Raw genomic sequence first — 57671 nt, 5'->3', positions numbered from 1 at the left:
CAGCGCCAGCGCCGCCTGCGAGGCGAACTGGGTGGCCAGCGTCCGCTCGGCCTCGGTGAACGGCTTCCCGCCGTGCAGCCGCGGGGTGGCGAGCGCCCCCATCACCCGGCCCCCGCTGCGCAGCGGCAGCAGCATGCTCGGTCCGTACTGGCCGGACATGTTCGTGATCATGCGCGGGTCGGTGGCGGAGTCGTTCACGAACACCGATTCGCCGTCGAGCAGCAGGGCCACGATCGGGCTCTCCGCCGGGACGACCTTGCCCAGCGACTCGGCGGGGTTGTCCGCGGAGACCGCCGCGATCTCCAGGCCGCCCTCCTCCGCGGGCAGCAGCACCATCCCGGCCGCCGAGTCCGCCAGCCGCCGGGCCTGCTCGGCGACCACCGACAGCGCGTCGTCCACGTCGCCGCCGGACAGCAGTGCGGTGGTCACCGCCACCGACCCGTCGATCCACCGCTCGCGCTGCCGCGCCGCCTCGTACAGCCGGGCGTTGCCGATGGCGATACCGGCCTCGGTGGCCAGCACCCGCAGCATGTGCAGGTCGTAGTCGTTGAACTCCTCCCCACCGCGCTTCTCGGTGAGGTAGAGATTGCCGAAGATCTTGCCCTGCACCCGGATCGGAACACCGAGGAAGGTGCGCATCGGCGGGTGGTGCGGCGGGAAGCCCTCGAACCGGGGGTCGGCCGTCACGTCCGCGAGCCGCACCGGCTCCGGGTTGCGGATCAGCGCCCCGAGCAGGCCCTTGCGCCCGCCCGGCAGCTTCCCGATCGCGGCGGCCTGGGCCTCGGTCACGCCGTACGTCACGAAGTCCGAGAGCCCCTCGCCCTCGTCGTCGACGACCCCGATGGCGGCGAACCGGGCACCGGCCAGCTCGGCGGCGGTCTCGCAGATCCGGTCCAGCGTGGAGTGCAGCTCCAGACCGCTGCCCACCGAGCGCATGGCCTCCAGCAGCTGCGGCACGCGTGCGGTGAGCTCGGTCGACAAGCCCTGGAGGCTGCGGGTGGCCTCGGACGTGGCGTCGAGGGAGTCGTGGGGAGCCTGGTCCTGCTGCGCTGACATGCTCTTGAGACTAGTAAGTCCTATTTAAAGGGGAAAGTCGACCAGCGGGCGTTTGCGCCTTTTTACGTCGGCCCTGCCGTCAGCTTCACGTCGGCCCTGCCGTCAGACTTACGTCGGCCCTGCCGTCAGCTTCACATCGGCCCTTCCGCCACCACGGCCCGCCCGCACCGTCGCGCACCCGCCCGGGTCTACGGACCGTCGGCCTAGCCCACCGGCTCCGCCGCCTTCTCCCGCTCCAGCATCCGGCGCAGTTCTCCGTCCGTCCCGGCCAGCGCCGCGAACGTCCCGCGCTGCACGACGCGCCCCTCGTCCAGCACGACGACCTCGTCCACCGCCTCCAGCCCCTGCAGCCGGTGCGTGATCAGCACCGTCGTACGCCCCTCGGTGGCGGCGAGGAGATCGGCCGTCAGCGCGTCCGCCGTCGCCAGGTCCAGGTGCTCGGCCGGCTCGTCCAGGACGAGTACGGGGAAGTCGGCCAGCAGCGCCCTGGCCAGCGCGAGCCGCTGGCGCTGGCCGCCGGACAGCCGCGCCCCGTGCTCACCGACGAGGGTGTCGAGCCCGTCGGGGAGCGCCTCGACCCACTGGCGCAGCCGGGCCCGCCCGAGCACGTCCCAGAGCTGGTCGTCGTCCGCGTCGGTCCTGGCCAGCCGCAGGTTCTCCCGCACCGAGCTGTCGAAGAGGTGCGCGTCCTGCGCGCACAGTCCGACGGCCCGCCGTACGTCGTCCCCGTCCAGCGAGTCGGCGGCCACCCCGCCGAGCGTGTAGGTCCCGGCACCCGCGTCCAGGAACCGCAGCAGCACCTGGGCAAGAGTGGTCTTGCCGGCCCCGCTCGCCCCGACGACGGCGATGCGCCTGCCCGCCTCCAGCGTCAGATCGACCCCGGACAGGGCGTCCCGCTCCTGGCCCGCGTACCGCGCGGACAGTCCCCGCACCTCCACCGGGAAGACCACCTCCGGCAGCGTCCCCGGCACCTGCGGCTCCCGTACGGGTACGGGCGCGTCCAGCACCTCGTACACCCGCTCCGCGCTGCGCCGCACCCGCTGCCGGTACTGCACCGCCAACGGCATCCCGGTCACCGCCTCGAACGCGGCCAGCGGCGTCAGCACCACCACCGCCAACTGCACCCCGGCCAGCCGCCCGTCGGCCACCGCCTGCGCCCCGGCCCACGCGGCCCCGACCACGGTCAGCCCGCACACCAGGGCCGAGAGCCCGCCGCCGAGCGCGGTCGCCGAGGCACCCCGCGCGGCGATCGAGGTGAGCACCGCGTCCGCCTCCCGCACGGCAGCGGTACGACGCCGCAGCGCGCCCGCCACCGTCAGCTCGCCCACACCACCGAGCAGATCCGCCACCCGCACCGCCAGCGCACCGCGTGCCGGAGCGAGCTGCCGCTCGGCCCGCCGCGCGACGGCACCGCTCACCAGCGGCACCGCCACCCCGGCCAGCAGCAGTCCCACGGCCAGCACCGCCCCCGCCTCGGGCAGCATCCAGCCGGTGAACCCGACAGCGGCGACGCTCACCACGACGGCCGCACCCGCGGGAAGCGCCCACCGCAGCCAGTAGTCCTGCAACGCGTCCACATCGGCGACCAGCCGGGACAGCAGGTCCCCGCGCCGGGTCCGGCGCAGTCCGGCGGGCGCGATCCGCTCCAGCCGCCGGTAGACGGCGACCCGCATGTCGGCGAGCATCCGCAGCACCGCGTCGTGCGAGACGATCCGCTCCGCGTACCGGAACACCGCCCGCCCGATACCGAAGGCCCTCGTCGCGGTGACCGCCACCATCAGATAGAGAACCGGCGGCTGTTCGGAGGCACGGGAGATCAGCCAGCCGGACACCGCCATGAGCCCCACGGCCGAGCCGAGCGCCAGACTTCCGAGCAGCAGCGCCAGACCGAGCCGCCCGCGCTGGCTGCCCGCGTCCCGGCGCACCCGCCGCAGCACACCGCCGCCTGTTTCACGTGAAACACCGTCGCCCCGCCCGCCCGCGGCCGACTCCTCGGACTCCCGAGGCCCGGACCCCGGCACCGCTGCGCCCTCCGAGGACGACGGCGCAGCGCCCGGGAGCGAGGGGCCGGAAGCAGCGGTGCCAGGAGCGGTCGCGGCCTCACCGAGGCGCACCACCCGGTCCGCCACCGCCAGCAGCGCCGGCCGGTGCACGACCAGCACCACGGTCCGTCCCACCGCGAGCCGCCGTACCGCCTCGACGATGCCCGCCTCGGTCCCGCCGTCCAGCGAGGCCGTCGGTTCGTCGAGCAGCAGCACCGGCCGGTCGGCGAGAAACGCCCGCGCCAGCGCGAGCCGTTGCCGCTGTCCCGCCGAGATTCCGGCGCCGTCCTCGCCGAGCAGCGTCTCCGTGCCCTGTGGCAGCGCGGCCACGAAGTCGTAGGCCCCGGCGTCCCGCAGCGCCTCCAGCACCGCGGCATCGTCCGCGTCGGGCCGCGCCAGGCGCACGTTCTCGGCGACCGTCCCGGCGAACAGATGCGGTCGCTGCGGCACCCACGCCACGCGCTCCCGCCACTTCTCCAGTGACACCGTCGCCAGGTCGGTGTCCCCGACCAGCACCCGCCCCTCGGCCAGCGGCACGAACCCGAGCAGGGCGTTCAGCAGTGTCGACTTCCCAACCCCGCTGGGCCCGACGACGGCGACCGTCTCGCCCTCCGCGACCTCCAGCGAGGCCGCTGCCAGCGAGGGCTCCGTACGCCCCTCGTGCCGTACGGTCACGCCCTCCACCCGCAGCGCCCCGGAGTCCGGAACGTCGCCCGAACCGCCCTGCGGCAGCTCGGTCTCCAGCACCGTGAAGATCTCCTCGGCGGCGGAGAGCCCCTCGGCCGCCGCGTGGTACTGCGCTCCCACCTGACGCAGCGGCAGGTACGCCTCCGGGGCGAGGATCAGGATGACCAGCCCGGTGTACAGGTCGAGGTCGCCGTGCACGAGCCGCATGCCGATGGTGACCGCGACCAGCGCCACCGACAGCGTCGCCAGGAGTTCCAGTGCGAACGAGGAGAGGAAGGCGATCCGCAGCGTCTTCATGGTGGCCCGCCGGTACTCGGCGGTGATGGCCCGGATCGACTCGGCCTGTGCCTTCGCCCGGCCGAACACCTTGAGCGTCGGGAGCCCGGCGACCACGTCGAGGAAGTGCCCGGACAGCCGCGACAGCAGCTTCCACTGGCGGTCCATCCGGGACTGGGTGGCCCAGCCGATGAGGATCATGAAGACCGGGATCAGCGGCAGGGTCACCACGATGATCGCCGCGGACACCCAGTCCTCGGTCACGATCCGGGCGAGCACCGCCACGGGGACGACGATCGCGAGACCCAGCTGCGGCAGGTAGCGCGAGAAGTAGTCGTCCAGGGCGTCCACGCCCCGGGTGGCCAGCGCGATCAGCGAGCCGACCCGCTGTCCGCCCAGCCAGCCGGGCCCCAGGCCCGCGGCCCGCTCCAGCAGCCGCCCGCGCAGTTCGGACTTGACCGCAGCGCTCGCCCGGTGGGCGGCCAGTTCGGTCAGCCAGGCCACCAGGGCCCGGCCGACCGCGACCGCCACCAGCAGGAGCAGCGGCGTCCGCAGTCCGCCGGAGTCCATTCCCCGCTGGAAGGCCCCGACCACCACCTCGGCGATGAGCATCGCCTGGGCGACGACCAGGCCCGCCCCGGCGAGCCCGAGGACCACCACCGCCGCCAGGAAGAAGCGGGTGGCACGGGCGTACCGGAGCAGACGCGGGTCGATCGGTTTCACGTGAAACATCCCCCACTACAGGACGGGCAGGACCTCAGGGACAGCCGTGACGCCGGATGTCAGTGCGCGTCGGCGATGTGCTGGGTACCGATCCGCTTCCTGAACACCCAGTACGTCCATCCCTGGTAAAGCAGCACCACCGGAGTCGCGATCCCGGCGCACCAGGTCATGATCTTCAGCGTGTACGGGCTGGACGAGGCGTTGGTGACCGTGAGGTTCCAGGCCTCGTTCAGCGAGGACGGCATGACGTTCGGGAAGAGCGTCAGGAAGAGCATGGCAACCGCGGCCGCGATGGTCACGCCCGACAGCGCGAAGGACCAGCCTTCGCGTCCGGCGGCGATCAGTGCGATGGCCGCGACCAGCGCCAGCGCCGCGACGATCAGGGCGACCAGGCTCGTGCCGTCGCCGCTGTCGATCTGGGTCCAGATCAGGAAGACGAGCGCCAGCACGGCGGTCGCACCACCCAGGACCACGGCCAGCTTCCGTGCCCGTACCCGGATGTCACCGACCGTCTTGAGCGCGGTGAAGACCGCACCGTGGAAGGTGAACAGGGTGAGCGTGACCAGACCGCCCAGCAGGGCGTACGGGTTGAGCAGGTCGAAGAAGTTCCCGACGTACTCCATGTCCTGGTCGATCTTCACGCCGCGCACGATGTTGGCGAAGGCCACGCCCCACAGGAAGGCCGGTACCAGGGAGCTCCAGAAGAGCACGTGCTCCCAGTTGGTCTGCCAGCGTTCCCCGGAGCGCTTGTGCCGGTACTCGAAGGCGACGACCCGCACGATCAGGCAGAGCAGGATCAGCAGCAGCGGCAGGTAGAAGCCGCTGAACAGGGTGGCGTACCACTCGGGGAAGGCGGCGAAGGTGGCACCGCCCGCGGTGAGCAGCCAGACCTCGTTGCCGTCCCAGACCGGGCCGATGGTGTTGATGAGGACCCGGCGCTCCTTGCGGTCGCGCGCGAGCAGCTTGGTGAGTACTCCGACCCCGAAGTCGAAGCCTTCGAGGAAGAAGTAGCCGATCCACAGAACGGCGATCAGGATGAACCAGACGTCGTGGAGTTGCATGGTGGTCTCTCCTCCCTCAGTACGAGAAGGCCATCGGGCGGTCGGCGTCCTTGCCGTCCCCGCCGATCCTGGTGGGCGGGTTGAGGTCGTTCTCGTCGAGTTCCGGCGGGCCGGCCTTGACGTACTTCACGAGCAGCTTGACCTCGACGACGGCGAGGATCGCGTACAGCGAGGTGAAGGCGATCATCGAGGTGATGACCTCGCCCTGCGAGACGCCGGGCGAGACGGCGGCGGAGGTCTTCAGGACGCCGTAGACGACCCAGGGCTGACGGCCCATCTCGGTGAAGATCCAGCCCCACGAGTTGGCGATCAGCGGGAAGAGCATGGTCCACAGCGCGACGACCCAGTACGCGGAGGCGAGCCGGGGGCTGAGGGCCTTGTTCCGGAACAGCACCAGATTCGGCACTTCGTCCTCACCGGTCCGCAGGCCCGGTGGCAGCATGAACTTCTTCCGGGTCAGCCACAGGCCGAGGATCCCGAGCGCGAAGGACGCCATGCCGAAGCCGATCATCCACCGGAAGCTCCAGTAGGCGACGGGGATGTTGGGCCGGTAGTCGCCGGGCCCGTACTTCTCCTGCTCGGCCTTGTTGATCTCGTTGATGCCGGGGACGTACTCGCTGAAGTTGTTGTGGGCGAGGAAGGACAGTATTCCGGGGACCTCCACGGCGACCCGGTTGTGGCCCTTGTCGACGTCACCGATGGCGAAGAGCGAGAACGGCGCGGGTGCCTCGCCCTCCCACAGGGCCTCGGCCGCCGACATCTTCATCGGCTGCTGCTTGTACATGACCTTGCCGAGCGTGTCGCCGCTGATCGCGGTCATCAGGCCGGCGATCACGACGGTGACCAGGCCGAGCCGCAGCGAGGTGCGCATCACCGGGATGTGCTTCTTGCGCGCCAGGTGGAAGGCGGCGATGCCGACCAGGAACGCCCCGCCGACCAGGAAGGCGGCGGTGATGGTGTGGAAGAACTGGGTGAGCGCGGTGTCCTGGGTGAGGACCTTCCAGAAGTCGGTGAGCTCGGCCCTGCCCCGCTCCTCGTTCATCCGGTAGCCGGTCGGGTGCTGCATCCAGGAGTTGGCCGCCAGGATGAAGTACGCGGACAGGATCGTGCCGATCGACACCAGCCACATGCAGGCACAGTGGATCTTCTTGGGCAGCTTGTCCCAGCCGAAGATCCACAGTCCGATGAAGGTGGATTCGAAGAAGAACGCGATCAACGCCTCGAAGGCGAGCGGCGCACCGAAGATGTCACCGACGAAGCGCGAGTAGTCGGACCAGTTCATGCCGAACTGGAACTCCTGCACGATGCCGGTCGCGACGCCCATCGCGATATTGATCAAGAAGAGCTTGCCCCAGAACTTGGTCGCCTTGAGGTACTTCTCCTTGCCCGTCCGCACCCACGCCGTCTCCAGTCCGGCCACCAGAGCCGCGAGCGAGATCGTCAGGGGGACGAAAAGGAAGTGATAGACGGTGGTGATACCGAACTGCCATCGCGCCAGGGTCTCTGGCGCCAGAGCAAGCTCCACGTCGTCGTCCTTTCCTTACATCGCCGTTGTCATCGGCAGTTTGCCCCTTTAATCCCACTAATCCCGGGACGAAAGGGGACACGCTTGTGAACGCGTTCACATTCACAAGCATTATGTCGCACGCTCATTCGGAACGTACCGGCGGGGTCCCCCTAAAAAACGACGGTGCCCCCACAAGCCGCTCACGGCTCGCAGGGGCACCGCCCGCACCACGGAAACGGCGGCGTCGCCGCCCGGCCGGGCCCTACAGCTCCTTGCGGAAGGCTTCCGCCGCCTTGAGGAAGAGATCGTTCGCCTCGACCTCGCCGATCGTCACCCGCACGCCCTCGCCGGCGAACGGCCGCACCACCACGCCGGCCCTCTCACAGGCCGCCGCGAAGTCCGTGGTGCGCTCCCCCAGCCGCAGCCACACGAAGTTCGCCTGCGTCTCGGGGACCGTCCAGCCCTGGCCGCGCAGCCCCTCGTACACCCGCGTGCGCTCGCCGATCAGCGCGTCCACCCGCTCCAGCAGCGCGTCCTCGGAACGCAGCGAGGCGACCGCGGCCTCCTGGGCGATCTGGCTCACCCCGAACGGCACCGCCGTCTTGCGCAGCGCCGCCGCCACCGGCTCGTGCGCCACCGCGAAACCGACCCGCAGACCGGCCAGCCCGTACGCCTTGGAGAAGGTCCGCAGCACGGCCACGTTCGGCCGGTCCCGGTACAGCTCGATGCCGTCCGGCACCTCCTCGTCACGGATGAACTCGCGGTACGCCTCGTCCAGAACGACCAGCACGTCGCCCGGCACCCGGTCCAGGAAGCGCTCCAGCTCCGCCTTGCGCACCACGGTGCCGGTGGGGTTGTTGGGGTTGCAGACGAAGATCAGCCGGGTCCGCTCGGTGATGGCGTCCGCCATCGCGTCCAGGTCGTGCACATCGCCGTCGGTCAGCGGCACCGGCACCGCCGTCGCGCCGCTGATCCGCGTGATGATCGGGTACGCCTCGAACGACCGCCAGGCGTAGATGACCTCGTCGCCGGGGCCCGAGGTGGACTGCAGCAGCGACTGCGCGACGCCGACCGAGCCGGTGCCGGTCGCCACGTGCGAGGCGGGCACCCCGAACCGCTCCGAAAGCTCGTTCATCAGCCCCGTGCAGGCCATGTCGGGGTAGCGGTTGAAGGCGCCGGCCGCCTCGATGGCGCGCTCCATGACGCCCGGCAGCGGGGGGTAGGGGTTCTCGTTGGAGGACAGCTTGTACGCCGCCGGGCCTTCGGCGCCCGCGGCCGCGGCCGGCTTCCCGGGCTTGTACGTGGGGATGCCGTCCAGCACCGCGCGCAGCTTGGGGCTCGTCTCGCTCACTTCAGGGTCCTCCTCGACCGTACGTACCACCAATACTGCTCACCTTATGAGGATTGGGCGGCGCTGCGAAGGGGCCGTCGGCGCCTCTCGGCAGAGGGCGTGACGACAAGGGGGCGCGCCCCTTCCACTCGCGCGCGCCGGTGGCTCACGCCGTGGCGCGCGTCCCTCGAAGTGGTGAGTTGAGACCTCTCCGCAACATCGGGCAGATGCCGCACGCACACCGCCAGCGAGGTGCCTCGACAGCGCTACTCCCCCCAACCCCCTTGGCTTCCATGGTCGATGCGCCTGTAGACCCATGCAGAAACGTGCCTGTCAATCGGCGCATATGCGCGGAGGCCAATCAGTCCCCGGCGCCCTACTATCGGCTCGCCATGACAGCAGCAGGGAAGCATCAGGTGAGCCGGACCGAGACACCCCGGCGAGGCAGTCGGCCAGGACGTGCGGGCATCCGGGATGTTGCCGCCGCGGCCGGTGTCTCCATCACGACTGTCTCCGACGCCCTCAACGGCAAGGGCCGGCTCCCGGACGCCACCCGCCGCCACGTCCGCGAGGTCGCCGACCGGCTGGGCTACCGCCCGTCGGCCGCGGCCCGCACGCTCCGTACCGGGAAGTCGGGCCTCATCGGCCTGACCGTCACCACGTACGGGGACGAACCTTTCACCTTCACCGAATTCGCGTACTTCGCGGAGATGGCCAGAGCCGCGACCTCGGCCGCGCTCGCGCGCGGCTACGCGCTGGTCATCCTGCCCGCGTCCTCCCGGCACAGCCCCTTCGACGTGTGGCAGAACGTGGCACTCGACGGGACCGTCGTCATCGACCCCTCCGACGAGGACCAGGTCGTCACCGAGCTGATGCGGCAGGGTCTGCCCGTCGTCTCCGACGGCCGCCCGGCAGGCACGCTCCCGGTCACCGCCTGGGTCGACAACGACCACGAGGCCGCCGTACTCGAACTCCTCGACCACCTCGCCGACGCCGGGGCCCGCCGCATCGGCCTGCTCACCGGCACCACCACCGACACCTACACCCGGCTCTCCACCACCGCGTACCTGCGCTGGTGCGAGCGCGTGGGACAGGACCCGGTGTACGAGTCCTACCCGGCGCACGATCCGTGCGCGGGCGCCGTCGCGGCCGACCGGCTGCTCGCCCGCCCGGACCGCCCGGACGCCGTCTACGGACTCTTCGACCCCAACGGCACCGATCTGCTGGCCGCCGCCCGGCGCTACGGACTGCGGGTCCCCGAGGACCTGCTGCTCGTCTGCTGCTCGGAGTCGACGGTGTACGCGACCACCGAGCCGCCCATCACCACGCTCTCGCTGAAGCCCCGCCGGATCGGCACCGCCGTGGTGCAGCTCCTCATCGACGCCATCGAGGGGCTCGACACCGGCCGCCCCATCGAGCAGGTGATACCGACCGAACTCATCGTCCGTACCTCGTCCCAGCGACGCCCGCCGCGCACCACGGTGAGCGCCCCGCGCTCACCGTCGGGGGACTGAATTCGGGAGACCGCGGGGGGATCCGGGGGCGGCGGCGGGGACCGCCCCCGGATCGGCACCGGTACCGATCTCCGCAATCCGGACGAAACAACCGGTGAACTGCGGGTGTACCCGGATTCACCACCCCTGGTGCCTCACACACTGCGGGCCGCATTCCTATGATGGGCGCACGACACGGCGGACCACCGGGACCAGGTGGGATTCCAAGGTGTACGGCGGCGCGACGGTGGTGGAGGGGTCAATGACTCAGGGGGCCGGTCAGGGACCCGCAGTGCGTACGGCGACGTTGCGGGACTTCCGGGTGCCTCCTTACGCCCAGGCACCCGTCGCGACGTACGACGCGGAGCAGGTGTACGACCAGGAGCAGACGTACGAGCACGAGCGGGCGTACGCCGACGAGCGCGCCCGGCAGCAGGCGCACGGCCCGGCACAGGGGCTCGTGCCCGAGCAGGGGCGGGCGGCCGGGTCCGCGCCCGTACCCACTCCCGTACCCGAGCACGAGCCGGTGCGTGCGCCCGAGCGGGCGTACGGCGCCGAGGACGGGCCGGAGCCGGTGGAGCCGGGCCTCGACGAGGAGCCCGAGGGCTACACGCCCACCCAGCGGGACCTCCCGGTGATCAGCCGCGAGGACCGCGCGGGCCCCGGTGACACCCTGCGCATCCCGCAGCCCGAGTTCCCGCCCGCGCAGGAGGGCGAGGGTCTGGGCCCGCTGTTCGTCGTCGGCGACGTGCACGGCTACCTGGTGGAGCTGCTCGACGCGCTGCACGAGCAGGGCCTCATCGACGACGAGGGCCACTGGGCCGCGGGCAACGCCCGGCTCTGGTTCCTCGGCGACTTCACCGACCGCGGCCCCGACGGCATCGGCGTCATCGACCTCGTGATGCGGCTCTCCGCGGAGGCCGCCGCGGCCGGCGGCTACTGCAAGGCGCTCATGGGCAACCACGAGCTGCTGCTGCTCGGCGCCCGCCGGTTCGGCGACACCCCCGTCAACTCGGGCGCCGGCACCGCCACCTTCCAGGCGGCCTGGCTGCTCAACGGCGGCCAGAAGCACGACATGGAGCGCCTCCAGGACGTGCACCTTCAGTGGATGGCACGGCTGGACGCGGTGGTCCTGGAGGACGGGCACCTCCTGACCCACTCGGACACCACCGCCTACCTCGACTACGGAAGCTCCATCGAGGACGTGAACGACACGGTCCACGCCATCCTCACGCGCAACGACGCCGACGAGTGCTGGGACCTTTTCCGCAAATTCACCAAGCGTTTCGCTTTCCGTGACGAAGGCGGTGCCAATGCCGTCCGGGATCTGCTCGACGCATATGGCGGCGAGCGCATCGTCCACGGTCACAGCCCGATTCCGTACCTCCTCGGCGAGGTCGGCGGCGAGGACGCGGGGGACGGAGAGGGCAGCTCGGGGCCGGTCGTCGAGGGTCCGCACGTCTACGCCGACGGGCTCGCGATCGCGATGGACGGCGGAGTGACCATGGCCGGAAAGCTGCTGGTCGTCCAGCTCCCCCTGAATGACTGAGCGTGACGAGGGAAGACGTACATCCTACGAACAAGCTCCCAGCGCCGGACCAATTTCCGGAAACCCCCTGTCACCCCGTGCCGTAGGCGCTCTACCATCGGGTTATCCGTAGCAGGCTCTCCTCCGTTTCCGCCCAACTGCCCCACCGAAGCGGGCAACCCGGCCCTACGGAGCATCGGGGGATGCACATGAACAGCGCTCCGCACCTGCTGGCCGAGGACCGCCCTGAGTTCGAGCGGACCCTCGACGAGGCACTGCGCACCGCGCACGAACGCCCGGATCTCGCCGCGCTGGAACAACGGCTGAACAGTGAGCAGTTGCGCACCGCGGCGCTCAACGCACGCGAGATAATCGCCGGCCACGCCTCGGCCGAGTACGACCACTACGTCAAGGTGCGCGGCGAACTGCGCGCCCCCACCCTGGCGAGCGCCCTGCTCCCGCCGGGCATGGGGGAGAACGCGGAGGCGACAGGGGCGGGCGCGGTCGCCGTCGTCGCCGTACTGACTCCCGTACTGGCCGGGATAGCCGCGGTGGTCCTGCTGCTCATCGGCTATCTGCTGAGAATGATCAAGCCCGAGCCGGCGGCGGCCGAGGCACTGCTGACCGCCGGCTGGGTGTTCGGCGCGCTGACGGCGGCGGGCCTGCTCGGCGCGGCGATAGGCCTGCTCTTCACCGCCCTGCGCAACGGGTCGAGCGCGGTCCCGGTCGGCAGGCACGACGACGGCACCGAGGAGATCGACCGCGCCAGGGAAGCCTGGAAGCACGCCCTGCTGGAGCGGGGCATCGTCCCCTTCCTGCGCGACGCGCTCACCCGGCCCACCGAGCCGGCCGCGAACCCGCCCCAGCAGACCGGGCGCATCCCCGGCCTCGGCTACTCCCGCCCGGACTTCAGCAGCCCCGGCGAGAACAGCAACCACAACGGCCACAGGACCCGCCCCAGCTTCTCCAGCCCGGACTTCTCCAGCCCCGACTACGGCGGCCCGGACCACAAGCCGGAGTAACCCCCGGCGAATGGTCCGGAACCGCCAAGTCCGCTGGGACCGGACCCGGATCAGGGACGGTCCGGATCAGGGACGGTCCGGGTCAGGGACCGTCCGGGTCAGGGACCGTCCGGATGAGGCCCGAGGACCGAGGCGCGTCCCCGGGTGCCCGGAGTGCTAGTCCGCGATCGGCAGATAGACCCGGTTGCCCGCCGCGGCGAACTCCTTGGACTTCTCCGCCATGCCCGCCTCGATCTCCTCGGGCGTCCCGCCGTGCTCCCGCCGGATGTCCTGCGAGATCTTCATCGAGCAGAACTTCGGACCGCACATCGAGCAGAAGTGCGCGGTCTTCGCCGGCTCGGCGGGCAGCGTCTCGTCGTGGAACTCCCGTGCCGTGTCCGGGTCGAGGGCCAGGTTGAACTGGTCCTCCCACCGGAACTCGAAGCGGGCGTCGCTCAGCGCGTCGTCCCACTCCTGGGCCCCCGGGTGCCCCTTGGCGAGGTCCGCCGCGTGCGCGGCGATCTTGTAGGTGATCACGCCGGTCTTCACGTCGTCCCGGTTGGGCAGCCCCAGGTGCTCCTTGGGCGTCACGTAGCAGAGCATCGCGGTGCCCCACCAGGCGATCATCGCGGCGCCGATGCCGGAGGTGATGTGGTCGTAGGCGGGCGCCACATCGGTCGTCAGCGGGCCGAGCGTGTAGAACGGCGCCTCCTCGCAGATCTCCTGCTGGAGGTCGATGTTCTCCTTGATCTTGTGCATCGGGACGTGTCCCGGGCCCTCGATCATGGTCTGTACGTTCCAACGCTTGGCGATCGTGTTGAGTTCCCCGAGCGTCCTCAACTCCGCGAACTGCGCCTCGTCGTTGGCGTCCGCGATCGACCCGGGCCGCAGACCGTCGCCGAGGGAGTACGTCACGTCGTACGCGGCGAGGATCTCGCAGAGCTCCTCGAAGTTCTCGTACAGGAACGACTCCTTGTGGTGCGCCAGGCACCAGGCCGCCATGATCGACCCGCCGCGCGAGACGATGCCGGTCTTGCGGCGCGCGGTCAGCGGTACGTACGCGAGGCGCACGCCCGCGTGGACGGTCATGTAGTCCACGCCCTGCTCGGCCTGCTCGATGACGGTGTCCTTGTAGATCTCCCAGGTCAGGTCCTCGGCACGGCCGTCGACCTTCTCCAGCGCCTGGTACAGCGGGACGGTGCCGATCGGGACCGGGGCGTTGCGCAGGATCCACTCGCGGGTGGTGTGGATATTGCGGCCGGTGGAGAGGTCCATGACCGTGTCGGCGCCCCACTGGGTGGCCCAGGTCATCTTGTCCACCTCCTCCTCGATGGAGGAAGTGACCGCGGAGTTCCCGATGTTGGCGTTGACCTTCACCAGGAACCGCTTGCCGATGATCATCGGCTCGATCTCCGGGTGGTTCACGTTCGCGGGCAGTACCGCGCGACCCGCCGCGATCTCCTCCCGTACGACCTCGGGGGAAACGTTCTCCCGGATCGCCACGTACTCCATCTCCGGCGTGATCTCCCCGCGCCGTGCGTACGCGAGCTGCGTGACGGCCTGCCCGTCGCGGCCCCGGCGGGGCTGGCGCGGGCGGCCGGGGAAGACCGCGTCCAGGTTCCGCAGGCCCCCGCGCGGGGACGTGTGCTTGATGCCGTCGTCCTCGGGGCGCACCGGACGGCCCGCGTACTCCTCGGTGTCGCCGCGGCCGACGATCCAGTTCTCCCGCAGCGGGGCGAGGCCGCGCCGTACGTCAGTCTCGATCGACGGGTCGGTGTACGGGCCGGACGTGTCGTACAGCGTCACGTCCTTCCCGTTGGTCAGGTGCACCTGACGGACCGGCACCCGGAGGTCGGGGCGCGAGCCCTCGACGTATCCCTTGTGCCAGCCGGGCTTGCGCCCGTCCTGGTCGGAGGCAGGCGTGCGTGCATCCATGGTGGTCATGAGACCTACTCCCTACGCCGGCATTACCCGGTAACAGGTTCGGCGGTCGACGCAGCCGTGTCCGTACGCATGTGTACGGAGGTCAGCGCCCTCTCAGCCCGGTGCTCCGAGCTCCCGCGTGTACAAAGGTTCGCCCTCACGCTAGCGCCACCCCGGCCGCGCTGAACAGAGGGCCCCTGCCGTTCTTGCGATGATCGGGCGGTGACCCCATCACAGCCACCCCCACAGCCGACGCCTCCGCCGACGACGCCGGGCCCGCCGCCCCCGCCTGCTCCTCCGCAGGGCCACGGGCACGGTCACAGCCACGGGCACAGCCATGCCCACGGCCCTGTGGCGCCCGTCTCCAAGCACCTGCGCAAGGTGATCGCCGCGGTGCTGATTCCTTTCGCCACGGCCGTCGTTGTCGGTCTCGCCGTGCTGTGGCCGGGGGGTGCGCCCGCGCACGAACGCACCGGCGTGGGCTTCGACCGGCAGACCGAGCAGGGCCGGGTCGTCCAGGTCGACGAGATCGACTGCAAGGAGGCCAACGTCGCCCAGCAGCCCCCGGCGGCCTCCCGGCCGGACGGCGACCCCGCGGCGAAGGCACCCGGGGGCACCTGCAAGAAGGCGTCCGTCGAGGTCGTCACCGGGGCGAACAAGGGCCGCACCTTCACCGAGATCGTCCAGCCAGGTGCGACACGGCAGTTGAAGGAGGGTCAGGGGGTGGTCGTCGCGTACGCCCCCGACGCGCCCCGCGAGCTCCAGTACTCCGTCACGGACGTGACCCGGAAGCTCCCGCTCGCCCTGCTCGCCGGCATCTTCGCGGTGGCCGTGGTGCTCGTCGGCCGGATGAAGGGGGTGATGGCGCTGATCGCGCTGGTCGCGTCGTTCGCGGTGCTGACCCTGTTCATCCTGCCCGCCATCCTCCAGGGGTCGAATCCGCTGGTCGTGGCCGTAGTCGGGGCCAGCGCCATCATGCTGATCGCGCTCTACGCCTGCCACGGGCTCAACGCGCGCACCTCCGTGGCGGTCGTCGGCACGCTCGTCTCGCTGCTGCTGATCGGACTGCTCGGCTCGCTCTTCATCGGCTGGGCGTTCCTGTCGGGCAACATCGACGACAACACGGGCCTGATCCACAGCCTCTACCCGTCGATCGACATGAGCGGGCTGCTTCTCGCGGGCGTCATCATCGGCTCGCTCGGCGTCCTCGACGACGTGACCGTCACGCAGACCTCGGCGGTATGGGAACTCCACCAGGCCGACCCGAGGATGGGCCCGCGCGCCCTCTACCGGGCCGGCATCCGGATCGGCCGCGACCACATCGCCTCCGTGGTGAACACCCTGGTCCTGGCCTATGCGGGCGCCGCGCTTCCGCTGCTGCTGCTGTTCTCCATCGCCCAGAGCAGCGTGGGTACGGTCGCCAACAGCGAGCTGGTCGCGGAGGAGATCGTCCGTACCCTCGTCGGCTCGATCGGTCTGGTCGCGTCCGTGCCGGTGACGACGGCGCTCGCCGCCCTGGTCGTCTCGGCGGACCGCTCGGGCGGCGGATCCGGCGGTACGGGAGCGGCGGGGGCCAGGGCGGTCGGGGCGGGCGCTTCCGGTTCCGGCTCGTCCGTCGTCGCGCCGCCGGTACGGACCGGGCGGGGGCGCCGCCGAAAGACCTGAGGCGGCGGCCGGATTCTCCCGGCCGCCGCCTCTGTTGCCGTTCCTGTTGCCGTTCCTGTCGTCGTCTCGGTCGGCGTCTCTGTTGTCGTCTCCGTCGGCGTTCCTGTGGGGGTTCCTGCCGTCGGTTCCGTCGTCGGTTCCGCTGGTAAACCTCGCCGAACCGCCCTACTCGGGGCGGTGCTTCAACCCGCGTTCTCCTCGGCGAGAATCCGGCCCAGTTCGTCCTCCAGGCACCCGGCATAGTCACTCTGCGTGTGCTCCTGGCCGAGCGGCACGAGCTTGTCCGTGCGGTCGAGGAAGGCCACCAGCGGCGCCGCGCTCGCCCTGAACAGGGCCCGGTCGCCGCCCACCTGGAGCCGGATGTGGACGTCGGCGAGTTCGTCCGGGTCGGTCGGCGCGATGTGCACATCGCCCTCGCCGCAGGGCTCGTTGATCCCGTCGACCAGCAGCTCGCGACCAAAAGACCAGGTCACAGGGGCATCACCGGGAAGGTGGAAGGTCAGGCGAATCGCGTAGGGATCCTTGGCCTCGTACAGGAGCTCCACCGGAATACGAAAGGAGAGCTCCTCCGAGACGAGGAAGCTCATCATCACCTCTGCCTGAACCGACTCGCGCATCGCCAACCCTGCCCTAGATGAAGTGGCCGGAACGATCGCTTCCGGCCCTCTTGACGCCATCGTGCTTGAACCAGAAACAGATCACAAGGAGTGAGTTTTCAGATACTGATAGAGAACATGAGCGAACGGACCACCTCGCCGATTTCGCCGCGCAGCCGTTCGATTGCGGGCCCGAGCCGGGCCTCGTGGGCGAGGGGTACGGAGATCGCCATCACCGCCGCCGTCTGCCCGATGGTGAGCGGGATTCCCGCGCAGACCGTGCCGAGTGCGTACTCCTCGCTCTCCCACATGGTCTGCATGCGCTCCACTGTCGACAGCCGCTCCAGCAGGGTGGCGTCGTCCGTCACCGTGAACGGGGTGATCGCCTCGACGGGGTGGCGGTCGAGGTGGTCGACCCGGGAGCGGGTGTCCAGCTGGGACAGCAGGCACTGGCCGATCACATGGGCGTGCGCCGTCTCGCGGAAGTCCGCCCACTCCTCGACCGCGGGGTTCTCGGTGCTCTCGGCGAGGGCCGCCAGCTCGATCTCGCCCTCGCGGTAGACCGCGAAGTACACGGCGACGCCGAGCGTGTCGCGCCAGCGCTCCATCGTCTCGACGACCACCTCGCGGCGCAGTTGCCCCGACCCGCCGCGCCCGAGCCGGCTGGCCGCCGCACCCAGCACGAAGACACCCTGCTCACGACGGAGGTATCCCTCGTGGGTCAGGGTGCGCAGGAGGTGGTACGCGGTGGGCAGCTGCAACCCGGCCTCCCGGGCGAGCTGCTTTGCGGGTGCGCCGTCCGGATGGTCGCTGACGGCCTCCAGCAGCCGCAGGGCGCGCTGCACCGACCCGATCAGGGTGGGTGCGGGGGCGTCGGCCGGTGCGGGCGGCTGCGCGGGGGCGGGCACGACGGCGGCGCGCGCCCCGGAGGGGGCGGTGGGGCGTACGGATGGGGTGGCCGGGCGAGCGTTCGCTCGTGCGGTGGGCTGGGCTGTGGCCATGGGTCACTCCCGGGGTCCCGAGGGGGCGGTGCCGTCGCCGGGAAGCGGGAGTCCCTAGTGGCGGCAGCGGTTTTTCACCCTAACTGCCATGCCTGGGGCCTCAGTTGTTTTCACGTGTCATGTTCCCCCCGGCGGGCTAACGCCCGTACGGGCTGCCTGGCCCGCCCCACGAGGGGGGCGGGTCCGCGTCGCCGGGGAGAGGGGGCCGCGTCACCAGTCGCGCGAGGAGGATCCGCCCGACGAACTGGACGAGGACATGAACCGGCGGACGACGTAGATCAGACCGCCCACCAGGGCGACGAGCAGCAGCAGCTTGAACAGCAGACCGATCAGCGTGCCGATCGCGGCCAGGATGGTGCCGCCGAACACCAGCAGGACCAGTGCCGGAATCGCGACCCACTTCACCCAGCCCGGCAGACCCGTGAATATTTCCCGTGCAGCCATTGTCTTGCCTCTCCCTCGTGCCGGGTCCTGCCCGGTGCGGTGTGCCTTGGTTTCCCTGCCTTCGATGCTAGGCGGGGAAACACCCCGGGCAGGGGACCCGCAGCCCTTGAAGACCCCTGACCCGACCCCTAGGGAACCTCGGGGTGTTTCACGTGAAACCGTCGGGGACGCGCCCCGGCCGGACCCGTCGGGACACCCGGCTCCGGCACGCTCCCCCGGCCCTCCGGCGAAAGGAGCGTCACCGCGAGCACGCCCCTCAGCTCTCCGGCGGGGAGAACACCACCAGGACCCGCAGGTCCTCGGAGATGTGGTGGAACTTGTGCGTCACGCCCGCCGGCACGTACACCACGCTGCCCCGCGCGACCTGCGTCGTTTCCATGCCGACGGTGATCGCGGCCCGGCCGCTCACCACGAAGTAGATCTCGTCCTCGTTGTGCGGCTGCTGCGGATCGCTCGCGCCCGCGTCGAGCGCGTACAGGCCCGCCGACATGTTCCGTTCCTTGAGGAACTGCAGATACGCGCCGTCGTTGGCGGCACGCTCCGCCTCCAGCTCGTCCAGTCGGAATGCCTTCATGCCCGTCCGCTCCTCACCGGGTGCCAGTGTCCTGCCTGTCTGACACCGATCATCTCTGCCACGATCAGACACATGATGAATTTTGTAGTCAAGACAATCGCCAACGCGGTGGCGCTCTGGGTGGCCGTGCTACTGATCGACGACATCACGCTCACCGGCACGAGCACCGGCCGCAAGGTGGGCACGCTCCTCGTCGTCGCCCTGCTCTTCGGCCTGGTGAACGTGCTGGTCAAGCCGGTGGTGCGGCTGCTCTCCTTCCCTCTCTTCGTGCTCACGCTCGGCCTGTTCACCCTGGTCGTCAACGCCCTGATGCTGCTGCTGACCTCCTGGCTGGCCGACAAGTTCGACCTTGCCTTCCACGTCGAGGGATTCTGGACGGCCGTCGTGGGCGCACTGATCATCAGCATCGTCTCCTGGGCACTGAACATGGTGCTCCCCGACGGAAGGGACTGACCCGATGCCGATATCCGACGAGGACGGCGACGGCACCCGGTCCGTACGGGCCGGACTGCCCGATGCCGTCGCCTACGAGCCGACCCTCCCGGGACCGGTGTTCGCCGCCCACTTCCACCTGCCCGGCGAGCCCACCGGTCCGTACGCCTACGGCCGCGACGACAACCCGACCTGGACCCATCTGGAGCGGGCCATCGGCGAGCTGGAGGCCCCGGGCGGCACCCCCGACGGGCCACCGCACACCACGGTCTTCGCGTCCGGCATGGCCGCCATCTCCGCGGTGCTGCTCTCCCAGGCGAAGGCCGGCGACACCGTGGTCCTCCCCGACGACGGTTACCAGGCACTGCCCCTGGTGCGCGAACAGCTGGAGGCGTACGGGGTCGCCGTGCGCACCGCCCCCACCGCGGGCGACGCACAGCTCGCCGAACTGGCCGGGGCGAAGCTCCTGTGGATCGAGTCCCCGTCCAACCCGGGACTCGACGTGTGCGACATCCGCCGCCTCGTCGACGCCGCCCACGAGGCGGGAGCGCTGGTCGCGGTCGACAACACCCTGGCCACCCCGCTCGGGCAGCGCCCCCTCGACCTGGGCGCCGACTTCTCGGTGGCCAGTGGCACCAAGGGACTGACCGGGCACGGCGACATCCTCCTCGGGTACGTGACGTCCCGGAACGCCGACCTGGCGGCTTCGGTACGACGCTGGCGCAAGGTGGTCGGCGCGATCCCCGGCCCGATGGAGGCATGGCTCGCGCACCGCTCCCTGGCCACGCTCCAGCTGCGGGCCGACCGGCAGGGCGCGAGCGCTCTGGCGCTCGCCACCGCGATCCGGTCGCACCCCTGCGTGACCGACCTGCGCTACCCGGGACTCCCCGAGGACCCCTCGTACGCCGTCGCCTCGCGGCAGATGCGGCGGTACGGCTGCGTGGTGTCCTTCACCCTTCCCGACAAGGCCTGCGCCGAGCGGTTCCTGGCCGGCCTGCGGCTGGTCGACGACGCCACCAGCTTCGGCGGGGTACGGTCCACCGCCGAACGGCGCGGACGGTGGGGCGGGGACGCGGTGCCGGAGGGATTCATCCGCTTCTCGGTGGGCGCGGAGGACCCGGACGACCTGATCGTCGACGTCCTGCGAGCACTCGATGCAGCATCCAGTTAAGTAGCTGGGAGTAGCTGCGATACGTAGGACGGACGGTCCGAACCTCCCCCCTCGTGGCTCGGACCGTCCCGGTTCTGCGCGCGAAGAACCGCCTGCACAAGGCTAGTTGACTCTGCGTCAGTGTCCAATCACAGTAGCGACAGAGACCTATCGACATATTTATACTGCGTCTTCGGGAACACCGGCGGGGACCGGACCACGGTGCCTGGACGGCGGGACGAGGCGGAGTGCCATCCGTGCTCACCACCCGGCGGCCGAGCACCGCGCAACGCGGAAGGCATGACATGGATCTGGCCCTGCTGCGCACCTTCGTCACGGTCCACCGGGCCGGCTCCTTCACCCGGGCCGCCGCCCTCCTCGGGCTGTCCCAGCCCGCCGTGACCGGTCAGATCCGCACGCTGGAACGCCAGCTGGGCCGCCCGCTGTTCCTGCGCCGGGCCCGCGGCGTCACCCCGACCGCCATCGGCGACGAACTCGCCCACCGGGCCGCACCGCACCTGGACGCACTCGTCGAGATCACCGAGAGCGGCCTCGACGACAACTCCGGCGTACGCACCCTGCACCTGGCCGGCCCGCCGGAGTTCACCTCCCTGCGCGCCCTGCCCGCGCTGTCCCCGCTCACCGCGCAGGGCCTGGCCCTGCGCGTGTCCTTCGGCAGCGCCGAGGAGACCCTGGAAGGGCTCGCTGCGGGCCACCACGACCTCGCCCTCACCACCGACCGCCCGAGAGGCGGGCTGCTGACCGCCACCGCCCTCTGCGACGAGGAGCACGTCCTGGTGGCCGCTCCCCGCTGGGCCAAGCACCTCACCCCGGAACTGCTCGCCGACAAGGGAGCCGTCGTCCTGGAACAGCTCCCCGTGGTCGAGGTGCACGAGAGCCTGCCGCTCGTCGCCCGCTACTGGGCCGCCGTCTTCGACACCCCGCCCGCCGCCGCCGGCACCGTCATCGCACCCGACCTGCGCGCCGTGCTCAAGGCCACCGCCGCGGGCGCGGGACTGGCCGTACTGCCCCGCTACCTCTGCGAGGACGAACTCGCCACCGGCGACGTGGTCGCGTTGTACGACCCGGCGGTACCGCCGCTGCGCACCTACTTCCTGGCAGTACGCGCCGGCACGCTCGCCCATCCGCACATCGCGCGGGCGCACGAATGGCTGCTGCGTGCCGCGGGGGACTGGAGCTGAACATCCACGGGCCGGGGGACAACTGGGACACGGGAGTTTCGGAGGGGCCCCGGCGGGCCACGTTATTGCCATGACCGAACGTCCCGTGGTCAAGCGCACCGCACGTGCCGTCCTCCTCGACGGCGACCACCTCGTCCTCATCAAACGCACCAAGCCCGGCGTCGACCCGTACTGGGTGACACCCGGCGGGGGAGTGGAGCCCGAGGACGCCACCGTCGTCGACGCCCTGCACCGGGAGGTCGACGAGGAGCTCGGAGCGAAGGTCACCGATGTGGTGCCCTGTTTCGTCGACACCGTCGAGCAGATCGCGGGCGACGCGGGCAAGGGCGCCGTCGCCGGAGTGAAGGTGCAGCACTTCTTCGTCTGCCGCCTGGAGTCCATGGACCCGTCCCTGCGGCACGGTCCCGAGGTCGACGATCCCCTCGGCGACTACGAGATCGTCCGGGTGCCCTTCAGCCGCGTCGGCATCGCGGCCGTGCACCTCGTACCGCTGTCGCTGCGCCACTACCTCGACGGCAACATCGAGGGCGTACGGGCGCTCCTGGCACCCGACCTGGGCTAGCGCGTTTCCTCCTCGGACGGAAGGAGGGCGGCCGGGACACCACCGGCCCTGTTCCGCGACCGGACCTGCTCCGAAGGACTCGCTCTAGTCCCCCGCTGCCACGAGTTCCTCGACCGAGTCGTGGCGTATTCGGTCGCCGGGAATGCCGACCGTGCGCAGCGCGTCGAGACCACTGCGGATCATGCCGGGCGGACCCGACAGGTAGGCGTCGTACGCGTTCCAGGGACCGAACTTCCGTACCTCGTCCGGGAACTGCGCCCGGTTGTCGACCACCGGACGTACCGAAAGCCACGCATGCGACCGCTGCAGCCGCAGCATGGTGTCGATGTCGTACAGGTCGAAGTCGGTACGCGCTCCGTAGAACACCTCGACCGGACGCCGCTCACCGTGCTCGGCCACGTCCTCCACCAGCGCCTTGATGGGGGCGATTCCCGTCCCGCCGCCGATGCACAGCAGCCCGCTGTCCGTGGTGTGGTCGACCGTCATCGAACCGGCCGGCGGACCCAGTCTCAGCACGTCCCCGGGCCTGGCCCGGTGCACCAGCGCGTTCGACACCCAGCCCGCCGGAACCGCCTTCACGTGCAGCGTGAGCAGACCGTCCGCGCGGGGCGCCGCGGCGAAGGAGTAGTGCCGCCATATGCGGGGCCACCACGGTGTCTCCAGGCTGGTGTACTGCCCCGCCAGGAAGGGATACGGCTGGTCGGGGCGCAGGGTCACGACCGCTATGTCCGGGGTGCGCAGGTCGTGCGCCACCACCTCCGCGTGCCACCAGGCCGGGGAGCGCAGCTCGCTCTCCGCGGCGGCGTCGATCATGATCTGCGAGACCGCCCGGTACGTACGCACCCACGCGTTCTCCGTCTCCTGGTCCCAGGACACCGGGGCGAACCGGGCGAGCGCGCCGAGCAGGGCCTCGCCGACGGCCGGGTAGTGGGAGGGCTGGGTTCCGTACTTGCGGTGCCCGGAACCGAGGTGCTTCAGGTACTCCGACAGCACCTTCGGGTTGTCCATGTGCTCGGCGGCGGTGAGCAGGGCCTTGAACAGCCGGTCCCGCTGCGTGTCCATCGCCGGCGGGAACAGCTCGCGCAGCGCCGGGTACCGGACGAACAGCAACGCGTAGAAGTACGAGGTCGCCCGGTCCGCGACCGGATCGATCTCTGCCAGCGTGCGGCGCACGCGAAGGGCGTCCGGAGACGGCTCGGCGGTCACCCGGGCCCCGGAAGGGGTGCTGGCCACAGGGGCCGTCCCGGCCTCGGGGGATCCCTTGGCGGGAGAAGCGAACCAGCTCGTCTCCATGGGGGTGCCGCCGGATCCCACGGCCTGGACCGCCGCGCCGTTGCGGACGTCTCCCGCTCCGCCGCCCTCGCCACTGCCGGTCGCCGTGCTGCTGTCGTTGGCCGGTGCGGTGCTGGGCTGCGGAGCATCCATTCTGTGCCTCGCCTCGAACATCATGTGGTCGCGCTTCTCCCTCATTGAGAACAAGGCGGAAAAGGCTGCGCGTCGACCTCGGACTGCATTGTCGGCCGCAGTTCCCGTCGTCGCAGCGTGTCAGTCCGTACCTCGAAATGACCGAAGACCGGGAAGTCCGGGTTTCTGATCTCTCCTTCCCTCTAGGCTGCTTTTCGCCCCATGTCCGGGCCCCGCCTGTGACCCCTCGGCCGGGAAGCGCATTCCCAGGAACCCGGGCACCATTCCCCCGCCCCCGCACACAGGGCGGGCTGTGATGTTTCACGTGAAACACCCCGCATGGGCCGGTTGCGCGGAATTGCTGTAGGCCCGGCCGGGCCGTTTCACCGGCCCGCCGGCCACGTTCACCCGCCGTAGGGGCAGCCTTCAACCACGACGTTTCACGTGAAACGGGATCCGCTAAAGCGGTGGACGAACGATCACTGCTTCAGACAGCCTGGCCATCATGCCGATGCCGCTCGCCGAACTTCCGGTCCGTCGCCTCACTCTGCGGGATCTCGCCGCCTGCGCCGACCTCAGCGAAGAGCGCGGCTGGCCACGCACCGAACGTAAATGGGGGCTGCTGCTCACCGCCGGCACCGGGTACGGCATCGACGACCCGGACGCCCCCGAAGGCAAGCGGCTCATCGCCACCTGCACCCTCACCTCGTACGGAACCGGCGCCCCGCACGACCCCTCGTACGCGGTCCTCGGCATGCTCCTCGTCGCCGCACGCCACGAGCGCCAGGGCCTGGGCCGCCGTATGGCCCAGCACGCCCTGGCCGCAGCAGGGAGCGCCCAGGTCTCCTTGTACGCGACCGCCTCGGGCGAAGGCCTCTACCGCCGGCTCGGCTTCACCGCGGCGGGCCGGGCCGACACCTTCCGCGGCCACTTCCGCCCCTCCGGACCGCCGCCCACGATCGCCACCCGCCCGGTCACCCCCGACGACCTGCCCGCGATCATCCGCCTGGACACCGAGACCTTCGGCCACGACCGCACCGCCGTGATCGCCAGGCTGCCCGCTCTCGCAGACCGGTTCCGCGTGGCCGAGGGCCAGGACGGACTGCTCGGCTACGCAGCCGCGTGGCCCGACCGGGACGCCGACACCGTGGGCCCCCTGGTCGCCCGGGACACCGAGACCGCCAAGGCTCTCCTCGCCTCCCTCGCCACCGGCGCCGGCCACCCTCTGCGTCTGGATGTCGACACCCAGCACACGGAGCTCGGCGACTGGCTGAGCACCCAGGGCCTGACGAGGACCGCCTCCAGTACGACCATGTCGTACGGGGCCCCGGTGCTGCCCGGAGATCCCCACCGTCGCTTCGCCCCACTGGCAACCGCCACGGGCTGAGGCCGCCTGCAGCCGGGGCGGGGATACCTTCGGCCCCCGCGCTAACACCGGCCAGGGACTACAACAGCACCCGGTCAGCGTTAACAACAATTGCAGGCGCTCATTACTTGCAAGGGCGGGCTATTGCGTCTGTCGCCTATCCTGGAGACCGGCACAGGCAGCCTGGCCGCTCCGCAGACCGGAGACTGTCCACTCCGCACACCGGAGAAGGGGACGAGGAGAGACCCGATGACCGCGACCGACCCCGCACTCACCGCCCTCGCCCAGGGCTGGTGCGCGCTGTCCCTCCTGCACAGCCGCATCGAGACCCACATCGAGAAGGCCCTTCAGGCCCGCCACGACCTGAGTGTCCGCGAGTACTCCCTCCTCGACGTCCTCAGCCGCCAGCACAACGGACCCGGCGGCCACCTCCAGATGCGCCAGGTCGCCGAGGCCGTACTCCTCAGCCAGAGCGCCACCACCCGTCTGGTCACCCGCCTGGAAGACCGCGGCCTGCTCACCCGCTACCTCTGCGACACCGACCGCCGCGGCATCTACACCGACGTCACCGACATCGGCCAGGACCTCCTCGCGCAGGCCCGCCCCACCCACGACAAGGCCCTGTACGAAGCCCTCGCCAGCGCCGCCGAGAACCCTGAACTCGCACCCCTGGTACGCACCGTGGAAGAGCTGCGCACTCCTGCCTGACCTGCGTAATCTGCGGGCATGACCACCACGGACGACCCCACGCAGCCCACCGACCGCACCGTCGCCGCGGACGAGCGGGAAAGCACCGCACCCGGCAGTCTCGTCATACGCCGCACGGTCGAGGCGGACCTGCCCTCGATCGTCGCGATGCTCGCCGACGACCCGCTGGGCGCCCAGCGCGAGTCCCCCGACGACCTCACGCCCTACCTGGACGCGCTCAAGCGGCTCGACGCCGACCCCAACCAGCGGCTGGTCGTCGCGGAGCGCGCCGGCCGCGTCGTGGGCACCCTGCAGCTGACGTTCGTCCCGGGCCTGTCCCGCAAGGGCGCCACCCGCTCCATCATCGAGGCGGTGAGGGTCCACGCCGACGAGCGCGGCAGCGGCCTCGGCACCCGGTTCATCGAGTGGGCCATCGAGGAATCCCGTGCGCACGGCTGCCAGTTGGTGCAGCTGACCTCGGACGTCACCCGCAAGGACGCCCACCGCTTCTACGAGCGTCTCGGCTTCACGCCCTCCCACGTGGGCTTCAAGCTCGCGCTCTAGCCCCGACCCCGGTCGCAGGCCCCTCCGGACACCCAGGTCCCTCGACCAGGGCTGTCCCCGGACACGCCCCGGCCCGCACCGCGCCCATCGGGCCCGACGCCGCAGGACGAAGTCACGGCGTCGGGCCCTTCGCGTGGCCTAGCCGATGCCGTGCCAGCCCCGCTCGTCCACACCGCCCGGAACCGGGGCCTGCGCGTCGTACACCGACCTGGTGAAGACGAACGACCCCAGGTCGAGGTGGCTGACCGCCCCGTCCTCGGGCCGGCGCACCACCTTCAGCGTCTCCCCCACGTAGTACCCGTCCAGCCCGATCCACGTGCCGTCCGGCCCCGCCCGGAACCGCGAGGCCCTGCCCGCGCCCCCGTGCAGCGGCTCCAACGAGAACCCGCGCCCCGGCAGCAGCCGCAGACCGAACCCGGCCGTGCCCCAGTACCAGGCCCCGGTCAGCTCCAGCAGCTCCCGGTCCACTTCCGCCTCCGGCAACGGCCGCCACACCTCCGGTACGCGCGGTTCCGCCTCCGCCACCAACGCCACGAGCTCCGCCGTCAGCCGTCCCGCCGCCACCCCGGACGTCGCGTTCGCCAGCGCGGCGGCCACCACACCGTCCGCCACGCTCACCCACAGGCCCGCCACGAACCCGGGCAGCGAGCCGCCGTGTCCCACCAGTTCACGGCCGCCGGCCTGTACCACCTGTACCCCGAGCCCGTAGGTCGCGCCCCAGTCACCGGTCACCAGCGGGGCGGCCGACGCCCTCATCTCCCGTACCGAATCCGCACTCAGCACCCGCTCGTCGCCCTCCGCCAGGAAGGCACCGAAGAGGCACAGGTCACCGGCCGTCGACCACAGCTGTCCCGCGGGAGCCATCAGCCCTAGATCCACCACGGGCTCCTCCAGCAGCACGTCCGCCCACGGATGCACCGCCCAGCCCTCCGCGTACGGCGCCTCGGGCTGGGCGCTCGTCCGCGCCATCCCCAGCGGCTCGGTGATCTCCTGCCGCACCGCCTCCGCCCACGGCATCCCGCGCACCGCCTCCACCAGGGAACCGAGCAGCGTGTAGCCGGGGTTCGAGTAGTGGTGCATCCGTCCGGGCTCATGCGGACGCGACTGATCCGTTCGTACGTCACCCAGTACGTCGGACAGCTCGGGCCGCAGGTCACCGGGGGTGCGCTCCCACCACGGGCCCGGCGTCTCCGCTGCCAGACCACCGGTGTGGCCCAGCAGTTGGAAGATCGAGATGTCACCGACGCCGGTCCCCGGAAGGTGCTTCTCCAACGGGTCCGCGAGATCCAGCAGCCCCTCGTCGCGCATCCGCATCACCAGTACCGCCGTGAACGGCTTGGTGATCGACCCGATCCGGTACTGCGTCTCCGGGTCGGCCCCCTGCCCCTCGGCCGCCGTCCCTCGCGCACCGCTCCACACCAACCGCCCCTCCCGTCGCACCGCCGCGGTCAGCGACGGTGCCCGCCCCTCGGCCTGGGCAGTGGCGATCCGGTGCAGCAGGGCCCGCCGGGTGCCGGGCAGCAGGGCGGGTACGTCGGGGTGCTCGGACAGTTCGGGGTGCGTGGAGGGTCCGGGGGGCGCGGAGGAGGCAGCTGAAGGGTTCTCGGACGCTGCGTTCGCAGAAGTAGCCATATGCCACAACTACCTTTTGCGCTCACGCCCGTCGAGCCGATTCCACAGGTCCTCGCCAAGTCCCCGAGGCGCTACACCGCCTCCACCTCACGATCCGACGAGCCCCGGAAATCGGTCGACAGCCCTGCGAAGCGCTGGGAAAGTGACGCACCATGTCGACATCGGAGCCTGTGACCGCCACGGACCTGCGTCTCATGCAAGGGCTGGCGCAGCGTGTCGCCGCGACTCGCCCGGACCTCCTGAACGCCGACACCACGGTCGGCGAGCTGGCCTGGATCTGGGGCAAGGGCCATATCAGCGGCGCCGGCTAGACGCGTCGGCTGTGGTTCTCCGCCGGTGAGCTGGTCGCCTGGGGCTGGGCGCAGCTCCCGCACCAGGTGAAGCTGAACGACGGCACGGTGCGGGACAGCACCGGCGCCTATCTCTCGTACCAGGTGCACCCCGACCACGCGCACCTGGTCGACGAGGTGATCGACTGGTACGAAGCCACGGCGGCGGGCCTGGAGCGCACGGTGATTCCGAGTGCCGCCGACGAGTTCGCCCTGAAACGCTGGGCGGCACACGGCTACGAGGACGACCGGGAAGCACTCGGCGACACCGGCTCCTGGAACCAGCTCAACGAACGCGACCTCGGCGACCTGGCGGAGCCGGTACTGCCGGACGGATTCCGGTTCCGTACCGCCGACGAGGCCGGACCCCGGGCCGTCGTCCAGGCCCATGTGGACGCCTGGTCCCCGTCGACCTACTCGGCGGAGGGCTACGAAGGCGTGCGCGGGACGCCGCCGTACCGCGGTGACCTGCACGTCCTGGTGGAAGCACCGGACGGGACGATGGCCTCCTCCGCCATCATGTGGCTCGACGAACAGAACAGGACCGCGGAGTTCGAGCCGGTCGGAACCCACCTCGACTACCGGCGCCGAGGACTCGCCACGGCGATGCTCCTGCACGGCATGCACCTGGCGAGGGCCGCCGGAGCCCGGCAGATGACGGTCGTCTGCCTGGGTGCGCCGGGCCACTCCGCGGCACGCGAGCTGTACTACGGCGTGGGGTTCCGGAAGGTCTCGCGGGACGCGCCGCTCATCAAGACCGAGCCGAAGGACTGAGCCGCGAACGGCTGAGGCGCGGACCGCTGAGTTGTGGACCGCTGAGTTGTGGACCGCTGAGTTGTGGACCGCGCGTGCGGCTCGGGCGGTCCGCTTCCGGCCACCCGAGCCCCGCGCGGCACGGCTTCCCCTCCGGGATCAGGTCTGCGCCATGTCCACGAAGCGCGAGTAGTGGCCCTGGAAGGCGACCGTGATCGTCGCCGTCGGACCGTTACGGTGCTTGCCGACGATGATGTCCGCCTCGCCCGCGCGCGGCGACTCCTTCTCGTAGGCGTCCTCGCGGTGCAGCAGGATCACCATGTCCGCGTCCTGCTCGATCGAGCCGGATTCACGCAGGTCGGAGACCATCGGCTTCTTGTCCGTACGCTGCTCGGGACCACGGTTCAGCTGGGACAGCGCGATCACCGGCACCTCCAGCTCCTTGGCCAGCAGCTTCAGGTTTCGCGACATGTCCGAGACTTCCTGCTGGCGGCTCTCGCTGCGCTTGGAGCCACCGGCCTGCATCAGCTGGAGATAGTCGATGATCACCAGTTTGATGTCCTGGCGCTGCTTGAGACGTCGGCACTTGGCGCGGATCTCCATCATCGACAGGTTCGGCGAGTCGTCGATGAACAGGGGCGCCGCGGACACGTCGGGCATCCGGCGGGCCAGCCTCGTCCAGTCGTCGTCCGTCATCGAACCCGAACGCATGTGGTGCAGGGCCACCCGTGCCTCGGCGGACAGCAGACGCATCGCGATCTCGTTGCGGCCCATTTCGAGCGAGAAGATCACGCTGGCCATGTTGTTCTGGATCGAGCACGCCCGCGCGAAGTCCAGGGCGAGCGTCGACTTGCCCATGGCGGGACGGGCCGCGATGACGATCATCTGGCCCGGGTGCAGGCCGTTGGTCAGCGAGTCCAGGTCGGTGAAGCCCGTCGGCACACCGGACATCTGGCCGCTGCGCGAGCCGATCGCCTCGATCTCGTCGAGCGCGCCCTCCATGATGTCGCCGAGCGGCGCGTAGTCCTCCGAGGTGCGCTGCTCGGTGACGGCGTAGATCTCGGCCTGCGCGGAGTTGACGATCTCGTCGACGTCGCCGTCGCCCGCGTATCCCATCTGCGTGATCTTGGTGCCGGCCTCGACGAGCCGCCGCAGCACCGCCCTCTCGTGGACGATCTCCGCGTAGTACTCGGCGTTGGCCGCCGTCGGCACCGACTGCACCAGCGTGTGCAGGTAGGGGGCGCCACCGACCTTGGTGATCTCGCCGCGCTTGGTCAGCTCGGCGCTGACCGTGATCGGGTCGGCGGGCTCGCCCTTCGCGTACAGGTCGAGAATCGCCTGGAAGACGGTCTCGTGCGCGGGCTTGTAGAAGTCGTGGCCCTTGAGCACCTCGACGACGTCCGCGATGGCGTCCTTGGAGAGCAGCATGCCGCCGAGCACGGACTGCTCCGCGTCCAGGTCCTGCGGCGGTACGCGCTCGAAGCCGCTGCCCCCGCCGCCGTCCCAGCCGCCGTCGGAACCGCGGTCGTGCCGGTCGTCACGGCCCCGGCCGTCGCCACCGCGCTTGCGGGCGGGTAGACGGTCACCCGGACCGCTGTCGGCCCAGGGGTCGTCCAAGGGCTCGGAAATAGTCACCGGGCCCACCTCCTCCCGTCCGCTCCGCGGACCTCGCTGTGCCACTCTTTCTTACGGCACGGCTCTGACAAATGAGACGCCCGACTTCCGCTTCCGGCACAACAAGTTGGGCGCGAAATGCGACGGGAAGACAGGGCGGGCGCCGGACCACGGTAGGCCCGTGGGCACCTTCAGCCAATCTGGTTATCCACAGGGCCTGTGAGCAACTCGGCACGAGCTGTGGAGAAGTTGGCGGAACCTGTGCACGGAGCGGGGGACAGCGCTGTGGACAAGTTCACAGCCCACCCCTCACCACCCACCTGACCTGCAAAAACGCCATCCACCGCCTGTGGGGGAGAAAAACTTTTCCCCATACCCCAAGATCACTTCAAACGGCGCACGCGCTGACCTCGGAATCGTCGATCCGTAAGGGTTGCAACACCATTGCATCTCTTACCTGTGGAAGATTAGATTGAGTGCATGACCCAGGCTCCCGCGGCAACAGGTACAGGCCGCCGTCGGCACGACCGCGAGATCGTCGCGCTCGCCCTCCCCGCCTTCGGCGCACTCGTCGCCGAGCCCCTCTTCCTGATGGCCGACAGCGCGATCGTCGGCCACCTCGGCACCCCCCAGCTGGCCGGCCTCGGCATCGCCTCCGCGCTGCTCACCACGGCCGTCAGCATCTTCGTCTTTCTCGCGTACGCCACCACCGCCGCCGTCTCCCGCCGCGTCGGTGCCGGGGACATGGCCGCCGCCATCCGCCAGGGCATGGACGGAATCTGGCTGGCCCTGCTCCTGGGCTCACTGGTGATCGCGGCGGTGCTGCCCACCGCCCCCGGCCTGATCGACCTCTTCGGCGCCTCCGACACGGCCGCCCCCTACGCCATCACCTATCTGCGGATCTCCAGCCTCGGCATCCCGGCCATGCTCGTCGTCCTGGCCGCCACCGGCGTACTGCGCGGCCTCCAGGACACCCGGACCCCGCTGTACGTGGCCATCGGCGGCTTCGTCGCCAACGGCATCCTCAACGTGCTCCTGGTGTACGGGTTCGGCCTGGGCATCGCCGGCTCCGCCTGGGGCACGGTCGCCGCGCAGTGGGCGATGGCCGCCGTCTACCTCGTGGTGGTCGTACGGGGAGCCCGCCGCCACGACGCCTCCCTGCGCCCGGACGCCGCCGGGATACGGGCCTCCGCCCGAGCCGGTGCACCGCTCCTCGTCCGTACGCTGTCGCTGCGCGCGGTACTGATGATCGCCACGGCGGTCGCGGCGCGCCTCGGTGATGCGGACCTCGCCGCCCACCAGATCATCGTGACCCTGTGGAACCTGATGGCGTTCGCCCTCGACGCCATCGCGATCGCCGGACAGTCGATCATCGGCCGCTATCTCGGTGCCGGGGACAAGGAAGGCGCCCGTGCCGTCTGCCGTCGCATGGTCGAGTGGGGCATCGCCGCCGGTGTGGTGCTCGGCATCCTGGTCGCGCTCTCCCGCCCTCTCTTCGTCCCGCTCTTCACCAGTGACCAGGTGGTGCACGACACTCTGCTGCCCGCGCTCGTGGTGGTGGCTCTCAGCCAGCCGATCTCCGGGGTGGTCTTCGTGCTCGACGGTGTCCTGATGGGCGCGGGAGACGGCCCCTACCTGGCCTGGGCCATGCTCGTCACGCTCGCGGTCTTCGCTCCGGTGGCACTGCTCGTACCGTCCCTGGGCGGCGGACTGACCGCGCTGTGGTGTGCGATGACGCTGATGATGGCGGTCCGGATGGCCACCCTGTGGTGGCGGACCCGCTCGGGCCGCTGGCTGGTCACGGGCGCGACGCGCTGACCTCACCGGTGCTGGGCCCCTCATCGGCGCGCTGTGCTGCTGCGCTGCTGCCGTCTCACGGCCGGTGTGCCCCGCTGCGGCGCCGGGCTGTGTCCGGACGCCGTGTTTCACGTGAAACACGGTCGGGGCGACATGCCCGCCCCGACCCCCGACAACGCAGGAAGGGCCGCACCCCGAGGGGTGCGGCCCTTCCTTCTGCTCAGACCTGCTCAAGCAGAGGTGGTGTGCTGCACTCAGGCAGCGACGACCTCGACGCCGAGCTTCGCGGCCACGTCGGCGTGCAGACGCACGGAGACCTGGTGCGAACCGAGGGTCTTGATCGGGGAGCCCAGCTCGACGCTGCGCTTGTCGACCTTCGGACCACCGGCGGAGACGATCGCGGAAGCGACGTCGGCCGGGGTCACGGAGCCGAAGAGACGGCCGGCGTCGCCGGAGCGAACGGCCAGAACGACCTTCGTGCCCTCAAGCTTGGCCTTGACCTCGTTGGCCTGCTCGATGGTCGCGATCTCGTGGATCTTGCGGGCGCGGCGGATCTGCGCCACGTCCTTCTCGCCGCCCTTGGTCCAGCGCAGCGCGAAGCCGCGGGGAACCAGGTAGTTACGGGCGTACCCGTCCTTGACGTCGACGACGTCGCCGGCGGTGCCGAGGCCGGAGACCTCGTGGGTCAGGATGATCTTCATTTTTCGGTCACCCTTTCCTTATCGCGCGGTGGACGTGTAGGGCAGCAGCGCCATCTCACGGCTGTTCTTGACGGCCGTGGCGACGTCACGCTGGTGCTGCGTGCAGTTGCCGGTCACGCGGCGGGCACGGATCTTGCCGCGGTCGGAAATGAACTTCCGCAGCATGTTCGTGTCCTTGTAGTCCACGTACTGGGTCTTGTCCTTGCAGAAAGCGCAGACCTTCTTCTTAGGCTTGCGCACAGGCGGCTTCGCCATGGTGTTTCTCCTGTGTGATCAAGAAGTGGGAGTTCGAGCTGCCCTAGAAGGGCGGCTCGTCCGAGTAGCCACCGCCGCCGCCGGAGTTGCCGGAGTTTCCACCCCAGCCACCTCCGCTCTGCTGCGACTGTCCACCGGCCGGCGCGCTGGAGGCCCAGGGGTCGTCGGAGGGTGCTCCGCCGCCCTGCTGGCCGCCACCGGAGCCGCCGCCCCAGTTGCCGCCGCCACCCTGCTGCTGGCCGCCACCGCCGTACCCGCCCTGACCGCCGCGACCGGTGGTCTTGGTGACCTTGGCCGTGGCGTTCTTGAGGCTGGGGCCGACTTCCTCGACGTCCAGTTCGTAGACCGTGCGCTTGATGCCCTCACGGTCTTCGTAGGACCGCTGCTTCAGCCGGCCCTGCACGACTACGCGCATGCCTCGCTGGAGCGACTCCGCGACGTTCTCCGCCGCCTGACGCCAGACCGAGCAGGTGAGGAACAGGCCTTCGCCGTCCTTCCACTCATTGGTCTGCTTGTCGAAGATGCGGGGAGTGGACGCGACACGGAACTTCGCGACCGCCGCACCGGACGGGGTGAAGCGCAGCTCGGGGTCGTCGACGAGATTGCCGACGACCGTGATGACGGTCTCGCCTGCCATGGGTGAACCTCTCGGCGGGGATTGCTGCTGGCTGCTGTGGTGCTACTCGGACCCGATTACCGCTGAACCGAGGTTCAGTGGGTCTCGGGGCGGAGGACCTTGGTCCGGAGGACCGACTCGTTCAGGTTCATCTGTCGGTCGAGCTCCTTGACGACCGCAGGCTCGGCCTGCAGGTCGATGACCGAGTAGATGCCCTCGGGCTTCTTCTTGATCTCGTAGGACAGACGACGACGGCCCCAGGTGTCGACCTTCTCGACCTTTCCGTTGCCCTCACGGACGACGGAGAGGAAGTTCTCGATCAGGGGGGCGACAGCGCGCTCCTCAAGATCGGGGTCGAGGATGACCATCACTTCGTAGTGACGCATGTGGAACCCACCTCCTTTGGACTCAGCGGCCACGGTCGTTCCGTGGCAGGAGGGTCGTGATGCGTACGCAACGGTATCGACTGCCACTGACAATCCCGTGGGACGAGCCCACGGATTCGTTTTCTGGCAGGGGTGACACCGGTGCAGACCGTTCAGAGTACCCGTAGAGAGGCTTCCGGTTGAAATCGGGCCGGGAGGGGACGCAATCTGTACACATCGGGGTGTGAGCGGCGCTACAGTGCGCCGCCTTCTGCCAGGAGGTGCCTCATGGCACAGGCCATGCGACGTGACTCGTCCTTTTCCCTCTTCGCGACCGACGGAAAGCCTCATCCCCTCCAGGACACACTGATGGCCGTGACACTGGTGCTGGGTGTGCTGGCGCTCGTGACGGCCATGTTCCACAACCTCCACCTGCTGAGTTCCTGGTCGGGGCTGATCGGGATCCTCACCGGCGGTTACGGGATGTTCGTGTCCGCGACCACCCGGGAGAGGTTCGTCATCGTCCTCGGTCTGGGCGCCTCCGCCGTCGGCTTCTTCCTCGGGATGGCACACGGCGGACTCTTCGGCGGCGTCCTGGGCTGAATGCGGCGTTGTCCTGGCCACACACGGCCAGACGGGGCGCTCCTTGGGCGCAGTAGGCTTCGGCGCGAGAGCCGGAGCCCCTGACCCCATGGGGACACAGCTGCCGAGGAGTGCCCCGCATGACGAGCCTGACCCTGAGGACCATCAGCCGAGAGCAGCATCTGGCATACATCCAGAGCCTGCCCGCGGCGAGCCACATGCAGGTCCCGGCGTGGGCCGACGTGAAGGCGGAGTGGCGCTCGGAGAGCCTGGGCTGGTTCGACAAGACCGGCGAACTGGTCGGTGCCGGCCTGGTTCTCTACCGTCAACTCCCGAAGATCAAGCGTTACTTGGCCTACCTTCCCGAAGGCCCGGTCATCAACTGGTACGCCCCCAATCTGGACGACTGGCTGCAGCCGATGCTGGCGCACCTGAAGCAGCAGGGTGCCTTCTCGGTGAAGATGGGCCCGCCGGTGGTCATCCGCCGCTGGAACGCGGCCGCCATCAAGTCCGGTATCCAGGACCCCGATGTGAAGCGCCTGCGCGACGTCGAGGCGTCGCACATCGAGCCGCGCGCCTTCGAAGTGGCGGACCGGCTGCGCAAGATGGGCTGGCAGCAGGGCGAGGACGGCGGCGCCGGCTTCGGTGACGTCCAGCCGCGTTACGTCTTCCAGGTGCCGCTGGCCAACCGGTCGCTGGAGGAGGTCCACAAGGGCTTCAACCAGCTGTGGCGGCGCAACATCAAGAAGGCCGAGAAGGCCGGCGTCGAGGTGGTCCAGGGCGGTTACGGCGACCTGGCCGAGTGGCAGCGGCTCTACGAGATCACCGCGGTGCGCGACCACTTCCGTCCCCGTCCGCTGGAGTACTTCCAGCGCATGTGGTCGGCGCTCAACACCGAGGACCCGAACCGGATGCGGCTGTACTTCGCCCGCCACAACGGGGTGAACCTGTCCGCTGCGACGATGCTCGTGGTCGGCGGTCACGTCTGGTACTCCTACGGCGCCTCCGACAACATCGGCCGCGAGGTGCGTCCGTCGAACGCGATGCAGTGGCGGATGCTCCGCGACTCGTACGCGATGGGCGCCTCGGTCTACGACCTGCGCGGCATCTCCGACTCCCTGGACGAGACGGACCACCTCTTCGGTCTGATCCAGTTCAAGGTGGGCACGGGTGGCGAGGCCGCCGAGTACCTGGGCGAGTGGGACTTCCCGCTCAACAAGCTGCTCCACAAGGCGCTGGACATCTACATGTCCCGCCGCTGACCCTCGGCACGCGTACGCGCGTCTCCCCAGGCGTACGCGTCCGTGCACGCGTACGTCCGCACCATCACTCACGGCAGCAACGGGAAAGGTTCCGGTCCGGCTCATGGCGCTCACTCTCTACGTCGACACCGCGCGCTGGCGGGCGCACCAGAAGTCCGTGATCGAGCAGTTCCCGGGCCTGGTCCCGGTCTGCAAGGGCAATGGCTACGGCTTCGGTCACGAGCGTCTCGCCGAGGAGGTCACCCGCTTCGGGTCGGACATCCTCGCGGTGGGGACGACCTACGAAGCGGCCCGCATCAAGGACTGGTTCAGCGGCGACCTGCTGGTGCTCACTCCGTTCCGACGGGGTGAGGAACCGGTTCCGCTGCCCGACCGGGTGATCCGTTCGGTGTCCTCCGTGGACGGGGTGCACGCCCTGGTGGGCGCCCGCGTCGTCATCGAGTGCATGAGCTCGATGAAGCGGCACGGTGTGAAGGAGTCCGAGCTGGCCCAGCTGCACGCCGCCATCGAGGACGTACGGCTGGAGGGCTTCGCCCTGCACCTGCCGCTGGACCGCACGGACGGGTCCGACGCGGTCGAGGAGGTCATCGCGTGGATGGACCGGCTGCGGTCGGCCCGTCTGCCGCTGCACACCATGTTCGTCAGCCACCTCAAGTCCGAGGAGCTGGCGCGGCTCCAGCAGCAGTTCCCGCAGACCCGGTTCCGGGCGCGGATCGGCACGCGGCTGTGGCTGGGTGACCACGAGGCGACGGAGTACCGCGGCGCGGTCCTCGACGTGACCCCGGTGTCCAAGGGCGACCGGTTCGGCTACCGGCAGCAGAAGGTGGCGTCGGACGGCTGGCTGGTGGTCGTCGCAGGCGGTACGTCGCACGGGGTGGGCCTGGAGGCGCCCAAGGCGCTGCACGGGATGATGCCGCGGGCAAAGGGTGTCGCCCGCGCCGGTCTGGCCACGGTGAACCGCAACCTGGCGCCGTTCGTGTGGTCGGGCAAGCAGCGGTGGTTCGCCGAGCCTCCGCACATGCAGGTGTCGATCCTGTTCGTGCCGTCGGACGCTCCGGAGCCGAAGGTGGGCGAGGAGCTGGTGGCCCATCTGCGGCACACGACGACCCAGTTCGACCGGCTGGTGGATCGCTAGGACGTCCTGTTTCACGTGAAACGGTGTCCTGTTTCACGTGAAACAGCAGGAAAGGGCCGCCCGCACGGAAATGTGCGGGCGGCCCTTTCGTGTGCTCACCGCTGACGGGTCAGTCGGCCACCGCACCGCCGCTCGGTGCGGTGCCCCATTGCACCCGTGGACCCTGGACCTGCTGCGCCTCGTGCACGGGCCCCTTCGCCGCCACGCCGAGCGCGAAGACGTCCGGGGCCCTGTCGAGTACGCCTCCGGAGGGATCGTCGGAGCCGTCGCGCCGTACGACATCCCGTTCCGGCAGCAGGATGTCGCGGACGACCAGGGCACAGACGTACAGGGTTCCCAGCAGGTGCAGCGCGATGGCGAGGTGGTAGCCGTCGTTGGGCAGACCCTGGTGCTTGTCCCCGCTGGTGGTGTAGGCGAGGTACATCCAGATGCCCAGGAAGTACATGACCTCGCAGGCTTGCCAGACGAGGAAGTGCCGCCAGCGGGGCAGTGCGAGGGCGGCGAGCGGGATGAGCCAGAGGACGTACTGCGGTGAGTAGACCTTGTTGGTAAGGATGAACGCGGCGACGACCAGGAAGGCGAGCTGCGCGAAGCGCGGCCTGCGCGGGGCGGCGAGGGTGAGCCATGCGATGCCAGCGCACATCAGGAGCATCAGCAGCGTGGCGTAGGTGTTGACGTCCTCGACCTTGAAGGAGTGGCCGGTGCGCTGGGTGATGATCAGCCAGAAGGACCCGAAGTCGACCTGCCGTTCCTGGCTGAAGGTGTAGAACTTCTTCCACCCCTCGGGGGCCAGCAGCATGACGGGCAGGTTCACCAGCAGCCACGAGCCCGCGGTGCCGAGTGCGGCAGCGCCGAACTCCCGCCACTTCCCGGCTCGCCAGCAGAGCAGGAACAGCGGTCCCAGGAGCAGTACGGGGTAGAGCTTCGCGGCGGTCGCCAGCCCGATGAGGATGCCGAAGGCGAGGCTCCGGCCGCGCGCCCACATCAGCATTCCCGCGGCGGTCAGGGCGATGGCGAGCAGGTCCCAGTTGATGGTGGCGGTGAGGGCGAAGGCCGGCGCGAGTGCGACGAGGAGGCCGTCCCAGGGACGCCTGCGGTGCGTGCGGGCCACGCAGACGGAGATGACGACCGCGCAGACCATCAGCATCCCGCAGTTGATCAGCCAGTACATCTGTTCGCGGAACTGCAGGGAACCGCCGGTCGGCGTCACCCAGGAGGCGACCTCCATGAAGAGCCCGGTGAGCACCGGGTATTCGAGGAAGTTCATGTCGCCCTGGAGCCGGTCGAAGTACGGCAGCAGGTTCTCGGAGAAGCCCCGTCCGACGAAGAGGTGCGGGATGTCGGAGTAGCAGGCGTGGGTGTACTGGGAGCTGGCGCCCTGGAACCAGGCCCAGTTGTAACAGGGCAGTTTCTGCACCATGCCGAGGGCGAACATGCCGATCGTCACGAGTGCCACGACCCGCACGGGGGTCAGCCGGCTGCTGCCGAGCCGGGCCCAGCGTCCGATGGGGCCGCCGATCAGCTCGCTGCCCGCGGCAGCGACCTCGTCCTGCCGCGTGGGTGGTACGGGCCGGTCCTCGTGCACGCTCGTCATGCGGGACATCCTGCCGTACGGGCCCGTGCGCGGCGGGGGCGCCGCCGCCATCGGCCACCGCACGGCCGGATCGGCACAAGGTGCCCACGGATACGCCGAGGGCCGCCGCACCGGTGTCGATACGAAGGCCCTCGGGGTACTGCGGGGTCCTGCTCAGGTGCTACGGGGCGTGGCCGACGCTATTCGTTGCCGCCCAGGAGGCCGCCGTTGTTGCCACCGCCTCCGTTGGGCCCGCCGTTCTGGCCTCCGTTGTGCGCGCCTTCCGTCGGCGGCGGTGGTTGCTGGGTCTCCCCGCCGCCGTTCCCGCCGTTGGCTCCTGCGCCACCGTCGGCCGCACCACCGTTGCCGCTGCCGGGATCCCACTTGCACTCCCAGTCGAACGGGTCGCACTCCTCACCGCCACCACCGGGGGGAGTCGTGCCGGGGCTCGGCGGGGGCGGAGTGGTCGGCGAGGGAGTGTTCTCGGGGGTTTCGGACGGCGTGGGCGAGGGAGTGTTCGTCGGGGTCGGCTCCGGGCTCTTGGCGCCGCCCCCGTAGAGGGTCTCGCCAATGGGCTCGGGCACCGGGAAGGTCGACGGCTTCGTGCCCTTCAGGGCGTCGACCATGTAGTCGTGCCAGATCTGGGAGGGGAAGGAGGCACCGTGGATCTTCTTCTCACCACCGGTACCGAACATCTCCAGGAACGCACGGTTCTTGTTGTCTGCGTTGTCGTCCATCCGGTACATGTCGATGGCGGTGGACAGCTCCGGTGTGTAGCCCACGAACCAGGCCGACTTGTTGCCGTCGGTGGTACCGGTCTTGCCCGCCACTTCCCGGCCCGGGATCTTGGCGTTGGAGCCGGTGCCCTTCTCGACGACGTTCTTCAGGACTTCGGTGACGTTGTTGGCGACGTTCTCATCGATGCCCTCGGTCGTGACCTTGGGCACGTCGTCGTGCGTCCAGATGGTGTTGCCGCCCTTCTTGACCTCCTTCACCGAGTAGGGCTCGTGCTGCTTGCCGCTGGCAGCGAAGGTCGCGTAGGCGCCGGCCATCCGGATGGCGCTCGGGTCGGAGATACCGATGGAGAACGACGGGTTCTCACCCTTGGCGAGGCTGGACTTCAGGAGGCCCGCGTTTATCGCCGTCTCCCGCACCTTGTCGATGCCCACGTCCATGCCGAGTTGCACGTAGGGCGAGTTGGCGGACACCCGCATCGCTTCACGCAGGTCGATGGGGCCGTACGACTCGTGACCGTCGTTGGTCTGGAGCCATTCCAGGCCCTTCTCGTTGCGCCAGACACTTCCGTCGAAGTTCTTGATCTTCAGCTTGTCGTCGCCGTTGTAGATGCTCTTGGGGGAGACGAGGGTGCGCTCGCTGAGGTCCTGGTTCCTGGAACCGCTGGGGTCGCGCTTGCCGTACTGCATCGCCGCGGCCAGTACGAACGGCTTGAAGGTCGAGCCGACCTGGGCACCTGTCTGGTCGGCGTTGTTGGTGAAGTGCTTCGTCGCGTCCGTTCCGCCGTAGACGGCGACGATCTTGCCGTCCCTGGGGTCGACCGAGGCCCCTCCGAACTGGACGTGCGGGTCGGTCTTCGGGCGCTTCTTGGGGTCGATCTTCTTCTCGTAGACGCTCTTCACGGCCTTTTCCAGCCGTGCCACCTTCTCCTTGTTGAAGGTGGTGACGATCTGGTATCCGCCCTCGGAGAGCTTCTTCGCGTCGATGCCCTGGTTGTTCTTGTTGATGAAGTTCGCCTTGGCCAGGTCGACCAGATAACCGATCTGCCCGCTCAGCGCGGCGTTCTTCTTCACTTGAACGACATTCGGGAATGTCTTGTACTCGTTCCGCTTCGCCTGGGAAAGACGGCCGTCCTTGACCATCTCATTGAGGATCCAGGACCACCTCTCCTCGGCCCTCACGCGGTTCTTCGCCGCGGTGGCCTCGGGGTCGATCTCGGGCGCACCGGCCGGGTCGAAGTAGGTCGCACCCTTGAGCACCGCTGCCAGGAAGGCGCAGTCGCTGGGGGTGAGGTCCTTGGCGTCCTTGTTGAAGTACGCACGGGCCGCGGCCTGGAGGCCGTACGCTCCACGCCCGTAGTACGAGACGTTGAGATAGCCCGCCATGATCTCGCTCTTTTTGAGCTTGTCGCCCACCTTGATGGAGATCATGAGTTCGGTGAACTTGCGCGTCAGGGTCTGTTCCTGGCCGAGCATCGAGTTCTTCACATACTGCTGGGTGATCGTGGAACCACCCTGGGTGTTTCCTCCTATGGCCATCTTGGCCAGGGCCCGCAGAATACCGACGGGATCGACACCGGGGTCCTCGTCGAAGGACTTGTTCTCCGCCGACTTCACCGCGTCCTGCATGGCCGGGGGGATTGCCTCGAAGGCCAACTCCTGGCGGTTGAACTCACCGCCGGTCGCCGCCATCGGCGTCTTGCCGTCGTCCCAGTAGTAGACGTTGTTCTGCGCCTTGGCGGCGTCGTGCACCTTGGGGATCTCCACCCACGCGTACGCGATGCTCCCCGCCGCGAGCAGCGCGCCCACGAAGCCGATGCACAGCCCCGTCACCTGCTTCCACGACGGCACGAACCTCTTCCACCCGTACTTCATGGAACGCGGGTAGTCGATGAACCTCTTCTTCTGCGGGCGGCCTCCCCTCCCGCGGCCGCGTCCCGGGCCCTCGTCACCACCCCGGTCGCTGCCGCCGCCACCGCGGCGGCCACCACCTCCGCCACCGCGCTGGGCGGCACGACGGGCTTCGGCCCTTCCTCCGTACGGTCGTTCCTGACCGTACGAACCTGACGGCGACCCGGCGGCACTGCCACGGGACGACGAGGTCCCACGGCGGCCTGAAGGTTGCTGGGCGGCTTTCCTGGCCGCGGCACGTCCGCCGCCTTGCGGCTGCGGAGGCTTGCGACGGTGCTCGCTCATCGAACGATTACTCCTCGGGCAGGCGAGATCGCCTGGAAGCGGCAGCTGAGTTCCGGTCCCCCCGAAATGCGGACACACCCCTCCAGAGGCGTGTCCCTACTGCGTCCGGGAGCACGACGCCCCCTTGCGTCACGCGGCTCCCGGTGTTTTGCATGCCGCACAGACTACGCACGGTCAAAACCCTCCCAGTGCCGATGTTCACCCCAAATCAGGCAAGTTGCTTCCCACGAATTGATGATGTGACGCCGTTCACCATGACCGGCCTTGTCGCCGGCGGACGGCCGTTCTATCGTCTGGATGTATCGAGTCGATACATCAGCTCGGCATAAGTGCCGGACGGTGAACGGGACTCACGGAGAGCGGCGGGAGGCGAAGGATGAGCAGACGCTCCGGCATCCTCGAATTCGCCGTCCTCGGGCTGCTCCGCGAGTCACCGATGCACGGCTACGAGCTGCGCAAGAGGCTCAACACTTCGCTGGGCGTCTTCCGGGCCTTCAGCTACGGCACGCTCTATCCGTGCCTCAAGTCGCTCGTCGCCAGCGGCTGGCTGATCGAGGAACCCGGCAGCGCCCCCGAGGACGCCCTCGCCGCCTCGCTCGCAGGACGTCGCGCCAAGATCGTCTACCGGTTGACGGCGGAAGGTAAGGAGCACTTCGAGGAGTTGCTCTCGCACACCGGCCCCGACACCTGGGAGGACGAGCACTTCGCGGCTCGTTTCGCCTTCTTCGGGCAGACGGAGCGCGAGGTGCGGATGCGCGTCCTCGAAGGACGTCGCAGCCGGCTTGAGGAGCGCCTGGAGAAGATGCGGGCCTCACTGGCCCGTACTCGTGAGCGCCTCGACGACTACACGCTCGAACTCCAGCGGCACGGCATGGAGTCCGTGGAGCGCGAAGTGCGCTGGCTGAACGAGCTCATCGAGAGCGAGCGGGCGGGCCGGGACCAACGCCGGCCCGACGACCGCGCAGCCGGTGGCCAGGCATCGGGTGACCAGACATCAGGTGATCAGGGCGGTCTGCCCCGGCACAGGGGGACCACCCCGCCGGATCCGTCCGACGACACCGCCAACTGAGGACCTGCACCCCGCAGGCCTCGTCGAGAACACACAGGGAGCAACCGTCAATGGGTTCGGTTCGCGTAGCCATCGTCGGCGTGGGCAACTGCTCTGCGTCGCTGGTCCAGGGCGTCGAGTACTACAAGGACGCTGACCCGGACAGTCGCGTGCCCGGTCTGATGCACGTTCAGTTCGGTGATTACCACGTCAAGGACGTGGAGTTCGTTGCCGCGTTCGACGTCGACGCCAAGAAGGTCGGCCTCGACCTCGCGGACGCCATCGGCGCCAGCGAGAACAACACCATCAAGATCTGCGACGTGCCGCAGACCGGCGTGACCGTCCAGCGCGGCCACACCCTGGACGGCCTGGGCAAGTACTACCGCCAGACCATCGAGGAGTCGGAGCAGGCGCCGGTCGACGTCGTCCAGGCCCTCAAGGACGCCCAGGTGGACGTCCTGGTCTGCTACCTGCCGGTCGGCTCCGAGGACGCGGCGAAGTTCTACGCCCAGTGCGCCATCGACGCCAAGGTCGCCTTCGTCAACGCCCTCCCGGTCTTCATCGCCGGCACCAAGGAGTGGGCGGACAAGTTCACCGAGGCGGGCGTCCCGATCGTCGGCGACGACATCAAGTCGCAGGTCGGCGCCACCATCACGCACCGTGTCATGGCGAAGCTGTTCGAGGACCGCGGCGTGCGCCTGGAGCGCACCATGCAGCTGAACGTCGGCGGCAACATGGACTTCAAGAACATGCTGGAGCGCGACCGCCTGGAGTCCAAGAAGGTCTCCAAGACGCAGGCCGTCACCTCGCAGATCCGTGACCGCGAGCTGGGCGACAACAACGTCCACATCGGCCCGTCGGACTACGTGGCCTGGCTGGACGACCGCAAGTGGGCGTACGTCCGTCTTGAGGGCCGCGCGTTCGGCGACGTCCCGCTGAACCTGGAGTACAAGCTGGAGGTCTGGGACTCCCCGAACTCCGCGGGCGTCATCATCGACGCGGTGCGCGCCGCGAAGATCGCCAAGGACCGCGGCATCGGCGGCCCGATCCTCTCCGCCTCCTCGTACTTCATGAAGTCCCCGCCGGTTCAGTACTTCGACGACGAGGCCTACGACAACGTCGAGAAGTTCATCAAGGGCGAGGTCGAGCGCTGAGCTCCACCGCTTTGGTGAGGAGGGGCCCCGGGCAACCGCCCGGGGCCCCTCCTCGTGCGGTGTGTGACCCTTGCTCGCATGTCCGTCGTGCGTGATCTGCGTGTACTGCTGCGCCTGCCCGATTTCCGGCGCCTGCTGACGGTGCGGCTGCTCTCCCAGTCCGCGGACGGCGTCTACCAGGTGGCCCTCGCCGCCTATGTCGTCTTCTCACCGGAGAAACAGACCTCACCTGCCGCGATCGCCTCCGCGATGGCGGTGCTGCTGCTGCCGTACTCCGTCATCGGCCCCTTCGCTGGAGTCCTCCTCGACCGCTGGCGGCGCCGCCAGGTCTTCCTGTACGGGAATCTGCTGCGCGCCGCCCTCGCAGGGGTCACCGCTCTGCTGATCGTCGGTTCGGCTCAGGACTGGATCTTCTACGCGTCCGCGCTCTCGGTCACCGCGGTCAACCGTTTCGTGCTGTCCGGGCTCTCGGCGGCCCTGCCGCGCGTCGTGGACGGGGAACGCCTGGTCATCGCCAATTCCCTCTCCCCGACCGCCGGCACTCTCGCGGCCACCCTGGGCGGCGGTCTGGCCTTCGCCGTGCGCCTGCTGGGCTGGGACTCCGATGCGGCGGTCGTTCTCCTCGGCGCGGCCCTCTATCTCTGCTCCGCCCTGGCGTCCCTGCGCATCGACCGCGAACTGCTGGGCCCGGACCGCGACCAGATCCAGCCCCGGCTGGGTGCGGCCCTCGCCTCCACCGCACGTGGTCTCGCCGAGGGCCTGCGCCATCTGTCCCAGCAGCGCTCCGCCGCACGCTCACTGGCAGCGATGACGGTGCTGCGCTTCTGCTACGGCGCGCTGACCGTGACTCTCCTGATGCTGTGCCGCTATGCCTGGGGCGAGGGCTCGAACGCCTCCGCGGGCACCGATGGGCTGGCCCTGCTGGGTCTCGCGCTCGGAATTTCGGGAGCCGGATTCTTCGTCGCCGCCCTGATCACCCCCTGGGCGGTGGGCAGGCTGGGGGCGTACGGCTGGATGATCGTGTGCGCGGCCTCGGCGGCTGTGCTCGTACCGGCGCTGTGGCTTTCCTTCGCTCCCGCACCGGTCCTGATCGCCGCCTTCGCCCTCGGCCTCGTCAGCCAGGGCACGAAGATCGCGACGGACACCGTGGTGCAGTCCTCGGTGGACGACGCATTCCGCGGCCGGGTCTTCTCGCTCTACGACGTGCTGTTCAACGTCGCGTTCGTGAGTGCTGCGGCAGTCGCCGCCCTGGTGCTGCCGCCCGACGGTCGTTCGGTCACGCTGGTCGTCGGCGTCGCGGTGCTCTACGCCGTGGTGGCGCTGGCGCTTTCCCGTTGGCGACGGAACACACGGGACGGGCGTTGTTTCACGTGAAACAACGCCCGTCCCGAACCCACCCGCTACGACGGAGCTGTACGCCTGGGGCTGTTTCACGTGAAACATGGCCTCAGTTCTGTGCGGCCCACCACTCCTTGAGCGCCGCGACGGCCTCGTCGTGCTCCATCGGGCCGTTCTCCAGGCGCAGTTCGAGCAGGAACTTGTACGCCTTGCCGATCACAGGTCCCGGGCCGACCCCCAGGATCTCCTGAATCTGGTTGCCGTCCAGGTCGGGCCGGATCGAGTCCAGCTCCTCCTGCTCCTGGAGCTGCGCGATGCGCTCCTCCAGACCGTCGTACGCCCGCGACAGGGCGGCGGCCTTTCGCTTGTTGCGGGTGGTGCAGTCCGAGCGGGTCAGCTTGTGCAGCCGCTCGACCAGCGGGCCCGCGTCGCGCACGTATCGGCGGACGGCCGAGTCGGTCCACTCGCCGGTGCCGTAGCCGTGGAAGCGCAGGTGCAGCTCCACCAGCTTCGACACGTCCTTGATCATGTCGTTGGAGTACTTCAGCTCCGTCATGCGCTTCTTGGTCATCTTCGCGCCGACCACCTCGTGGTGGTGGAAGGAGACGCGGCCGTCCTTCTCGAAGCGCCGGGTGCGCGGCTTGCCGATGTCGTGCAGCAGGGCGGCCAGTCGCAGCACCAGGTCGGGGCCGTCCTTCTCCAGGTCGATGGCCTGCTGGAGGACGATCAGCGAGTGCTCGTAGACGTCCTTGTGCCGGTGGTGCTCGTCACTCTCCAGCCGCAGGGCGGGAAGTTCGGGAAGCACGTGGTCGGCCAGCCCGGTGTCGACCAGGAGCGAAAGGCCCTTCGCCGGGTGGTCGGACAGCAGGAGCTTGTTGAGCTCGTCACGTACCCGCTCGGCGGAGACGATGTCGATCCGCTCGGACATCGCCGTCATCGCCGCGACGACCTCGGGGGCGACCTCGAAGTCGAGCTGTGCGGCGAAACGGGCGGCACGCAGCATGCGCAGCGGGTCGTCGGAGAAGGAGTCCTCGGGGGTTCCGGGCGTGCGCAGCACCTTGGCGGACAGGTCCTCCAGCCCGCCGTGCGGGTCGATGAACGCCTTCTCGGGGAGCGCGACCGCCATCGCGTTGACGGTGAAGTCGCGGCGTACGAGGTCCTCCTCGATGGAGTCGCCGTAGGACACCTCGGGCTTGCGCGAGGTCCTGTCGTACGCCTCGGAGCGGTAGGTGGTGACCTCGATCTGGTAGCCGTCCTTCTGCGACCCGACGGTGCCGAAGGCGATCCCGACCTCCCAGACCGCGTCCGCCCACGGCCGGACGATCTTGAGTACGTCCTCGGGGCGCGCGTCCGTGGTGAAGTCCAGGTCGTTGCCGAGCCGGCCCAGGAGCGCGTCCCGGACCGAGCCGCCGACCAGCGCGAGGCTAAAGCCCGCCTCCTGGAACCTGCGGGCGAGGTCGTCGGCGACAGGGGAGACCCGCAGCAGTTCACTGACCGCGCGGTGCTGCACCTGACTCAGGGCGCTGGGGTTGTCTTCGTTGGCGTTCGGCACAACAGAAAAGGGTACGTGCCCCCGCCGGGCGGAGTGTCATCGTTTTCCCCCGGCCCTGAGAGACTCTTCCGATCATGTGGCGCAGTCCGCGGCACTTCGGCGCTGCGCGCATCGTTACCATGCGTGGACGCAGCAACCGGACAACCATCAACGGCAGCCAACGAAGAGGGACGGGCGAGCGCGTGGCCGAGGCGGCAGACTTTCAGGGGATGAATCCTTCTCCTGCCCGCCGATGGGTCCGGCGTGCGGCATCTCTCATGGCCGGCGCCCCGCTCCTGGTCGGCCTGGCGCAGCTACCGGCCGCTCCGGCCGCCTACGCCGCGCAGGACGCGACGGGAGCCGGCACGGTCGATGTCGCGCTGGACTCGTTGACTCCCAACGCCCCGAAGAAGGGCGACACGATCACCGTGTCCGGGACCGTCACCAACAAGAGCAAGCGGTCCGTCACCGAGGCCAGGGTCGGGCTGCGGGTGGGCGGCAGACTCTCCGGGCGCACCCAGATCGACGCCGCGGCGGCCCGCACCGGCCTCTCCGGGAGCGGTGAGTCGGCCGAGCTGGAGAAGTACGTCGTCAAGATCCCGGAGCTGGCTCCGGGGATCAGTACGGACTTCACGATCGCGGTGCCGGTGGACAAGCTGGGCCTCGACGAAACGGGCGTCTATCAGCTCGGTGTCTCGCTCTCCGGCAAGACCGCCGGGCGCAGCGAAGAGCTCCTGGGCATACAGCGGACGTTCCTTCCGTGGGCACCGGACGGCACCAAGAAGAAGACGCAGATCACTTCGCTGTGGCCGCTGATCTCCACGACGCGGCTGTCCGCCGAAACGGGCTCGGACGAGCAGCAGACCCCGGTCTTCGAGAACGACGACCTCGCCAAGGAGCTCGCGCCGGGCGGCCGGCTGGAGCAGATGGTCTCGCTGGGCAACGAGCTCCCGGTGACCTGGGTCATCGACCCGGACCTGCTCGCCACCGTGGACGCGATGGTCAAGGGCTACACGGTCAAGGACAGGGCGACCGGCACCAACGTGCCGGGCAAGAGCCAGGCCGTCGCCAAGCAGTGGCTGAACTCGCTGGAGAAGGCGGTCCAGAGCAAGAAGGTGGTGGCGCTCCCGTTCGCGGACCCGGACCTGGCGTCACTGGCCCACCGCGGGAAGAACGTCCCCGGCTCCCTGAACCAACTGCAGCGCGCCACCGAGGCAGCCAGGATCACGGTGGACTCGACGCTGCACGTGAAACCGTCCACGGACTTCGCCTGGCCGGTCGAGGGGGCCGTCGACCCCGCGATCGTCAACACCGCCACCTCGGCCGGCGCGCACCACGTGATCGCCCGCAGCGACAGCTTCGACGAGAGCGACGCACTGCCGTACACGCCGACGGCGGCCCGGCCCATCGGCGCCGGGCGGACAGCCGTGGTCGCCGACGCTCGCCTCTCCACCGCCTTCCAGGGCGACATGGCCAATGCGCAGAACTCGACCCTGGCAGTGCAGAACTTCCTCGCCCAGACGCTCGCGCTGACCCAGCAGGACGAGGACAAGCAGCGCAGCATCGTCATCGCCCCGCAGCGGATGCCCTCCGTCACCCAGGCACAGTCGATGGCGACCGCACTGAGGGCCCTGGACACCCGGCGCTGGACCCAGCCGCTCGATCTGCCGGCGGCGGCGAAGGTCAAGCCCGACCCCGCGGCGCGGACCGAGATCCCCGGCTGGTCCTCCTACCCGGACAAGCTGCGCGACCAGGAGCTGCCCACCATCGCCTTCGAGAACATCAAGGCGACGCAGTTCACGCTGGACCGCTTCAAGGTGGTTCTCACCAAGCCGGAGCGCGTCGTCACCCCCTTCGGCAACGCCATAAACCGCGAGATGTCGACCTCCTGGCGCGGCAACGAGACCGTGGCGAGCGTCTACCGCGAGGATGTGCAGCGCTACCTGGACGACCTCACCAACGAGGTCAATCTGATCGAGAAGTCGACGGCGACCCTGTCGGGGCGCAGTGCGACGATCCCCGTGACGATCCAGAACAAGCTGGTGCAGGACGTCGATCATCTGGTGCTGCGTCTCCAGTCGACCCTGCCCGCCCGTCTCAAGCTGGGCGAGGGCGAGGGCAAGGCGGTCACCGAGCAGCCCATCAAGGTGCGGGGCGGCCACAGCCAGTCGGTCAAGATCGCCACCACGGCCAACGCCAACGGCAAGGTCCCGGTGATCGCACGGCTCTACACCGAGGACGGCACACCGTACGGACCCGAGATGCGGTTCATGGTGAACGTCAACGAGGTCACCCCGACGATCATGCTGGTGATCGCCGGCGGTGTGCTCCTGCTGGTGCTCGCCGGCATCAAGATGTACTCGCAGCGCAAGCGGGCGTCCGCACGCGGCGACCAGTCCGACGGCGGTACACCGCCCGGCGACAACACGCCCGACGGTGAGGACGCTCCGGACGGCCACGACCCCGAGCAGCCGAGTGACCCGACCCCGGACACCGGTCCGGAAAGCGGGGAGCCGTCGGCCACGGGTGAGAAAGTGGACCGTTGAGCCATGCCGTGTGAGCAATGACCGTTGAACTATGTCGTGGGCCGTCGGCCGGGGACGATGAGGTGGGGTTGCAATGAATGCGCCGTACGACGGTGACCGCGGCCAGCGCGCGGGCGGCGATGCGGCGGGCCACGCGCCACCGCCGCAGCAGCCCGCCGCGCCGGACGACCCGTATCTCCAGTCCGCGTACGACTACGACCCCTACCGGTCGCAGGATCTCTCCGCGCAGGACCCGGTGACCGAGGCGCTCTACGACCGCGCCTCGCACCCGCCGCCGCCCCCGGGCACGTACCAGGAGACGCAGCCGCTGTACCAGCAGCCGGCCGCGGCGCCGCACGCCCCGAACCCGCTGGTGTGGGCTCAGACGCCTGCGCCTGAGCCCGACGGGCCCTCCCGCCACCTTCCGTACGGGGACGACGCGCGCACCGTGCAGTTCACCGGCGTCGACGACCTGGTGACCCGGGCGAGCGAGGAGGAGCAGCCGGAGAAGGACGCCTTCGCGCACCTCTACCGCGACCAGCAGACCCCGGGAGTGCCTCCCCAGGCCGCCCCCGAACCCGCACCCGCTCCCGCACCGGCGCCGAAGAAGCCCGCGGGCCGGGCGGCGGGCCTGATGAAGTCCAGTGCGGTGATGGCCGCGGGCACGATGGTCTCCCGGCTCACCGGCTTCGTCCGCTCCGCGATGATCATCGCGGCGCTCGGTGCCGGTCTGCTCGGTGACACCTTCCAGATCGCCTACCAGCTGCCCACGATGATCTTCATCCTGACCATCGGCGGCGGCCTCAACTCGGTCTTCGTGCCCCAGCTGGTGCGGGCGATGAAGAACGACGACGACGGTGGCGAGGCCTACGCCAACCGCCTGCTGACCCTGGTCACGTTCGCACTCGGTGTGCTCACCGCCCTCGGAATCGTCGCCGCGCCGCTGCTGATCAAGTTCCTGTCGGTGCCGATCTCGAACAACCCCGCCGCCAATGACGTCGCGGTCACCCTGCTGCGGTACTTCCTCCCCACGATCTTCTTCATGGGCGTCCACGTGGTGATGGGGCAGATCCTCAACGCCCGCGGGAAGTTCGGCGCGATGATGTGGACCCCGGTCCTCAACAACGTCGTCATCATCGCCACCCTCGGTCTCTTCCTCTGGGTGTACGGCACGTCGGCGACCTCACGGATGACGGTCGAGACGATCCCGCCCGAGGGCGAGCGGCTGCTCGGCGTCGGCATCCTGCTCGGCCTCGTCGTCCAGGCCCTGGCGATGATCCCCTACCTGCGCGAGACCGGCTTCCGGCTGCGCCCGCGCTTCGACTGGAAGGGTCACGGGCTCGGCAAGGCGGCCAAGCTGGCCAAGTGGACGGTCCTCTTCGTCCTCGCCAACCAGGCCGGCGCGATCGTCGTCATCCAGCTCGCCACCGCCGCTGTCGGCAAGGGAGCGGACGGCACCGGCTACGCCGCCTACGCCAACGCACAGCTCATCTGGGCGCTGCCGCAGGCCATCATCACCGTCTCGCTGATGGCCGCCCTGCTGCCCAGGCTGGCCCGCTCGGCCAACGAGGACGACGCGGGTGCGGTCCGCGACGACATCTCGCAGGGCCTGCGCACCACGGCCGTCGCCATCGTGCCGATCTCCTTCACCTTCCTCGCGCTCGGTGTCCCGATCTGCACCCTGATCTTCGGCTCCTCCGGCACCTCGACCGCCACCAACATGGGCTTCATGCTGATGGCCTTCGGCCTCGGCCTGATCCCGTACTCGGTGCAGTACGTCGTGCTGCGCGCCTTTTACGCGTACGAGGACACCAGGACGCCCTTCTACAACACGGTCATCGTCGCGGTCATCAACGCGGCGGCCTCGGCGGTCTGCTACCTGGTGCTGCCGCCCCGCTGGGCCGTCACCGGTATGGCCGCCTCGTACGGAATCGCCTACGCCATCGGCGTCGGGATCGCCTGGAAGCGGCTGCGCAAGCGGCTCGGCGGCGACCTGGACGGTGCGAACGTCCTGCGCACGTACGCACGTCTCGCGATTGCCTCCGTTCCGGCAGCCATGGCCGCCGGTGCAGTGGGGTATGCGCTCTCCCAGGCCCTCGGCCAGGGAGTTCTCGGTTCGATCGTGGCTCTGGTCGTCGGCGGAGCCGTACTTCTCGGAGTCTTCTTCGTCGCGGCGAAGAAGATGCGCATCGCGGAACTGAACGCCCTGGTGGGCATGGTCCGCGGGCGCCTCGGCCGCTGAGAACCGGCGGCGGTCGCACAACCATCGCCCACCGCTGTGTGTCGTGCATAGCGGCGGACTGTGGGCACAATTGGCAGGGCTGCTCAACAGCTCTCAACGGATGGGGAGGCAGGAACGACGGTGGCGGAACGTAGCACGGCTGCCGTCGACGTGGCCGACAACAGCGGTGACGCTCCTTCTCCCCACGGGAAGGCATCGTCTGCCGCCGAGCCGGACAGGGCCACGGCCGACGGGGTGGCGGAAGACCAGGACACACCGGAGATGAGCACGCAGGACAAGCCCGGCGAGAAGCGGGGCACCGAGTCCGCGATCGTCGCGCCGGAGCTGCACAGCGGCCACAAGCTGGCCCGGCGCTACCGGCTGGAGGAGTGCGTCACCCGTCTCGACGGATTCAGCAGCTGGCGTGCGGTCGACGAGAAGCTGCGCCGCGCCGTCGGCGTGCATCTGCTGCCCGCCGACCACGCACGGGCCCGCTCCGTACTCGCCGCCGCCCGCTCCTCGGCGCTGCTCGGCGACCCCCGCTTCGTACAGGTCCTGGACGCGGTCGAGGAGAACGACCTCGTCTACGTCGTCCACGAGTGGCTGCCCGACGCCACCGAGCTGACGACCCTGCTCGCCGCCGGGCCGCTGGAACCGCACGACGCCTACCAGCTGGTCAGCCAGGTCTCCCAGGCCATGGCCGCCGCGCACCGCGAAGGCCTGGCCCACCTCAGGCTCACGCCCAGCGCCGTGCTGCGCACCTCCACCGGCCAGTACCGGATCCGCGGTCTCGCGGTGAACGCCGCGCTGCGCGGCATCACCTCCGAGCGTCCGCAGCTCACCGACACCGAGGCGATCGGCGCCCTGCTGTACGCCTCGCTCACCCAGCGCTGGCCGTACGAGAGCGACGCGTACGGCCTCTCCGGGCTGCCCAAGGGCATCGGGCTGATCGCCCCCGACCAGGTCCGGGCCGGTGTCCACCGTGGCCTGTCCGAGCTGGCCATGCGTGCCCTGGCCAACGACGGCGCCACCGCCTCCCGCCAGGAACCGCCCTGCACCACCCCCGACGAGCTGGCCAAGGCAGTCGCAGCGATGCCCCGCATCCGCCCGCCGGAGCCGACCTTCACCCCGCGCCCCGAGTACCCGCGGACCAATTACCAGCAAGGCACGTACGGCCGTCCGCAGGGCCGCCCCGCCGCCCCGCAGGCCGTGGTTCCCGTTCCGCCGCCTCCGCTCCAGAGCCGCACCGGCAAGGCCCTCAAGTGGGGCGTGGCCGCACTGCTCATCGCCGCGCTCGGCCTGGGCAGCTGGCAGCTCGCCGACACCCTGCTGGACCGGCGGGGCAAGAGCGACGACACCCAGACGCAGACCGATCCCAAGAGCAACCAGGGATCCAAGCCGATCGCGCCCAAGCCGCTCACCATCAAGGACGCCGTCGAGTTCTACCCCGACGGTTCCCCGCAGGCAGCGGGCGACGTGGCGAAGACCTACGACGGCGACAGCCAGTCCTTCTGGCGCACAAGGTGGTTCGCCGACGGCCCCGAGTTCGCTCCCTCGATCAAGAAGGGCGTGGGCATCGTCTACGACCTCGGCACCGAGGCCAACGTCTCCGGGTCGTCGATAGCGCTCCGGTACCCGGGGGACCACACCACGATCACCCTGTACGCGGCGAACGAGCTGTCCACGTCCGGAGACGTCGGCTCGATGAAGAAGATCGCCACCACGACCACCAAGGGTTCGGCGGCCTCGCTCAAGGCGGAGAAGCCGGTGAAGACGCGCTACGTGCTGCTCTGGATGACGGCCATGCCCCTGGCCGGCCAGGACGACTACAGCGGCCCGGGTCACAAGCAGGCCATAACCGATGTGAAGTTCACAGGCTGACTCAGCCATCAGGGGAGAGGGGGACTCACCGTTGGAAGACGTCACACTGCGGGATGCCGACGACCAGGAACTCCTGGCCCGGCACGTCAAGGGAGACCCCGAGGCCTTCGGCGAGCTCGTACGCCGACACCGCGACCGGCTCTGGGCGGTCGCCCTGCGCACGCTGGGCGACCGGGAGGAAGCTGCCGACGCGGTCCAGGACGCCCTGGTCTCCGCCTACCGGGCCGCCCACACCTTCCGCGGCCAGTCCGCCGTCACGACCTGGCTGCACCGCATCACGGTGAACGCCTGTCTCGACCGCGCACGCAAGGCTGCCTCCCGCAAGACCTCGCCCATGGACGACACGGAGCGCCTGGAGCAGCTCCTGGAACCCCACGAGTCGGCCGAGGCACCCGCGGAGCGGCAGGCACTGCACCACGAACTCCTGGCAGCGCTGCGCACCCTTCCTGCCGAGCAGCGGGCCGCTCTGGTCCTCGTCGACATGCAGGGATACCCGGTGGCGGAGGCCGCCCGTGTCCTGGACGTACCGACCGGGACGGTGAAGAGCCGCTGCGCACGCGGCCGGGCCAGACTGCTCCCACTCCTCACTCATCTGCGCGGTGGTACCGGGGGTAATGACGACTCCGGGAGGGGAAGGAACCGGGAGCCGGGGACATCCGTCCCACCGGCATCGGAACAAAGGGACGCAGGGCCGACCGGCCCTACAGCTGTGAAGGGCGGAGGTGGGCGCGCGTGACCTCCACGACCGGCACGACTCAGCACCCTGATGTCGCGGAGATCTCCGATCTGGCGGAGGGGCTGCTCTCGCCGTCCCGTACCGAGGACGTACGACAGCACCTGGACGGGTGCGAGCTCTGCGCCGACGTGGAACTGTCCCTGGAGGAGATCCGTGGACTGCTCGGAACCCTTCCCGGGCCCTCGCGGATGCCCGCCGACGTCGCCGGGCGGATCGACGCGGCCCTCGCAGCCGAAGCCCTTCTGAACTCCACAGCACCCGACACCGCCGACGAGGCCCGCTCTGTTTCACGTGAAACATCGCAGAGCGAACCCCGACCGGTAGCCCCGGCTTCCGTGCCGGACCGGCCGTCCGGGCATGCCCGCGCGGCCACCGGCCCCGGGCGGGCTTCCTCCCGCAGGCCACGCCGTCGTGCCGTGTGGGGTGCCGTCCTGGGCACTGCCGCGCTGGGTCTCGGTGTCCTTCTCGTGCAGTCCTTCCAAGCAGGGCCGACCTCTACGGGCAAGGACGCCGCCGCTTCGGCACAGAGTCAGCAGTTCTCCGGGGCTCCGCTCCAGGACCAGGTGCAGATCCTCGCCGGGAACTCACGCCCGGGAGCACTGACGACTCCCCGGGAGAAGAACGCGCCGTCGCTCGACGTGCAGGAGAACACCCCTTCGGCGAAGAAGGCGTTCAACGTCCCTTCCTGCATCCAGCAGGGCACCGGCCGCACCGAGGCACCGCTCGGCAGCGAGCAGGGCACCTATGAGGGGAAGCAGGCCTTCCTCCTCGTTCTCCCGCACCCCTCCGACAGCTCCCAGGTCCAGGCGTACGTCGTCGACGCGGCTTGCGTCGACAAGGCGCCCAAGGGCAAGGGCGAGCTGCTGCTGACGCACGCCTACCCCCGACGCTGAGTACACGCCTCGACGTACTCGGCGATCCCGGGAATGCCAGCCCCGTAGTATCCGTTGGGTGGGGTGAAAGGTTCAGACCGGGCCCCGGTTGGCAGTAGGCAGTCTGCAGAGACGAGGAAGAAACCCGTGAGCGACGTCCGTAACGTGATCATCATTGGCTCCGGGCCGGCCGGTTACACCGCCGCGCTGTACACCGCACGCGCGTCGCTGAAGCCGCTGGTGTTCGAGGGTGCCGTCACCGCCGGTGGTGCGCTGATGAACACCACCGAGGTCGAGAACTTCCCGGGCTTCCGCGACGGCATCATGGGCCCGGACCTGATGGACAGCATGCGCGCCCAGGCCGAGCGCTTCGGTGCCGAGCTCGTCCCCGACGACATCGTCTCCGTCGACCTCACCGGTGACATCAAGACCGTCACCGACACCGCGGGCACCGTGCACCGCGCGAAGGCCGTGATCATCTCCACCGGATCGCAGCACCGCAAGCTCGGTCTGCCCAAGGAGGACGACCTCTCGGGTCGCGGCGTCTCCTGGTGCGCCACCTGCGACGGGTTCTTCTTCAAGGACCACGACATCGCCGTGGTCGGCGGTGGCGACACCGCGATGGAGGAGGCCACGTTCCTCTCCCGCTTCGCCAAGTCCGTCACCATCGTGCACCGCCGTGACACCCTGCGTGCCTCCAAGGCCATGCAGGACCGTGCCTTCGCCGACCCGAAGATCAAGTTCGCCTGGGACAGCGAGACCGCTTCCCTTGAGGGAGAACAGAAGCTGTCCGGCGTGACCCTGCGCAGCACCAAGACGGGCGAGACCGCACCGCTGGACGTGACCGGCCTGTTCATCGCCGTCGGCCACGACCCCCGCAGCGAACTCTTCAAGGGCCAGGTGGAACTGGACGACGAGGGCTACGTGAAGGTGGAAGCCCCGTCCACCCGCACCAACCTGGCCGGTGTCTTCGCCGCGGGCGATGTCGTCGACCACACGTACCGACAGGCCATCACGGCCGCCGGCACCGGCTGCTCCGCCGCGCTCGACGCGGAGCGCTACCTCGCTGCTCTCGCGGACAGCGAGAAGGTGGCTGAGCCTGAGAAGACCCCTGCTGCCTGACCCCTTCCCCACCCCACACCCCGAAGAAGTGAAGGAGGCCGCCGTGGCCGGCGACCTGAAGAACGTGACCGACGACTCCTTCGACGAGATCGTCCTCAAGAGCGACAAGCCCGTACTCGTCGACTTCTGGGCCGCCTGGTGCGGTCCGTGCCGCCAGATCGCGCCGTCCCTCGAAGCCATCGCGGCCGAGCACGGCGACAAGATCGAGGTCGTGAAGCTCAACATCGACGAGAACCCGGCCACCGCGGCGAAGTACGGCGTCATGTCCATCCCGACGCTGAACGTCTACCAGGGTGGCGAGGTCGCCAAGACCATCGTCGGCGCCAAGCCGAAGGCCGCGATCGTCCGCGACCTGGACCCCTTCCTCGGCGAGTAACAACCCGCCGCTGTTTCACGTGAAACGGTGAGGGCCCACCCTGCGGGGTGGGCCCTCACCGTTTTCGCTACAGCGGCCGCAGCACCGGGTCCTTCTGAACGACGCCCAGCAGCTTGTCGAGCGCCAGCTCGACGTCTTCCTTCCAGGAAAGCGCCGTACGCAGCTCAAGCCTCAGCCGGGGATGCGCCGGGTGCGGACGCACCGTCTTGAACCCCACCGCGAGCAGATGATCGGCCGGAAGCAGACAGCCCGGCTCCTTCCAGCGGGCGTCCCCGAACGCCTCGATCGCTTTGAAGCCACGGCCGAGCAAGTCCTTGGCGACGGTCTGCACCATCACCCGCCCGAGCCCCTGCCCCTGAAAGCCGGGCACGATCGCTGCCGTCATCAGCTGCACCGCGTCCGGCGACACCGGGCTCGTGGGGAACGCCGTAGCACGTGCCACGTATGCCGGGGGCGCGTACATCACGAAGCCCACCGGAACGTCGTCCACGTAGACGACTCTGCCGCAGGATCCCCACTCCAGCAGCACCGCCGAGATCCAGGCTTCCTTCTCCAGCTCCGCCCGGCCCGCCTTTACCGCTGCTTCTCCCCGGACGGGATCGAGTTCCCAGAAGACGCAGCCTCGGCAGCGGAGGGGAAGGTCCGCAAGGTTGTCCAGCGTGAGCGGTACGAGCCGACGCCCCATGAAGGCTGTTCCCCACTTTCTTCGCCTGCCGCGCCACGAGCGGCGCTGAGCGCGCTCCATTCGTGGATCAGGCTGCCGACGAATCCGCCGACCGCCCCGATTCCCAGTCCCGCAGTCACCAGTTGGCTTCGGCTCACCGATCGCATGGCTCCGCTCCCCCTCCGAGGTGGATCACAGTGGATGCGCCGTACCACCAAGCATCGTATCCACCGGGCAATCGGACGGGTACCGACGACAAGCAAAGGGCGGGGGGGGGGGGGGGGCCCCCGGGCCCCCCCCCCCCCGCGGCCCCCCCGCGGGGTTCTGAATAAACGAGCCAACGGGGGGCCGCCGCACGGCCTCGGATGCGGAAGGCCGGCGGCCC

At 69.5% G+C, this 57671-nt stretch carries 48 protein-coding genes and 1 riboswitch (1 of these 49 running past the window's edge); of the genes, 27 read left to right on the top strand and 21 right to left on the bottom strand.

From position 1 onward, the window contains the following. From ACFYVL_RS41235 to hisC, 5 genes are all read right to left on the bottom strand, one after another. Positions 1–1056, bottom strand: partial view of a GAF domain-containing sensor histidine kinase gene (locus tag ACFYVL_RS41235; protein ID WP_389254626.1) — the 5' portion only. 660 nt of this gene lie to the left of the window's left edge; only the first 1056 of its 1716 coding nucleotides appear in the window; the start codon lies at positions 1054–1056; its stop codon lies beyond the left edge, outside the window. A gap of 203 nt (positions 1057–1259) precedes the next feature. Then, the gene (gene cydD, locus ACFYVL_RS41230; protein ID WP_389254624.1) at positions 1260–4784 is read right to left on the bottom strand and encodes a thiol reductant ABC exporter subunit CydD; all 3525 of its coding nucleotides are present in this window, start codon (positions 4782–4784) and stop codon (positions 1260–1262) included. Positions 4785–4843: 59 nt separating this feature from the next. After that, complete coding sequence (gene cydB, locus ACFYVL_RS41225; protein WP_389254621.1) at positions 4844–5845, bottom strand: cytochrome d ubiquinol oxidase subunit II; 1002 nt, start codon at positions 5843–5845, stop codon at positions 4844–4846. Positions 5846–5861: 16 nt separating this feature from the next. Further along, positions 5862–7370 carry a cytochrome ubiquinol oxidase subunit I gene (locus tag ACFYVL_RS41220; protein ID WP_389254619.1) on the bottom strand — a complete coding sequence of 503 codons (1509 nt, stop codon included), beginning with the start codon at positions 7368–7370 and terminating at the stop codon, positions 5862–5864. A gap of 244 nt (positions 7371–7614) precedes the next feature. Next, the gene (gene hisC, locus ACFYVL_RS41215) at positions 7615–8703 is read right to left on the bottom strand and encodes a histidinol-phosphate transaminase (protein WP_389254616.1); all 1089 of its coding nucleotides are present in this window, start codon (positions 8701–8703) and stop codon (positions 7615–7617) included. Positions 8704–9074: 371 nt separating this feature from the next. Between hisC and ACFYVL_RS41210 the strand changes: the two genes are divergently transcribed. The 3 genes from ACFYVL_RS41210 (at position 9075) to ACFYVL_RS41200 (ending at position 12725) form a co-directional block, all read left to right on the top strand. Continuing rightward, positions 9075–10196 (top strand): LacI family DNA-binding transcriptional regulator, encoded by a 1122-nt coding sequence (locus tag ACFYVL_RS41210; protein WP_389254614.1) that lies wholly within the window; start codon positions 9075–9077, stop codon positions 10194–10196. A gap of 226 nt (positions 10197–10422) precedes the next feature. Further along, the gene (locus ACFYVL_RS41205; RefSeq protein ID WP_389254665.1) at positions 10423–11724 is read left to right on the top strand and encodes a metallophosphoesterase; all 1302 of its coding nucleotides are present in this window, start codon (positions 10423–10425) and stop codon (positions 11722–11724) included. 182 nt (positions 11725–11906) lie between these two features. Further along, complete coding sequence (locus ACFYVL_RS41200) at positions 11907–12725, top strand: hypothetical protein (protein ID WP_389254612.1); 819 nt, start codon at positions 11907–11909, stop codon at positions 12723–12725. A 156-nt stretch (positions 12726–12881) separates the two neighbouring features. Here the strand turns inward: ACFYVL_RS41200 and thiC are convergent, their stop codons facing one another. Next, positions 12882–14648 carry a phosphomethylpyrimidine synthase ThiC gene (thiC, locus tag ACFYVL_RS41195; RefSeq protein WP_389254610.1) on the bottom strand — a complete coding sequence of 589 codons (1767 nt, stop codon included), beginning with the start codon at positions 14646–14648 and terminating at the stop codon, positions 12882–12884. Continuing rightward, a riboswitch (TPP riboswitch) is annotated at positions 14641–14776 on the bottom strand. Its footprint overlaps the gene before it by 8 nt. Before the next feature lie 73 nt (positions 14777–14849). On the opposite strand from thiC, the gene ACFYVL_RS41190 reads away from it, so the two are divergent. Further along, positions 14850–16292, top strand: a complete 1443-nt coding sequence (locus tag ACFYVL_RS41190) for a YibE/F family protein (protein ID WP_389254607.1) — start codon at positions 14850–14852, stop codon at positions 16290–16292. Between the two features lie 182 nt (positions 16293–16474). Here ACFYVL_RS41190 and ACFYVL_RS41185 read toward each other — a convergent pair whose 3' ends face one another. The 4 genes from ACFYVL_RS41185 to ACFYVL_RS41170 form a co-directional block, all read right to left on the bottom strand. Next, positions 16475–16909, bottom strand: a complete 435-nt coding sequence (locus ACFYVL_RS41185; RefSeq protein ID WP_389254605.1) for an SsgA family sporulation/cell division regulator — start codon at positions 16907–16909, stop codon at positions 16475–16477. Between the two features lie 98 nt (positions 16910–17007). Then, positions 17008–17889, bottom strand: coding sequence for an IclR family transcriptional regulator (locus tag ACFYVL_RS41180; protein WP_389254603.1), 882 nt, complete (start codon positions 17887–17889; stop codon positions 17008–17010). A 210-nt stretch (positions 17890–18099) separates the two neighbouring features. After that, a complete protein-coding gene (locus tag ACFYVL_RS41175) occupies positions 18100–18333 on the bottom strand; it encodes a DUF5326 family protein (protein ID WP_389254601.1) in 234 nt (77 codons plus the stop codon). Positions 18334–18589: 256 nt separating this feature from the next. Continuing rightward, positions 18590–18907 (bottom strand): cupin domain-containing protein, encoded by a 318-nt coding sequence (locus ACFYVL_RS41170; protein ID WP_389254599.1) that lies wholly within the window; start codon positions 18905–18907, stop codon positions 18590–18592. A 72-nt stretch (positions 18908–18979) separates the two neighbouring features. Here ACFYVL_RS41170 and ACFYVL_RS41165 point away from each other — a divergent pair, with 72 nt between their 5' ends. From ACFYVL_RS41165 to ACFYVL_RS41150, 4 genes are all read left to right on the top strand, one after another. Continuing rightward, on the top strand, positions 18980–19360 hold the full coding sequence (locus ACFYVL_RS41165; protein WP_389254597.1) for a phage holin family protein: 381 nt from the start codon (positions 18980–18982) through the stop codon (positions 19358–19360). Positions 19361–19364: 4 nt separating this feature from the next. Then, positions 19365–20510: a cystathionine gamma-lyase gene (locus ACFYVL_RS41160; protein WP_389254594.1), complete on the top strand. Its 1146-nt coding sequence runs from the start codon at positions 19365–19367 to the stop codon at positions 20508–20510. 284 nt (positions 20511–20794) lie between these two features. Beyond that, entirely contained in the window at positions 20795–21691 is an 897-nt protein-coding gene (locus ACFYVL_RS41155) for a LysR family transcriptional regulator (RefSeq protein ID WP_389254592.1), read from the top strand. A gap of 70 nt (positions 21692–21761) precedes the next feature. Beyond that, positions 21762–22253: an NUDIX domain-containing protein gene (locus tag ACFYVL_RS41150; RefSeq protein ID WP_389254590.1), complete on the top strand. Its 492-nt coding sequence runs from the start codon at positions 21762–21764 to the stop codon at positions 22251–22253. 84 nt (positions 22254–22337) lie between these two features. Here ACFYVL_RS41150 and ACFYVL_RS41145 read toward each other — a convergent pair whose 3' ends face one another. Further along, positions 22338–23678 (bottom strand): globin domain-containing protein, encoded by a 1341-nt coding sequence (locus ACFYVL_RS41145; protein WP_389254588.1) that lies wholly within the window; start codon positions 23676–23678, stop codon positions 22338–22340. A 484-nt stretch (positions 23679–24162) separates the two neighbouring features. Between ACFYVL_RS41145 and ACFYVL_RS41140 the strand changes: the two genes are divergently transcribed. From ACFYVL_RS41140 to ACFYVL_RS41130, 3 genes are all read left to right on the top strand, one after another. Further along, entirely contained in the window at positions 24163–25044 is an 882-nt protein-coding gene (locus ACFYVL_RS41140) for a GNAT family N-acetyltransferase (protein ID WP_389254586.1), read from the top strand. A 228-nt stretch (positions 25045–25272) separates the two neighbouring features. Continuing rightward, entirely contained in the window at positions 25273–25731 is a 459-nt protein-coding gene (locus tag ACFYVL_RS41135) for a MarR family winged helix-turn-helix transcriptional regulator (protein WP_389254584.1), read from the top strand. Between the two features lie 147 nt (positions 25732–25878). Continuing rightward, a complete protein-coding gene (locus ACFYVL_RS41130; RefSeq protein ID WP_389254663.1) occupies positions 25879–26274 on the top strand; it encodes a GNAT family N-acetyltransferase in 396 nt (131 codons plus the stop codon). 138 nt (positions 26275–26412) lie between these two features. Here the strand turns inward: ACFYVL_RS41130 and ACFYVL_RS41125 are convergent, their stop codons facing one another. Further along, complete coding sequence (locus ACFYVL_RS41125; protein ID WP_389254581.1) at positions 26413–27906, bottom strand: serine hydrolase domain-containing protein; 1494 nt, start codon at positions 27904–27906, stop codon at positions 26413–26415. 152 nt (positions 27907–28058) lie between these two features. Here ACFYVL_RS41125 and ACFYVL_RS41120 point away from each other — a divergent pair, with 152 nt between their 5' ends. Together ACFYVL_RS41120 and ACFYVL_RS41115 are read left to right on the top strand one after the other, a co-directional pair. Then, positions 28059–28217 carry a hypothetical protein gene (locus tag ACFYVL_RS41120; protein ID WP_389254579.1) on the top strand — a complete coding sequence of 53 codons (159 nt, stop codon included), beginning with the start codon at positions 28059–28061 and terminating at the stop codon, positions 28215–28217. Positions 28218–28283: 66 nt separating this feature from the next. Then, positions 28284–29009 carry a GNAT family N-acetyltransferase gene (locus ACFYVL_RS41115; protein ID WP_389254577.1) on the top strand — a complete coding sequence of 242 codons (726 nt, stop codon included), beginning with the start codon at positions 28284–28286 and terminating at the stop codon, positions 29007–29009. A gap of 138 nt (positions 29010–29147) precedes the next feature. Here the strand turns inward: ACFYVL_RS41115 and dnaB are convergent, their stop codons facing one another. After that, complete coding sequence (gene dnaB, locus ACFYVL_RS41110) at positions 29148–30605, bottom strand: replicative DNA helicase (protein WP_389254661.1); 1458 nt, start codon at positions 30603–30605, stop codon at positions 29148–29150. Positions 30606–31082: 477 nt separating this feature from the next. Between dnaB and ACFYVL_RS41105 the strand changes: the two genes are divergently transcribed. Then, positions 31083–32420, top strand: coding sequence for an MATE family efflux transporter (locus ACFYVL_RS41105; RefSeq protein ID WP_389254575.1), 1338 nt, complete (start codon positions 31083–31085; stop codon positions 32418–32420). A 233-nt stretch (positions 32421–32653) separates the two neighbouring features. Here the strand turns inward: ACFYVL_RS41105 and rplI are convergent, their stop codons facing one another. The 4 genes from rplI to rpsF all read right to left on the bottom strand — a co-directional run bounded on the left by rplI (position 32654) and on the right by rpsF (position 34357). Beyond that, a complete protein-coding gene (rplI, locus tag ACFYVL_RS41100) occupies positions 32654–33100 on the bottom strand; it encodes a 50S ribosomal protein L9 (RefSeq protein WP_389254573.1) in 447 nt (148 codons plus the stop codon). An 18-nt stretch (positions 33101–33118) separates the two neighbouring features. After that, positions 33119–33355, bottom strand: a complete 237-nt coding sequence (gene rpsR, locus ACFYVL_RS41095) for a 30S ribosomal protein S18 (RefSeq protein WP_003967857.1) — start codon at positions 33353–33355, stop codon at positions 33119–33121. A gap of 43 nt (positions 33356–33398) precedes the next feature. Next, complete coding sequence (locus ACFYVL_RS41090) at positions 33399–33992, bottom strand: single-stranded DNA-binding protein (RefSeq protein ID WP_389254571.1); 594 nt, start codon at positions 33990–33992, stop codon at positions 33399–33401. A gap of 74 nt (positions 33993–34066) precedes the next feature. Then, a complete protein-coding gene (gene rpsF, locus ACFYVL_RS41085; protein ID WP_005482942.1) occupies positions 34067–34357 on the bottom strand; it encodes a 30S ribosomal protein S6 in 291 nt (96 codons plus the stop codon). 267 nt (positions 34358–34624) lie between these two features. Here rpsF and ACFYVL_RS41080 point away from each other — a divergent pair, with 267 nt between their 5' ends. The 3 genes from ACFYVL_RS41080 to ACFYVL_RS41070 all read left to right on the top strand — a co-directional run bounded on the left by ACFYVL_RS41080 (position 34625) and on the right by ACFYVL_RS41070 (position 37315). Then, complete coding sequence (locus ACFYVL_RS41080) at positions 34625–34939, top strand: hypothetical protein (protein ID WP_389254568.1); 315 nt, start codon at positions 34625–34627, stop codon at positions 34937–34939. A 119-nt stretch (positions 34940–35058) separates the two neighbouring features. Beyond that, positions 35059–36180 (top strand): lipid II:glycine glycyltransferase FemX, encoded by a 1122-nt coding sequence (locus ACFYVL_RS41075; RefSeq protein WP_389254566.1) that lies wholly within the window; start codon positions 35059–35061, stop codon positions 36178–36180. Positions 36181–36283: 103 nt separating this feature from the next. Next, positions 36284–37315, top strand: coding sequence for an alanine racemase (locus ACFYVL_RS41070; protein WP_389254564.1), 1032 nt, complete (start codon positions 36284–36286; stop codon positions 37313–37315). 109 nt (positions 37316–37424) lie between these two features. Here ACFYVL_RS41070 and ACFYVL_RS41065 read toward each other — a convergent pair whose 3' ends face one another. Beyond that, on the bottom strand, positions 37425–38909 hold the full coding sequence (locus tag ACFYVL_RS41065) for a glycosyltransferase family 87 protein (protein ID WP_389254562.1): 1485 nt from the start codon (positions 38907–38909) through the stop codon (positions 37425–37427). A 179-nt stretch (positions 38910–39088) separates the two neighbouring features. Further along, positions 39089–41818: a transglycosylase domain-containing protein gene (locus ACFYVL_RS41060; RefSeq protein ID WP_389254560.1), complete on the bottom strand. Its 2730-nt coding sequence runs from the start codon at positions 41816–41818 to the stop codon at positions 39089–39091. A gap of 376 nt (positions 41819–42194) precedes the next feature. On the opposite strand from ACFYVL_RS41060, the gene ACFYVL_RS41055 reads away from it, so the two are divergent. From ACFYVL_RS41055 to ACFYVL_RS41045, 3 genes are all read left to right on the top strand, one after another. After that, positions 42195–42887: a helix-turn-helix transcriptional regulator gene (locus ACFYVL_RS41055; protein WP_389254558.1), complete on the top strand. Its 693-nt coding sequence runs from the start codon at positions 42195–42197 to the stop codon at positions 42885–42887. Between the two features lie 50 nt (positions 42888–42937). Continuing rightward, positions 42938–44020 carry an inositol-3-phosphate synthase gene (locus tag ACFYVL_RS41050; protein WP_389254556.1) on the top strand — a complete coding sequence of 361 codons (1083 nt, stop codon included), beginning with the start codon at positions 42938–42940 and terminating at the stop codon, positions 44018–44020. A gap of 78 nt (positions 44021–44098) precedes the next feature. Then, positions 44099–45394: an MFS transporter gene (locus tag ACFYVL_RS41045; protein WP_389254554.1), complete on the top strand. Its 1296-nt coding sequence runs from the start codon at positions 44099–44101 to the stop codon at positions 45392–45394. 73 nt (positions 45395–45467) lie between these two features. Here the strand turns inward: ACFYVL_RS41045 and ACFYVL_RS41040 are convergent, their stop codons facing one another. After that, on the bottom strand, positions 45468–46910 hold the full coding sequence (locus tag ACFYVL_RS41040) for a CCA tRNA nucleotidyltransferase (protein ID WP_389254552.1): 1443 nt from the start codon (positions 46908–46910) through the stop codon (positions 45468–45470). Between the two features lie 182 nt (positions 46911–47092). On the opposite strand from ACFYVL_RS41040, the gene ACFYVL_RS41035 reads away from it, so the two are divergent. The 7 genes from ACFYVL_RS41035 (at position 47093) to trxA (ending at position 56622) form a co-directional block, all read left to right on the top strand. Then, positions 47093–49435, top strand: a complete 2343-nt coding sequence (locus ACFYVL_RS41035; protein WP_389254550.1) for a DUF6049 family protein — start codon at positions 47093–47095, stop codon at positions 49433–49435. 73 nt (positions 49436–49508) lie between these two features. Continuing rightward, complete coding sequence (gene murJ, locus ACFYVL_RS41030) at positions 49509–51656, top strand: murein biosynthesis integral membrane protein MurJ (RefSeq protein WP_389254548.1); 2148 nt, start codon at positions 49509–49511, stop codon at positions 51654–51656. A 120-nt stretch (positions 51657–51776) separates the two neighbouring features. Further along, on the top strand, positions 51777–53516 hold the full coding sequence (locus ACFYVL_RS41025; RefSeq protein WP_389254546.1) for a protein kinase family protein: 1740 nt from the start codon (positions 51777–51779) through the stop codon (positions 53514–53516). A 31-nt stretch (positions 53517–53547) separates the two neighbouring features. Next, positions 53548–54252, top strand: a complete 705-nt coding sequence (gene sigM / locus ACFYVL_RS41020; protein ID WP_389254544.1) for an RNA polymerase sigma factor SigM — start codon at positions 53548–53550, stop codon at positions 54250–54252. Next, positions 54249–55145, top strand: coding sequence for a hypothetical protein (locus tag ACFYVL_RS41015; RefSeq protein WP_389254542.1), 897 nt, complete (start codon positions 54249–54251; stop codon positions 55143–55145). The genes sigM and ACFYVL_RS41015 overlap by 4 nt, the downstream gene beginning before the upstream one ends. Positions 55146–55271: 126 nt before the next feature. After that, positions 55272–56246 (top strand): thioredoxin-disulfide reductase, encoded by a 975-nt coding sequence (gene trxB, locus ACFYVL_RS41010; protein WP_389254540.1) that lies wholly within the window; start codon positions 55272–55274, stop codon positions 56244–56246. Positions 56247–56289: 43 nt separating this feature from the next. Continuing rightward, on the top strand, positions 56290–56622 hold the full coding sequence (trxA, locus tag ACFYVL_RS41005; protein ID WP_389254537.1) for a thioredoxin: 333 nt from the start codon (positions 56290–56292) through the stop codon (positions 56620–56622). 67 nt (positions 56623–56689) lie between these two features. Here trxA and ACFYVL_RS41000 read toward each other — a convergent pair whose 3' ends face one another. Beyond that, on the bottom strand, positions 56690–57307 hold the full coding sequence (locus ACFYVL_RS41000) for a GNAT family N-acetyltransferase (protein WP_389254535.1): 618 nt from the start codon (positions 57305–57307) through the stop codon (positions 56690–56692). Between the last annotated feature and the right edge of the window lie 364 nt (positions 57308–57671).

This window comes from Streptomyces sp. NPDC004111, from assembly GCF_042874215.1.
In the GTDB taxonomy this organism is placed as follows: domain Bacteria; phylum Actinomycetota; class Actinomycetes; order Streptomycetales; family Streptomycetaceae; genus Streptomyces.
The sequence above is the reverse complement of the archived record's forward strand: the minus strand, read 5'-3'. Positions and strand labels throughout refer to the sequence as shown.

What these genes read in the sequence shown, in the direction of transcription:
- cydB (WP_389254621.1), bottom strand. Translation starts at nt 5,845, where the DNA reads ATGCAACTCCACGACGTCTGGTTCATCCTGATCGCCGTTCTGTGGATC.
- ACFYVL_RS41210 (WP_389254614.1), top strand. Translation starts at nt 9,075, where the DNA reads ATGACAGCAGCAGGGAAGCATCAGGTGAGCCGGACCGAGACACCCCGG.
- ACFYVL_RS41200 (WP_389254612.1), top strand. Translation starts at nt 11,907, where the DNA reads ATGCACATGAACAGCGCTCCGCACCTGCTGGCCGAGGACCGCCCTGAG.
- thiC (WP_389254610.1), bottom strand. Translation starts at nt 14,648, where the DNA reads ATGACCACCATGGATGCACGCACGCCTGCCTCCGACCAGGACGGGCGC.
- ACFYVL_RS41185 (WP_389254605.1), bottom strand. Translation starts at nt 16,909, where the DNA reads ATGCGCGAGTCGGTTCAGGCAGAGGTGATGATGAGCTTCCTCGTCTCG.
- ACFYVL_RS41180 (WP_389254603.1), bottom strand. Translation starts at nt 17,889, where the DNA reads ATGGCCACAGCCCAGCCCACCGCACGAGCGAACGCTCGCCCGGCCACC.
- ACFYVL_RS41175 (WP_389254601.1), bottom strand. Translation starts at nt 18,333, where the DNA reads ATGGCTGCACGGGAAATATTCACGGGTCTGCCGGGCTGGGTGAAGTGG.
- ACFYVL_RS41170 (WP_389254599.1), bottom strand. Translation starts at nt 18,907, where the DNA reads ATGAAGGCATTCCGACTGGACGAGCTGGAGGCGGAGCGTGCCGCCAAC.
- ACFYVL_RS41165 (WP_389254597.1), top strand. Translation starts at nt 18,980, where the DNA reads ATGATGAATTTTGTAGTCAAGACAATCGCCAACGCGGTGGCGCTCTGG.
- ACFYVL_RS41160 (WP_389254594.1), top strand. Translation starts at nt 19,365, where the DNA reads ATGCCGATATCCGACGAGGACGGCGACGGCACCCGGTCCGTACGGGCC.
- ACFYVL_RS41155 (WP_389254592.1), top strand. Translation starts at nt 20,795, where the DNA reads ATGGATCTGGCCCTGCTGCGCACCTTCGTCACGGTCCACCGGGCCGGC.
- ACFYVL_RS41150 (WP_389254590.1), top strand. Translation starts at nt 21,762, where the DNA reads ATGACCGAACGTCCCGTGGTCAAGCGCACCGCACGTGCCGTCCTCCTC.
- ACFYVL_RS41145 (WP_389254588.1), bottom strand. Translation starts at nt 23,678, where the DNA reads ATGGATGCTCCGCAGCCCAGCACCGCACCGGCCAACGACAGCAGCACG.
- ACFYVL_RS41140 (WP_389254586.1), top strand. Translation starts at nt 24,163, where the DNA reads ATGCCGATGCCGCTCGCCGAACTTCCGGTCCGTCGCCTCACTCTGCGG.
- ACFYVL_RS41135 (WP_389254584.1), top strand. Translation starts at nt 25,273, where the DNA reads ATGACCGCGACCGACCCCGCACTCACCGCCCTCGCCCAGGGCTGGTGC.
- ACFYVL_RS41130 (WP_389254663.1), top strand. Translation starts at nt 25,879, where the DNA reads ATGCTCGCCGACGACCCGCTGGGCGCCCAGCGCGAGTCCCCCGACGAC.
- ACFYVL_RS41125 (WP_389254581.1), bottom strand. Translation starts at nt 27,906, where the DNA reads ATGGCTACTTCTGCGAACGCAGCGTCCGAGAACCCTTCAGCTGCCTCC.
- ACFYVL_RS41120 (WP_389254579.1), top strand. Translation starts at nt 28,059, where the DNA reads ATGTCGACATCGGAGCCTGTGACCGCCACGGACCTGCGTCTCATGCAA.
- ACFYVL_RS41105 (WP_389254575.1), top strand. Translation starts at nt 31,083, where the DNA reads ATGACCCAGGCTCCCGCGGCAACAGGTACAGGCCGCCGTCGGCACGAC.
- rplI (WP_389254573.1), bottom strand. Translation starts at nt 33,100, where the DNA reads ATGAAGATCATCCTGACCCACGAGGTCTCCGGCCTCGGCACCGCCGGC.
- rpsR (WP_003967857.1), bottom strand. Translation starts at nt 33,355, where the DNA reads ATGGCGAAGCCGCCTGTGCGCAAGCCTAAGAAGAAGGTCTGCGCTTTC.
- ACFYVL_RS41090 (WP_389254571.1), bottom strand. Translation starts at nt 33,992, where the DNA reads ATGGCAGGCGAGACCGTCATCACGGTCGTCGGCAATCTCGTCGACGAC.
- rpsF (WP_005482942.1), bottom strand. Translation starts at nt 34,357, where the DNA reads ATGCGTCACTACGAAGTGATGGTCATCCTCGACCCCGATCTTGAGGAG.
- ACFYVL_RS41080 (WP_389254568.1), top strand. Translation starts at nt 34,625, where the DNA reads ATGGCACAGGCCATGCGACGTGACTCGTCCTTTTCCCTCTTCGCGACC.
- ACFYVL_RS41075 (WP_389254566.1), top strand. Translation starts at nt 35,059, where the DNA reads ATGACGAGCCTGACCCTGAGGACCATCAGCCGAGAGCAGCATCTGGCA.
- ACFYVL_RS41070 (WP_389254564.1), top strand. Translation starts at nt 36,284, where the DNA reads ATGGCGCTCACTCTCTACGTCGACACCGCGCGCTGGCGGGCGCACCAG.
- ACFYVL_RS41065 (WP_389254562.1), bottom strand. Translation starts at nt 38,909, where the DNA reads ATGACGAGCGTGCACGAGGACCGGCCCGTACCACCCACGCGGCAGGAC.
- ACFYVL_RS41060 (WP_389254560.1), bottom strand. Translation starts at nt 41,818, where the DNA reads ATGAGCGAGCACCGTCGCAAGCCTCCGCAGCCGCAAGGCGGCGGACGT.
- ACFYVL_RS41055 (WP_389254558.1), top strand. Translation starts at nt 42,195, where the DNA reads ATGAGCAGACGCTCCGGCATCCTCGAATTCGCCGTCCTCGGGCTGCTC.
- ACFYVL_RS41050 (WP_389254556.1), top strand. Translation starts at nt 42,938, where the DNA reads ATGGGTTCGGTTCGCGTAGCCATCGTCGGCGTGGGCAACTGCTCTGCG.
- ACFYVL_RS41045 (WP_389254554.1), top strand. Translation starts at nt 44,099, where the DNA reads ATGTCCGTCGTGCGTGATCTGCGTGTACTGCTGCGCCTGCCCGATTTC.
- murJ (WP_389254548.1), top strand. Translation starts at nt 49,509, where the DNA reads ATGAATGCGCCGTACGACGGTGACCGCGGCCAGCGCGCGGGCGGCGAT.
- ACFYVL_RS41000 (WP_389254535.1), bottom strand. Translation starts at nt 57,307, where the DNA reads ATGGGGCGTCGGCTCGTACCGCTCACGCTGGACAACCTTGCGGACCTT.